This window comes from Arthrobacter sp. AFG20, from assembly GCF_002892795.1.
GTDB lineage: Bacteria > Actinomycetota > Actinomycetes > Actinomycetales > Micrococcaceae > Arthrobacter.
Window position 1 is genome coordinate 344,055 of record NZ_PJMC01000002.1, and the last position, 42,204, is coordinate 386,258.

At 64.4% G+C, this 42,204-nt stretch carries 39 protein-coding genes and 2 rRNA genes (1 of these 41 cut by a window edge); 20 read left to right on the top strand and 21 right to left on the bottom strand.

Going from position 1 to position 42,204, the window contains the following annotated elements; translation table 11 throughout:
• The 12 genes from CXZ05_RS03475 to CXZ05_RS03515 all read right to left on the bottom strand — a co-directional run.
• On the bottom strand, positions 1-138 hold the 5' portion of the coding sequence (locus tag CXZ05_RS03475) for a hypothetical protein (protein WP_102971214.1). 438 nt of this gene lie to the left of the window's left edge; the window shows 138 of its 576 coding nt (coding positions 1-138); it begins with the start codon at positions 136-138; its stop codon lies off the left edge, out of view.
• Between the two features lie 271 nt (positions 139-409).
• Positions 410-2,236: a glycoside hydrolase family 15 protein gene (locus CXZ05_RS03480; protein WP_102971215.1), complete on the bottom strand. Its 1,827-nt coding sequence runs from the start codon at positions 2,234-2,236 to the stop codon at positions 410-412.
• Positions 2,237-2,261: 25 nt separating this feature from the next.
• The gene (locus tag CXZ05_RS03485; protein WP_102971216.1) at positions 2,262-2,738 is read right to left on the bottom strand and encodes a hypothetical protein; all 477 of its coding nucleotides are present in this window, start codon (positions 2,736-2,738) and stop codon (positions 2,262-2,264) included.
• 115 nt (positions 2,739-2,853) lie between these two features.
• Entirely contained in the window at positions 2,854-3,417 is a 564-nt protein-coding gene (locus CXZ05_RS03490) for a hypothetical protein (protein WP_258006423.1), read from the bottom strand.
• A gap of 146 nt (positions 3,418-3,563) precedes the next feature.
• Positions 3,564-3,722, bottom strand: coding sequence for a hypothetical protein (locus CXZ05_RS22980; RefSeq protein ID WP_180987253.1), 159 nt, complete (start codon positions 3,720-3,722; stop codon positions 3,564-3,566).
• Between the two features lie 801 nt (positions 3,723-4,523).
• Complete coding sequence (locus CXZ05_RS22985) at positions 4,524-4,685, bottom strand: hypothetical protein (RefSeq protein WP_180987254.1); 162 nt, start codon at positions 4,683-4,685, stop codon at positions 4,524-4,526.
• A gap of 656 nt (positions 4,686-5,341) precedes the next feature.
• Positions 5,342-5,575 (bottom strand): hypothetical protein, encoded by a 234-nt coding sequence (locus tag CXZ05_RS22990; RefSeq protein ID WP_180987255.1) that lies wholly within the window; start codon positions 5,573-5,575, stop codon positions 5,342-5,344.
• 624 nt (positions 5,576-6,199) lie between these two features.
• Positions 6,200-7,069 (bottom strand): hypothetical protein, encoded by an 870-nt coding sequence (locus tag CXZ05_RS03500; RefSeq protein WP_102971217.1) that lies wholly within the window; start codon positions 7,067-7,069, stop codon positions 6,200-6,202.
• 86 nt (positions 7,070-7,155) lie between these two features.
• Positions 7,156-7,812, bottom strand: a complete 657-nt coding sequence (locus CXZ05_RS03505; protein WP_102971218.1) for a response regulator transcription factor — start codon at positions 7,810-7,812, stop codon at positions 7,156-7,158.
• Positions 7,809-8,744, bottom strand: a complete 936-nt coding sequence (locus tag CXZ05_RS03510; protein WP_146033044.1) for a sensor histidine kinase — start codon at positions 8,742-8,744, stop codon at positions 7,809-7,811. Before CXZ05_RS03510 ends, CXZ05_RS03505 begins: the two co-directional genes overlap by 4 nt.
• An 86-nt stretch (positions 8,745-8,830) precedes the next feature.
• Entirely contained in the window at positions 8,831-9,073 is a 243-nt protein-coding gene (locus tag CXZ05_RS22755) for a hypothetical protein (protein ID WP_146033045.1), read from the bottom strand.
• A 151-nt stretch (positions 9,074-9,224) separates the two neighbouring features.
• Positions 9,225-9,611, bottom strand: a complete 387-nt coding sequence (locus CXZ05_RS03515) for a TfoX/Sxy family protein (RefSeq protein ID WP_102971220.1) — start codon at positions 9,609-9,611, stop codon at positions 9,225-9,227.
• Between the two features lie 246 nt (positions 9,612-9,857).
• Between CXZ05_RS03515 and CXZ05_RS03520 the strand changes: the two genes are divergently transcribed.
• The 6 genes from CXZ05_RS03520 (at position 9,858) to CXZ05_RS03545 (ending at position 14,136) form a co-directional block, all read left to right on the top strand.
• Positions 9,858-10,325 carry a hypothetical protein gene (locus tag CXZ05_RS03520; RefSeq protein WP_102971221.1) on the top strand — a complete coding sequence of 156 codons (468 nt, stop codon included), beginning with the start codon at positions 9,858-9,860 and terminating at the stop codon, positions 10,323-10,325.
• Positions 10,322-11,548, top strand: coding sequence for an Nramp family divalent metal transporter (locus tag CXZ05_RS03525; RefSeq protein WP_102971222.1), 1,227 nt, complete (start codon positions 10,322-10,324; stop codon positions 11,546-11,548). Before CXZ05_RS03520 ends, CXZ05_RS03525 begins: the two co-directional genes overlap by 4 nt.
• Positions 11,545-11,985, top strand: a complete 441-nt coding sequence (locus CXZ05_RS03530; protein ID WP_102971223.1) for a hypothetical protein — start codon at positions 11,545-11,547, stop codon at positions 11,983-11,985. The genes CXZ05_RS03525 and CXZ05_RS03530 overlap by 4 nt, the downstream gene beginning before the upstream one ends.
• Positions 11,972-12,319 carry a PRC-barrel domain-containing protein gene (locus CXZ05_RS03535; protein WP_102971224.1) on the top strand — a complete coding sequence of 116 codons (348 nt, stop codon included), beginning with the start codon at positions 11,972-11,974 and terminating at the stop codon, positions 12,317-12,319. The genes CXZ05_RS03530 and CXZ05_RS03535 overlap by 14 nt, the downstream gene beginning before the upstream one ends.
• A gap of 229 nt (positions 12,320-12,548) precedes the next feature.
• Entirely contained in the window at positions 12,549-12,752 is a 204-nt protein-coding gene (locus CXZ05_RS03540; protein ID WP_003806113.1) for a cold-shock protein, read from the top strand.
• Between the two features lie 127 nt (positions 12,753-12,879).
• On the top strand, positions 12,880-14,136 hold the full coding sequence (locus CXZ05_RS03545) for a plasmid pRiA4b ORF-3 family protein (protein WP_180987256.1): 1,257 nt from the start codon (positions 12,880-12,882) through the stop codon (positions 14,134-14,136).
• A gap of 8 nt (positions 14,137-14,144) precedes the next feature.
• Here the strand turns inward: CXZ05_RS03545 and CXZ05_RS03550 are convergent, their stop codons facing one another.
• Positions 14,145-15,989 carry an SARP family transcriptional regulator gene (locus CXZ05_RS03550; RefSeq protein WP_258006424.1) on the bottom strand — a complete coding sequence of 615 codons (1,845 nt, stop codon included), beginning with the start codon at positions 15,987-15,989 and terminating at the stop codon, positions 14,145-14,147.
• Between the two features lie 120 nt (positions 15,990-16,109).
• Here CXZ05_RS03550 and CXZ05_RS22995 point away from each other — a divergent pair, with 120 nt between their 5' ends.
• Together CXZ05_RS22995 and nhaA are read left to right on the top strand one after the other, a co-directional pair.
• Entirely contained in the window at positions 16,110-16,274 is a 165-nt protein-coding gene (locus tag CXZ05_RS22995) for a hypothetical protein (RefSeq protein ID WP_180987257.1), read from the top strand.
• Positions 16,275-16,412: 138 nt separating this feature from the next.
• A complete protein-coding gene (gene nhaA / locus CXZ05_RS03555; RefSeq protein WP_102971227.1) occupies positions 16,413-17,765 on the top strand; it encodes a Na+/H+ antiporter NhaA in 1,353 nt (450 codons plus the stop codon).
• A 96-nt stretch (positions 17,766-17,861) separates the two neighbouring features.
• Here the strand turns inward: nhaA and CXZ05_RS03560 are convergent, their stop codons facing one another.
• Positions 17,862-18,596 (bottom strand): FadR/GntR family transcriptional regulator, encoded by a 735-nt coding sequence (locus CXZ05_RS03560; RefSeq protein WP_102971228.1) that lies wholly within the window; start codon positions 18,594-18,596, stop codon positions 17,862-17,864.
• A gap of 190 nt (positions 18,597-18,786) precedes the next feature.
• Between CXZ05_RS03560 and CXZ05_RS03565 the strand changes: the two genes are divergently transcribed.
• From CXZ05_RS03565 to CXZ05_RS03575, 3 genes are all read left to right on the top strand, one after another.
• Positions 18,787-19,350, top strand: coding sequence for a gluconokinase (locus CXZ05_RS03565; RefSeq protein WP_102971229.1), 564 nt, complete (start codon positions 18,787-18,789; stop codon positions 19,348-19,350).
• Positions 19,351-19,422: 72 nt separating this feature from the next.
• The gene (locus CXZ05_RS03570) at positions 19,423-20,826 is read left to right on the top strand and encodes a GntP family permease (protein WP_102971230.1); all 1,404 of its coding nucleotides are present in this window, start codon (positions 19,423-19,425) and stop codon (positions 20,824-20,826) included.
• 115 nt (positions 20,827-20,941) lie between these two features.
• On the top strand, positions 20,942-21,208 hold the full coding sequence (locus CXZ05_RS03575; RefSeq protein WP_102971231.1) for a hypothetical protein: 267 nt from the start codon (positions 20,942-20,944) through the stop codon (positions 21,206-21,208).
• A 101-nt stretch (positions 21,209-21,309) separates the two neighbouring features.
• Here CXZ05_RS03575 and CXZ05_RS03580 read toward each other — a convergent pair whose 3' ends face one another.
• Both CXZ05_RS03580 and CXZ05_RS03585 read right to left on the bottom strand, forming a co-directional pair.
• Complete coding sequence (locus tag CXZ05_RS03580; RefSeq protein ID WP_102971232.1) at positions 21,310-22,011, bottom strand: type 1 glutamine amidotransferase domain-containing protein; 702 nt, start codon at positions 22,009-22,011, stop codon at positions 21,310-21,312.
• A gap of 96 nt (positions 22,012-22,107) precedes the next feature.
• The gene (locus tag CXZ05_RS03585; protein WP_102971233.1) at positions 22,108-23,409 is read right to left on the bottom strand and encodes a cyclopropane-fatty-acyl-phospholipid synthase family protein; all 1,302 of its coding nucleotides are present in this window, start codon (positions 23,407-23,409) and stop codon (positions 22,108-22,110) included.
• 251 nt (positions 23,410-23,660) lie between these two features.
• Here CXZ05_RS03585 and CXZ05_RS03590 point away from each other — a divergent pair, with 251 nt between their 5' ends.
• The 5 genes from CXZ05_RS03590 (at position 23,661) to CXZ05_RS03610 (ending at position 28,873) form a co-directional block, all read left to right on the top strand.
• On the top strand, positions 23,661-24,128 hold the full coding sequence (locus tag CXZ05_RS03590) for a hypothetical protein (protein WP_102971234.1): 468 nt from the start codon (positions 23,661-23,663) through the stop codon (positions 24,126-24,128).
• A 672-nt stretch (positions 24,129-24,800) separates the two neighbouring features.
• Positions 24,801-26,036 carry an aromatic acid/H+ symport family MFS transporter gene (locus tag CXZ05_RS03595; RefSeq protein ID WP_102971235.1) on the top strand — a complete coding sequence of 412 codons (1,236 nt, stop codon included), beginning with the start codon at positions 24,801-24,803 and terminating at the stop codon, positions 26,034-26,036.
• A 101-nt stretch (positions 26,037-26,137) separates the two neighbouring features.
• A complete protein-coding gene (locus CXZ05_RS03600) occupies positions 26,138-26,605 on the top strand; it encodes a hypothetical protein (protein ID WP_102971236.1) in 468 nt (155 codons plus the stop codon).
• Positions 26,606-26,742: 137 nt separating this feature from the next.
• Positions 26,743-28,383 carry an alkaline phosphatase gene (locus CXZ05_RS03605; RefSeq protein WP_102971237.1) on the top strand — a complete coding sequence of 547 codons (1,641 nt, stop codon included), beginning with the start codon at positions 26,743-26,745 and terminating at the stop codon, positions 28,381-28,383.
• Positions 28,384-28,609: 226 nt separating this feature from the next.
• Positions 28,610-28,873, top strand: a complete 264-nt coding sequence (locus tag CXZ05_RS03610; protein ID WP_102971238.1) for a hypothetical protein — start codon at positions 28,610-28,612, stop codon at positions 28,871-28,873.
• A 207-nt stretch (positions 28,874-29,080) separates the two neighbouring features.
• Here the strand turns inward: CXZ05_RS03610 and CXZ05_RS03615 are convergent, their stop codons facing one another.
• Together CXZ05_RS03615 and CXZ05_RS03620 are read right to left on the bottom strand one after the other, a co-directional pair.
• Complete coding sequence (locus tag CXZ05_RS03615) at positions 29,081-29,344, bottom strand: cyclase (protein ID WP_102971239.1); 264 nt, start codon at positions 29,342-29,344, stop codon at positions 29,081-29,083.
• A 46-nt stretch (positions 29,345-29,390) separates the two neighbouring features.
• On the bottom strand, positions 29,391-29,687 hold the full coding sequence (locus CXZ05_RS03620; protein ID WP_102971240.1) for a hypothetical protein: 297 nt from the start codon (positions 29,685-29,687) through the stop codon (positions 29,391-29,393).
• 241 nt (positions 29,688-29,928) lie between these two features.
• On the opposite strand from CXZ05_RS03620, the gene CXZ05_RS03625 reads away from it, so the two are divergent.
• Together CXZ05_RS03625 and CXZ05_RS03630 are read left to right on the top strand one after the other, a co-directional pair.
• The gene (locus CXZ05_RS03625) at positions 29,929-30,900 is read left to right on the top strand and encodes an exonuclease domain-containing protein (RefSeq protein ID WP_102971241.1); all 972 of its coding nucleotides are present in this window, start codon (positions 29,929-29,931) and stop codon (positions 30,898-30,900) included.
• 148 nt (positions 30,901-31,048) lie between these two features.
• A complete protein-coding gene (locus tag CXZ05_RS03630) occupies positions 31,049-31,804 on the top strand; it encodes a ZIP family metal transporter (protein WP_102971242.1) in 756 nt (251 codons plus the stop codon).
• Between the two features lie 86 nt (positions 31,805-31,890).
• Here the strand turns inward: CXZ05_RS03630 and CXZ05_RS03635 are convergent, their stop codons facing one another.
• The 3 genes from CXZ05_RS03635 to CXZ05_RS03645 all read right to left on the bottom strand — a co-directional run bounded on the left by CXZ05_RS03635 (position 31,891) and on the right by CXZ05_RS03645 (position 36,213).
• A complete protein-coding gene (locus tag CXZ05_RS03635) occupies positions 31,891-34,239 on the bottom strand; it encodes a multicopper oxidase domain-containing protein (RefSeq protein ID WP_102971243.1) in 2,349 nt (782 codons plus the stop codon).
• Between the two features lie 179 nt (positions 34,240-34,418).
• Positions 34,419-35,816 (bottom strand): GAF domain-containing serine/threonine-protein kinase, encoded by a 1,398-nt coding sequence (locus CXZ05_RS03640; RefSeq protein WP_102971244.1) that lies wholly within the window; start codon positions 35,814-35,816, stop codon positions 34,419-34,421.
• Between the two features lie 139 nt (positions 35,817-35,955).
• Complete coding sequence (locus CXZ05_RS03645) at positions 35,956-36,213, bottom strand: hypothetical protein (protein ID WP_102971245.1); 258 nt, start codon at positions 36,211-36,213, stop codon at positions 35,956-35,958.
• Positions 36,214-36,902: 689 nt separating this feature from the next.
• On the opposite strand from CXZ05_RS03645, the gene CXZ05_RS03650 reads away from it, so the two are divergent.
• Together CXZ05_RS03650 and CXZ05_RS03655 are read left to right on the top strand one after the other, a co-directional pair.
• Positions 36,903-38,427 (top strand): 16S ribosomal RNA (locus CXZ05_RS03650).
• A gap of 511 nt (positions 38,428-38,938) precedes the next feature.
• Positions 38,939-42,064, top strand: a 23S ribosomal RNA gene (locus tag CXZ05_RS03655).
• The 16S and 23S rRNA genes sit together here, the layout of an rRNA operon.
• Positions 42,065-42,204: the final 140 nt, after the last annotated feature.

The following is a 42,204-nucleotide window of genomic DNA, read 5'->3' on the forward strand; positions in this document are numbered from 1 at the left end:
GAGCAGTTCCGCAGCGCCGAGGGCCGTGGCCAGGGCATCCCGCCGGGGAGTGAGCTTGCCGGCCGCTGCGTCCAGCCGCGCGATGAACTGTCCGTAGTTGTCGAGCGCCGGACCTTCCTCCCGGCTGGCCACCGCCATGGTGGGCTGGACAGGTGGCCTGTTGGCCGCCGTCGAACTTTCCTTTGGTGTACCGATACGCGGGGGAGCCGGCGGCTTTCGCGGCGGGAGGGCATGGGGTTCTGATCCGGAGTCAGGTGCGCCGTCACTCATGATCAATCGTCCCCATTCATGATCCGTCCAAGGCAGCCTTACGCCGCCATGAACGAAGCAGGAGCGCCTGCGCACCTGCCTGTGAGTGCTCATTGTAGAGCGAGGGACCGGCGTTGTCTGCGGGGCGGGTTGCGGCCGCTCAACCAGCGGGTTCGGCCCTCTCGGCCTCAGCAGGCTCAACCAGCAGAACGTCGCGGAGGGCCAGCGCTGCCTGGACCAGCGCAGCGTGCGTCAGTGCCTGCGGATAGTTGCCGAGCAGGTCCCCGGAGCCGGGATCGATCTCCTCGCTGAACAAACCCAGCGGGCTTGCGTGCTCAAGAAGGGCCCCGAACAATTCCGCAGCCTCTGCTGCCCGTCCCGTGAGAGCGAGGGCCTGGGCGAGCCAGAACGAACAGGGCAGAAAAGCTCCCTCATCACCTGGCAGCCCGTCCTGGCCCGGCGGGTAGCGGTACAGGAAGGGGTAGCCGGCCGAAAGCTCCGACCACACCGCATCCACCGTGCCCCGCAGGCGGTCCGAGTCCGGTGACTCGAAGCCGGTCACAGGCAGGATCAGCAGGGCGGAATCGAGATCCCCCGAGCCGTACGAGCGGGTGTAGGTGTTCTTCGCGGCATCGAATCCGTGGGTCCTGATGTCGGCGGCGAGCGCTTCCCGCGCGCCTTCCCAGCGGCGCCGCCGCCGGGTACTGATGCGGTGGCTCCGGGCGATCCGCAGCGCCCGGTCCAGGGCCAGCCAGCCCATGATCTTGGAATGCACATGGTGCGCCGCGTCAGCCCGGATTTCCCAGATACCGGCATCGGGCTCCGGCCAGCGCCGCGCCACGAGATCGGTAAAGCTGCGCATGGCCCGCCACGTCTCCGAATTGAGCCGGTGCCCCTGCCGGACGAGGTTCCATGCGGCGTCAAGGACCCAGCCGTAGCCGTCGAGCTGATGCTGGTGCGCGGCGCCGTTGCCCACCCGCACCGGAGCGCTGCCCGCGTAGCCAGGCCAGCCCTCCATAGTGCGCTCGCGGGGAACATGCCCTCCGGTCAGCGTCAGCAGCGCCGGCAGCCGGGGCCGCTGCAGCCTGCTCGCATGCAGCAGCCAGTTCAGGAAGTTCAGGGCCTCGGCGTCTTTGCCCAGGCCGAGGAAGGCGGCGATGCCGATGCTGGCGTCGCGCGGCCAGGCGTACCGGTAATCCCAGTTCCGGATGCCGCCCGGGTCCTCCGGCAGGGACGTGGTGGGCGCCGCGACGGGCGCGCCCGAGGGGGAGTAGGTCAGCAGCTTCAGCGTCAGCAGGCTCCGCAGGACTGCTTCGCGGAACGGGACGTCCTCGCTGATGCCTGACGCCCAGTCCCGCCAGCGGGCTTCGTCGGCCTCCACCAGGTCCCACGCGGTTTCGGGATCGACCCAGACCAGCGGTTCCGTGTACGTCAGGGCGAGCACCATCACCACGGGACGGCCGGGCTCAACGGTGATTGTCGTCGTCGTACCCGGTTCCACCCGCAGCCCGCCGCTGATGCCGAGCGACATCGCCAGGGCGCCCCATTCGCAGACCAGGTGCCGGTCCTGCCGGACGCGGGGCCGCAGGTGGCGCTCGCCGAAGCGGGGGTTAAGTTCGACGGCGGCCTCCGCCGGAGCGCCGTCGGCCTCCAGCCGCCGGATGAGGAGGGTCGTGGGCAGCAGGCGGCCCGATACTTCCGCCACCATCGCCTCGGTGAGTGTCAGCGTGCCGCCGCTGGTGGCCCAGACCGTTTCGAGCGTGGCGGTGTGCGGCCGGTAGCGGCGGGCGATTCGCTTGGCGGCCCGGGCGGGGCCGGCGCGGAAGGTGCCCGCGTCCGGGCCGCCGAGCAAAGCGCCGAAGACGGGATCGCCGTCGAAGGTGGGCGCGCAAAGCCAGTCGACGCCGCCGTCGGCAGAGACCAGGGCGGCCGTGCGGGTGTCCCCCAGCAGGCCGTAGTCCGCAAGGGGGGAGTGCCCGGCTTCCATAGTGCGTCCACCTTCTCTCTACTTGTCAGCCGGCCGTGAGGAGCAGCCCGAGCAGGGAGCCGTAGACCAGGTGGGCCGCCACGGCCACCGCCGGCGTCTGGATTCCGTAGTTCAGGCCCAGCAGGCCCGGCGGTTCGAGTGCTGCCCGGCTGGCCGGACCTGCCCTGGTGCTGGCCATTCTGGGATGGACGCCGGGCAGCAGTGGCAGGATGACGGTCAGGGCGACGGCGACATGCAGGAGTCCCAGCAGGGCGCCGATCCACCACGTTGCGTGGCCCAGCAGCGCAAACACCGCCGCGTAGCCCAGAGCGAAGACCTGCCCTGCCGCGAGGTGGATGAAGAAGCCGGCGATCCGCGCCTTGTCCGGATCCGCAGTGACCAGGCTGCCCAGGACCAGGGGCAGGTCGAGCCGGGTCCAGCCGGCCATCTGGAAGGCAATCATCACCGCGGTCAGCGCCGTGGTGGCCAGCAGTCCGAACAGCGCCCAACCTTGCCAGTCCATCTCAGCCGCCGTCCCGCTGCGTGGGCGTTGTTTGCGGGTGTACCGCTTTCATGACGCACCTTCTAAAACTAGGTTACTTAATTTTAGAGTCAGGGCTGAACGGTGGGCAAGGGCCTCAGCCCGGACGCCATTTACCGACGTCTTCTGCGCTGACTTCGGCGCGGCCGGGCCAGCGGCCTGTGGCCTCATGGAAGTCAATGGCCTGCAGTAGGGGCGTCACGTCGTAAGCCCTGATGTTCAGGCTGAGCTTCACACCGTGGATGGACTTGACCGTCAAGTAGGGCTGGCCTTTCATCACCCGCACACGGTACTGCGAGATCTCGCTGTAAGGCAGGACATGTTCCTTGCCGAGCACGTTGCGGAAGGCCACCTCATAGGCGCGCGGCGCCACGTAAAAGTTGCGGTACATCGCCAGGAATGCCATCCCGCCCAGGACGATCGCCACCGAAGCGATACGGGCTCCGAGAGGGGCGCGGGCCGAGGCGAAGGCGAACAGTCCCATGAGGAGCCCCACGCTCAGGAAAAGCCAACCGACAAACGGCACCGCCTTGGGCATGCGAACCTGTTCCGGGTACTCTTTGGACCGGTTGGGGTGCTTCCGCGCCCACCAGGCAAGGGCTGCAATCAACAGCGTCGCGAATGTCGCAATGGTGAGCTTCAGGATGAGCGCGGTGGACATTTTCCCAGCGTACAGCCGGGTTCCGGCGTGATACCGGCGCTTCACCGTGCACGGGCAGTGGCGGCTCTACGTAGGATTCTTCTATGAGCCGCAAGCCACGAACCGTCGAAGCTGTCCGGGACGAGATAGTCGCCGCAACTGCAGAGCTACGTGCCGTCGCCCGATCGGAGCAGGACAAGCAGCGGAACCACGCTGCCGACTGGCTCGACGGAGAGTTCCTCGGCGTCACTGACCGGCGCGTTCTGCGTGGGGCCGCCGCAGATGCCCTCGGCAGTCTCTACCGAGGCGGGATGGGGTCGTTCCAAGATGTCGGCACTGAAGCATCGTCCCGGGCTGTCAAGAGACTCTATCTCGCACTGCGCCGTGCGCGCTCCTGGTTCCTGCGCAATCCGCGAAGCACGGGGCCAACGGCACGCCCTTAAGCCGGTGGGTCAGCTGCCGCCGGAATCTCTGACGGGGCGTCTTGCGCCTAGGCGGTTCAACCCTGGGCAGGGACAATATCCCCAAACTGCACTTTGACCGGGCAGCCGACTGCCTCTGAGTACCTGCGCTCCAAGCTGGCAACGTCCGCCGTTTCTCTGACTGATTCATCGAGTGTGAGCGTCAGGTGCGATCCATCGGGCGATACCGAAGCGATGTTCACACCAGGGTCTGAGGCCAACAGTTCACTGGCAAAATCCCTGAGTTTGCCGGGAGAGCAGGTGGCTGCCTCGACTGAAACATCCACGTTCGGAAACTGGGCCAGCAGGTCTCGTAGCTTCGAGTCCACCGGGCCATGCCAGCGAACGATGACCCGGTTCCCCTCCACCACTTCAACTGAGGCGAACCGAGCATCCCCTGCCAGCTCCCGGCTCAGTGTGCTGGCCGCGTGGGCGATAGCTCCGTCCGCCGGCGAGGCCTCGGGGCTGACCGGCGGGTCAGCAGACGGCGTCGGCTCACGGGTGGGCGGATGGACAGCTTCCCCACCCGGGGCTACAGGCCCCATTGGGGCGCAAGCTGTAGCAAGGAGAGAGAACCCGAGCAGGACAACCGTTATGCGCCTGCTCAACTCTGAACCTCTAATCAGCGCGGCCACGCCTCATACTATTGATCCGTCCCGGATGGGGCTACCCCGAGCCGGGATAGTCCTTCAGCAGTATGTCCTGTTCCCCGATCACCAGTCCCGAGGTGGGATCGATGATGATGTCGCGCCTCGCTACTCCGTCAGAAGTGGGAATACCGATGACAATGCCCGTCCTGCCGTCGACTGTTGCCTGCTTGTCCGCCATCGTGGCGCCGGGGATGAGTGCAGCGGCCCTGTGCAGGGCGGCGCGCAGGTCAGGAGGGACGACTCCGGTGCGCAGGCCGTCCGCGAATACGTTGATTCTCGAGAAAGGTCGCTGCCACGGCTGCGACGTAGTCCGTCAGAGCCGCTGACTGCGTAACGGCTCTGACAGGGAACTGTGAACTGGTCGTTAATCAGCGCCTGAGGTTCACGATTCAGGGGCCGTTGGCTTGACCGATTCATCGCTCTGCTCTTGACCAGCATGGGCGCGTTAACCGTAAATAGCCAGCCCGCTGCCTATCAGGGGTACTGGCTAGAGTTAGTAAGCGCTCGTGGATGGCGCGGTGACTCTGCTACATGGTGGTGAGAGCCAGTAACGCTGCAGGTCAGGGGCCTGCCAACGTGTCTGCAGCGACCGCGAAGTCCGATCAAGAGCGTGTGCCGAGACCCTGGACACGACGGAGCGTTCAAAGCTGGAAGCGAGCCCGGCGGACCCCTTTGCACCTAGAGCTCCCCAAGAAAATCGTTCCCGTAGCTTTGTTCATCACGGCCGATGCGCTGAAGCAGTCGAAGGGCGGCATGGGGGCGCATAGTTGGACGATGGCAACTTTTGATTCTCGGAGTTTTTACACGCGTGGTGACTCAATTACGGTTGGGGCGTCACGGGAACATGTCGAGCGGGCGCTCCTTGACTTTGGGGCGACGGATGTTCGTTTCAGTCAACGCGGACACCTCAGCGCCATCGCGTTCAGTGCCTGCGGAAGGCAGTTCCGCATTGTCATCTCTTTGCCGCAGCTCGACGGAATCCCTGCTGTCCCGGGTGACGTCGCTGAAGTCCATCGCCGAGAAGTTACAGCTAAAGACCTGGAGCTCGATGCCCGCAGGTTTTGGCATGCCTTCGCCCTATCGACAGACGCCAAACTCGCAGCGGTGGCAGCCGGGGTTGCTACGATCGAATCGGAATTTCTCGCCCATGTGGTTCTCCCCGGGAACCATACCGTGATCGACGAACTCGAACCAGTCATCGCATCTGCGTACCGGTCCGGGCAACGACCCTTAATCAGCAATGCCGCTACGCCGCGGGCCGATTAGATGTACTGCTTGCGGCTGCTTTGATGACGTGGCGTGGCTGGAACTCTTTTATATGCCGACTCATATTTCCGGGACAACTCGGGCAGGCCGATGAGCCTCAGTAGCGTGGCGAAGGCCAGCATGTCGAGGGTCACGGCCTCCACGTCGGGGGCGGGCGGATAGGCCCGCCTTGCTCCGGACGGATACCCCACCCACTCACCCCGCTTGTTCGGGAAGATTTCCAAGGCCCGGTCGGTGCATTCGTACGCAGGCTACGCCAGCAGACCGCCGTGCTCCCATAGGCAGGTTGAATACGACCGATTCCGCTACAAACCAGCCAGCTCTTTTGTCAGCCTGCCGACCGTGCTGTGGTCGGCACGGAAGGCCGGCGGCAGCCTGTCACCCCCGAATTCTGACAGGCTGCCGCTGGTGGCTTGGGTGTCGTGGTTATTTTGGTGCTGAGGCGGTCACCAGTGCGGCGTTTGCTGCTGCGGCTTTGCGGATCCGGGTGACTTGTTCGATTTGCGGGGCGAGTTCCTGCATCCGGGTGGTGACGTATTTGTCCAGAACGCCATCAACGCTGGAGTGGAAATTCGTTTGATCACGGCAAACCGCGTCCGTCACGGCGATCCTGATCTCTTCCTGGCCGCCGGCGGCTTTTCCTGCATCTGCTGCTTGCTGCGGGTTGGTAAAGGACGGGTAGGCAGTTTCCTTCATGCAGGTGTGCCAAGCCTCGACTGCCTTGGTCAGTCCGGAGTCTCCGGAAGCGGACAAGGTTGCGGGGAAGAAGGAGTTGTAGGCGATGCCCGTTGAAAGCATGTAATTTTCGGCGCTGCCATAGACCTTGGTCATTCCTTGCCCCCGGCACCCTCCTGCCAGCGTTCCCGTGCCTTGCCCTGTGGTCACGGGCGCCGTGCCCGCCGGTCCGTTAAGGGCTTTGACGAAGGCGGGGTCGGCAAAGAGCTGGCCCTCGGCCGAATCCGGCGCCGGTTCCCCCGATCCGGGGGTGCCATATCCGCCGGTTTTGGCTGCTACGACAGTCAGCCGCGGGAATCCGATGGCTGCATTGAGGTCCAGCGTCTGGTTGCTCTTCGGTGGCGTGTAATCGATGCCGTGGGCGGCCATGCACGCACGGATGACCTCACGCATTCCTGCCTCTGCTGTGGGATCCGCTTGGGCATAGGCCTCGGCCTGGCGGACTACTCCAGAGATCGGTTCGGGTGAGGCGGTAATGGGAGCGCCCGGGATGGACGCCGCGGCCAGGGCTGCCGCTGCTCCCGTAGCGAGGACTGCTGCCCCGACGATCTTTCGTTTCATGATGCTCCTTAGATTATTTTGGGCAATGCTGTGGCGGGCCTCTGCTGGTGTGGAGGCCTGTCTGGACGGTGCGTTTTCGCTGCTGTTTAGCGCAGAAGGTGGTTTTGGTAGGCGAAGGCCACGAGTTGGATCCGGTTCTTGAGCTTGAGTTTTCCGAGAATGCTGCCGACATGGGACTTCACAGTGGCTTCACTGAGAAACAGCTCACCGGCGATGTCGGCGTTTCCCAAGCCTTTGGCGGCGAGCAGGAAGACGTCACGCTCACGACCGGAAAGATCATCCAATACCGTGTCATTCACGGGCCCGGGCGTGGTGTAGTCGCGGAGAAGTTCGTTGGTGAGGGCCGGTGCCATGACCGAATGGCCCGAGTGCACTGTCCGGATCGCGGCCAGCAGGAAGTCAGGAGTCGTGTCTTTGGTCAGGAAGCCGGCCGCGCCCGCTTGGATGGCCCTGACCACCGCTTCATCGTGCTGAATGGTGGTCAGAACAATGACCTTGGGGGATCTCATCGTCGAGGCGTCCATGATCTTCCTGGTGGCCGTGATGCCATCCATGACCGGCATGCGGATATCCATGAGGACTACATCCGGCTCCGTTTCCTGGACCAGTGCAACTGCGGCTTCCCCGTTGACGGCGTCCCCTGCGTATTCGATATCGGCCTGGCTGCGAAGGATCATTTGCAGCCCGGCGCTGAACAGGGGCTGGTCATCGGCCAGGACAACGCGTATCGGTCCGCTCATCATGCCCCCACTCCCTCCATAGGACGGCCAACGGAAACCTGCCCGTCTACCGCTCGGGAGCCCGGTTGCTCCGCCGCGGGGAGGAAAGCCAGCACCTCAAAGGTCGCTTCGCCTCGGATTGTCTCCATCCAGCCGCCCGAAGCCGCGGCGCGGGCCTTCATCCCCGCCAACCCGCGGCCCATAGTAAAGCTGCCGCTCTTGCTCTGAGGGGCGGCGTGTGTCAGGAGCGAGGAGCGGACCCGAAGTTCAACAGAATCCGGCCGCCACAAGAAGGCAAGGTGCGCTCCCTTCGCCCGATCTGCGTGTTTGAAGGCGTTGGTCAGGCTCTCCTGCGCCAGCCGGTAGATCGTCAGATGCTGCATTGGCGACATTTCCCACGGTGAGCCGGATGTCTCAATGTCGACAGGCATGCCGCTGGAGGTCAGCCGGGCTGCCAGCGCGGTTACGTCCTCTGTGCGTTGGCCTGGCTCAGGGTTGAGGTCTGTGGCGAAGCCTTCGATTAATCGGCGAGTTTCCACAAGGGCGGACCTGGCCGAATCGGCGATGATCCTTGCTGCGTCCTCGACTGAATCTGGTTCGGTGCGATGGATGAAGCGGATGCCGTCAGCCTGGGCCACGACTACGGTCAGTGAATGGGCCAGGACATCGTGAAGTTCCCTCGCGATCCGGTTGCGCTCCCTTTCCATGACAAGTTCAGTAGCGGCCTCCCGCAATCGGGACTCCGCCGCAAGCTGCGCTTTCCGGCTCCTTGAGGCATTGTTCATGGCATGGCCAGCTGCCCATGCGGCAAGATTCAACGCAGCGAAAGCCCCGAAGATCAGGAAGGCATACGCCGCAGTGCGAAGCGTTCCCCGGCCATAAATCTGATTGCCAAAGACGAAATTGATCCAAGTCTGATCAGAGAACCAGTTCACCGTCGTAAGGGCGGCGGACACTACCGCTGCTGCCGGTGGGATCCAGACCGGACGTGCTCTCCAGCCAACCGTGGCGAAGAAGACCACCAAGGGAACCGCAGCGTAGGTCAAAACACCGGACAACAGCACCGGCGAAATACCTTCAGGGTTTGCAAGAGAAGCGCGACCAAAACACAGCCCAGCCCTGCCGATGGCAGTAACTCTGCCACCGCGATGGCGGTGGCGAGTGCCAGCAGCAACGCCGTGTTCCGATCGAAACTGCGCTGTTCCAGAACCAGCAGGGTTCCAAGCAGCAGAGCAGCGCTAACAGGTGCGGTTAGCAGCCTGACCGGCGGGAACGAAGTCAACATGACTTCACCCTAAGCGGGTCTTTGCAACTCCCTGGGCCAATCCAGAAGACTTCCACCCATAGGACGAACAAGTTCCACCCAGGGGAGGACAGATCCCATGGAAACGACACGTCTCACCGACTGTGCACGCAAGGAAGCGGAGGGGACGCAACTACTTCTTGGCGGCCTTCGGCTTGGGCTCCTTGGCGGCCTTCGGCGGCAGGCTGGCGACGTACGCGAACGCCTTCTCTGTCCAGGCCCTGGCCCGCGCGTCGTCGCCCTCGCCCTCCTCGTTCCAGATCTCCGGAAGACCTGTGTATCCGCCCATGGGGCGCTCGGCGGGACCGAAGGGAACGGTGCGCTCCCCGGACTCGAGCGCCTCCCGGTCCTCGTCGGAGAGCTTGATGCCGATGGTCGGCCCGAACAGCCCGGCGAACATGTTGCCGTTGACGAACGCCCCGAGGTTCCCGAACATCGGCTTGATGACCACCTCCGGATGGTCAGGCACCACGGCCCGGAAGTGTTCCTTGTCAGCCTCGGTCGCTTTGGGCATTTCCATCGGTGCACCTCCGGGTAGCAGGGCTCGGGCAGAAGGGGTGGAAAGGGCCGTGAGCCGTCCCATGCCCGGATCATACGCCCGGCCGGCGGCTCCGGCCACCGTCACGGGCCCAACTGCCAGGCAGCCCGGCCAACTTCACCACCCGGCGCTCTGCTGTTTGCCGGCCCGCAGTGCTATACCTAGCTCAAGGCAACTAAATGTGGGGCGTTTCGGACGATCCGGGCCTGCCCGGAGGCTGGAGGAAGGGTGCTGACCAGGCCAGCCGGAGCGCGGACGGGGCGCCGGGCACTCCGCGCCGTTGCCTGCCTCGGGGCGCTCGCCGTCCTCACCTCCTGCTCAGGCGCCGTCGCGGACACGGTGTCCACCGCCGCCGAGGACAGTGCCTCCGCCATCGCCACCGCCCGGCTCGCCATCCGGCAGGACGCAGACGGCAAGCTCACCCGCGCCGCCACTTCCACCGCGCTCGAGGACGCCCTCAAGGAAGTGCAGGCCGGCCGGGACACCGTCCTGCGGCTCTCGCCCGCCTCGCCGGAGGACCGGCAAGTGCGGGAGGACGCGCTGAAGGTTCTGGACAGTTCGGCCGCCGGCCTCACCACCGCGCGGGACGCCGTGTCGTCCGACGACGGCGGGCCGTCCCTTTCGGACGGCGCCCGGGCGCTCGCCGCGGCAGAGGAAGCCCTGAGCGGGCTGAAGTCGAACGAGGGCGGAAAATGAAGCGCCTGCTCGGCGTCGCCCTCGGCATCCTGACGGCCATTGGCGGGTTCGTGGACATCGGCGACCTGGTGACCAACGCCGTCGTCGGATCCCGGTTCGGGCTGTCCCTCATCTGGGTGGTGGCCGTCGGTGTCGTCGGCATCTGCGTGTTCGCCAACATGTCCGGTCGGGTGGCGGCAGCCTCCGGCCGTGCCACCTTCGAGGTCATCCGTGAACGGCTGGGGCCGCGCGCCGGGCTGGCGAACCTGTCCGCTTCCTTCCTCATCAACCTGATGACGGTGACCGCGGAGATCGGCGGCATCGCGCTGGCCCTGCAGTTGGCCAGCAGTGTCAACTACCTGCTGTGGATTCCGCTGGCGGCGGTGGCTGTGTGGCTGGTGATCTGGCGGGTCAAGTTCTCCATCATGGAAAACGTCACCGGGCTCCTGGGCCTGACCCTGATCGTGTTCGCGGTGGCACTGTTCCTGCTCAAACCGGACTGGGGCACCCTGGCCAGCCAGGCCATTCCCGCGGTCCCGGCCGAGGAAACCGGCGCCACCTACTGGTACTTCGCCATCGCCCTGTTCGGCGCCGCCATGACGCCGTATGAGGTGTTCTTCTTTTCCTCCGGCGCTGTGGAGGAGGGGTGGAAGATCAAGGACCTGATCCAGTCGCGGATCAACGTCCTGGTGGGGTTCCCGCTCGGCGGGCTGCTGTCCGTCGCGATCGCCGGCTGCGCCGCCGTCGTGCTCCTCCCGGCCGGGATATCCGTCACGTCCCTCTCCCAGGTGATCCTCCCGGTGGCGGAGGGCGCCGGAAAACTGGGGCTCGCCGTCGTCCTTCTGGGCATTGTGGCTGCGACGTTCGGCGCTGCGCTGGAGACGACGCTGTCCAGTGGCTACACGCTGGCGCAGTTCTTCGGCTGGTCCTGGGGCAAGTTCCGGGCGCCCGCGAAGGCCGCGCGTTTCCACGTGTCCATGATCATCTGCCTGCTGGTGGGCATCGCGGTGCTGGCCACCGGCGTGGACCCTGTGCTGGTCACCGAATACTCCGTGGTGTTCTCCGCGGTGGCGCTGCCGCTGACGTACCTGCCCATCCTGATCGTCGCCAACGATCCGCAGTACATGGGCAAGCACGTCAACGGCCGGGGCGTGAATGTGGTGGCGATGGTCTACCTCGTGGTGATCCTCGTGGCCTCGCTGGCGGCCATACCCCTGATGATCGTGACAGGAGCCGGCGCATGAAAACGCCCCGCCCGCCGGGCTCTGATCCCTTGGCCCCGATTCCTCCCGTTGCCGGACAGACCCTGGACGCGCAGCTGCACCTGCTGGACCGCCAGGTTTTGGACAGCGACGGCGTCCCCGTCACCACCGTGGACGACCTCGAACTCGGCGCCCCCGAGGGCGAACCTGAGACTCCTATAGAGACGGTGATCCCTACAGGAACACCGGCTCCGGTGCTCAGGGCGCTGCTGACCGGCCCCGTGCTGGGGACGCGCATCTTCGGCGGCAGGCCGCCGTCGTCCCGGCTGATCCGGATCCCGTGGGCCGACGTGGCCAGCGTCGGCGTGGTGGTCCGGCTCGGTGTCAGCGGCCAGGGCCTCGACGCCGACTGGGTGGAGCGCTGGATCCGCGACAAGATCATCGCCCGGATTCCGGGAGGCCGCCGTGATCCTCGGTGACCTGCTGGGCACTCCGGTGCACAACGACGACGGCGTGTGGCTGGGGCGCGTGGCCGACGCCCGGTTTGTGGTGGACGGCGCCCCGCACCGGCTGATGGCCGACGCCCGGCTGCTGGGCCTGGTGGTCAGCCCGCACAGCTGGTCGTCGTTCATGGGCTACGAGCGGAACAGCCTCACGCAGCCGTGGCCCCTGCCTAAGCTGCTGCGGTGGCGGCACCGCGGATCCTTTTTTGTGATGTGGGAGGACATCGAGGTGCTCGGCGACCGGTCCGTCCGGCTGCGGCCCGGGTACACGGCGTACAGTCCGGCGCTGGACGGAAACGGGCAGGAGTAGTGCCGGCATCTCCCGTGATGCGGGTCTCAAATGGTTGTTGCTGCAAGTTTGTCGCTGGGCAGGCCGGATGTCCTGTAGAGTTGTTCACGTTGTTGTGTTTGCATTGTGTAGTTCAGGCAGTACGCGCGGTCGAAAGTCCGCGTTCTTCTGAAGTAGCGGTTTTGAACACCCCACACCGGAGGACCCGAAAGTCGGGACTTTTCCTCCACCTTCACGAAGGACAAAAATAATGGCTACTGGTACCGTCAAATGGTTTAACGCTGAAAAGGGCTTCGGCTTCATCTCCCCGGACGACTCCTCGCAGGACGTTTTCGCGCACTACTCCGCGATCAACTCCTCCGGCTTCCGCTCCCTCGAAGAGAACCAGAAGGTTTCCTTCGAAACCGAGCAGGGCCCCAAGGGTCCCCAGGCTGTAAACATCCAGGCTATCTAATTTCCTAGATAACCGGGACCGTTAGGTTTCGAGCAGGGCCCGTCTTCGGACGGGCCCTGCTTTTGTTAACCCGGTTGTGCTGTAACGCTGGTGCCCCGACCTTCGGCGCTCTGGAACAATGGCCATCATGCAACCAACCGCCACCGTCCCTGCCTTTGACCTGCGAATCAGCATCACAGGCACTGAGCCAGAGGTCTGGCGGCGGCTTCAGCTCCCGGAAACCATCACCGTCCCGGAATTCCACCGCGCCCTTCAGGCCGCCTTCGGGTGGGAAAACCGCCACCTCTACGGGATCCGCTGTACTGACCTCCGCGGAGAAGGGCGCGTCATCGTCGGCCCGGACGAAGCGGTCGAGGACAGCTACGCCGAGCCGGCGTCCGGCGTCGCGCTCGTTGAACTTCTGGATGCAAAGAGGACCGGACCCGCCGACTTCGAATACGAATACGACTTCGGCGATGCCTGGACGCACACCGTCGAGTTGATGGGGCCCGTAGAGCTTCCCGAGAAGACTCTGCGCTGCACAGACGGCGCCAACCGCGGCCCGGTGGAAGATTCAGGCGGTCCACACGGCTACCGACGGATCGTTGAAGTCCTGGGCGATCCCGGGCACCCGGAATACGAGGACACCGCTAGCTGGTACAAGTTCGCCACCGGCGAGGACGCCACAGCGTTCGCGCCGACCGCGTTCGACGCCGGCGCGCTCAACGCCCGGCTGGACGAGCTCGCCCTGCAGCTCTGGCCCGAGCCGCCCACGGACGTCGAGATCGACGCCGTCGTCCATTCCGTCCACTGGTTCCTGTCCCAGGTTCCCGCCGACGGGCTGCCGCTGACCCAGGACGGCTACCTCAAACCGGCCTTCGTCAGGGAAACCTTTGACGCCCTCGGCCTCGACGACAGATGGCCCGGCAAGGCCAACCGCGAGGTTCAGACCCTGCCCGTCCTGCAGCTCCGGGAGCAGCTGCAGGCCTGGAAACTGCTCCGGAAGTCCAAGGGGCGGCTGCTGCTCTCGCCCGCCGGCCGCAAAATGTCCGACGGCGGCCAACCCCTCTGGGATTACCTCGCCAACGCCGTCGGCAACCCTCCGGAGGAAGCAGCCGCAACAGTGAACGGCCTCCTGGTGCAATGGCTGCTCGACGGCACCACGCCGCGTTGGGATGAACGGGCACGGATCATTGCCGACACCCTCAACGTCGAAGGGTTCCGCACCAGGACCGGGGCGCCCATCCCGCTGGACCTGGGCCGAGACATGTACCTCCGCAGCCGCGGGACGCTGCAGTGCCTGCAGCTGACTGTTCCCAGCGACCGCTTCACGGCCCCTCCCGTGCTGACCGACGGCGGCCGAAAGTTCCTGCTTCAGGTACAGGGGCTGCTTCAGGGGCGGTAGGCGGCCGGTTACAGCTGGCCGCGGGCTGCCAGGAACGCGGTCAGTGCGGGGCTGTCGATCTCCTTCGCCAGCCACGGGACGGCCTGGGCCGCCGCCTCGTCACCGAGCACGGCGCGGTGGGATTGCGCCCGGACCACAAACTCGCGCATCCCGCTCCGGCTGGCAAGGGCTCCGAGACGCTCGACCACTTCTCCAGCACGGCCAGACCGTGCGGCGATGGCCACCTCCGCCGCAACGTCCAGCAGCCGGGCCGAGTACCAGACGTACCAGGGCTTGGGCTTCATCCCTCGGTCCACCCAGTGCTGTGCCGCGGCAAGGTCGCCGTGCGCCAGGAACAGACGCGCTTCGGCGCCCGCGGCGAGGGCCATGTAGCAGTGGTCCCCGGCCAGGTCCGCCATCACCCAGGACCGGTCGATCATTTCTGCGGCAGCCTCGAGGTCTCCCGCCGCCAGGTAGGTTTCGCCTCGAACTCCGGCCACGAACGGCTCGAACGCTGTCCAGTGCTCGGCGAGGATCCATCCGAGGGCGCGGTCCAGGGCCTCTGCCGCCGGTTCCAGTTCGCCGCGCAGCAGCCATACGCGGCCCAGGAGCGCGCTGCTGAACGCCAGTTGCCGGCGGTTCCGTGCCTCCCTGGCCAGTTTGGCGGACGCGGTCAGCGCCTCCACCGCGTCGCCATAACGTGCGGTGTCCGACGCCAGCATGCCCTGGATCGCCAGGACCCAGGCCTGCTCGTCGGGGAATCGGGCGGCGGCCGCACGGGCCCGCTCCAGCCAGCCCGCCGCCCGGTCCGGTACGCCCCGCTGGACGGACAGGTACCCCAGCTCGCGGTAAGCAGCCGCCGTAGTGGGGGACACGCCGTCGTACTTTTCCGACCGCGCCTCCGCCGGCGGTGCCTCGGCTGACAGCGCCTCCGCTGACAGCGCCCGGTGCAGGAAATCCGCCACCTCCGCGCCGCGGCCGCCCGCCTGGTGGATCATCGCCCCGGCGAGCGTGACCAGCGACTCGGCGAGGAGGTGCCGGTCAGGGGTGCGCTGGGCCAGGACGACGGCGAGCCGCAGCTGATCCAGGCCCCGGTCCACGGCTCCGGCCGAGAGCGAGGCGCCGCCGGCGTCGAGATAGGACCGGACGGTGGCCACCGTGGCGGGAATCCCCGGGTCCGCCTCTGGCTCCGCACCCGATAGTGCTCGGCGGATTTCCGGCGGTAGCGGCAGGCCCAGTTCGTCGCGGTAAAGGTTGGCGCACTTGGCCACGTGCTCGCGGGCATGCCGGTGCTCACCGATGGCCACCAGCGCCCGGACCAGCACGGCGTTGCAGTCGGTGTGGAACGGGTCCCGCTGCAGCGCCAGCGTGGCCAGCTCCGCAGCCTCGCGCGGATCACCGGAAGCCAGCGCGGACACGGAGGACTCGTACAGCAGGGACTGCGCGCAGTTCTCCAGCCGGTAACGCTGGTCGGCCAGCCAGGAATCGAACACCGGGCAATCGGCGAAGGACAGCCCCTCCAGCAGTTGGCCGTTCAGACTGTGCGGGTCGGGGCGGGGGATGGCTCCCGCCCCGACCAGTTCGAGGGCATCGCAGCGCCACGACGGCAGCAGCGCCAGCCGCAGGGGATCGCCGTCGAGCGTTGCACCGGTGAGCGTCCGCCGCAGCTCGGAGAGGTTCCAGCGCAGGGCGCCGAGGGGATCGGCGGCGTCCGGAAACAGCAGCGCTGCCAACCGCGACCGCCCGGTGCCGTCCGGCTGAAGCGCAAGGTAGGCCAGCACGGCCCATGCCTTGCGGCCTCTGGGCTGCGGGGGAGGGGTGCCGGTGGACTCGATCGCCGGTGGACCGAGGAGCCGGATCCACGTCTCGGCCATACGGCTCATGGTACCGCCGCGGCTTTTCACTGTCTGCGGCGGCTCACACGCTTGCTCACACGCATGCCGCACAGACTGAGGCCATCCAATCAGCACCGCCACTCATCCGAGGGAAATACCATGGAACTGCTCATCATCATCCTGCTCGTTGGACTCTGGGCTATCGGCGCCACCGTCCGTGCCGTCCTCAGCGACGGCCGTGGCCACACTCCCGGTGTGCATTCCAGAGAGGGATGGCACGCAGGCCACCTACCGAGCGTTCCCTTCTCGGAGGCGCGGCTTTAGGGCTGAGGCTTTCGTTTCGACCGGCTCAACCAGATGGGCCCGTTCGTGTCAGGGCGGCCCCGGCCCTTAGACTGGAGGCAGGTGAGCCGGGAAGTCTGGTCGGCACAGTATTTGTCGACCCAATGATCAGGACGCCTAATGGACCAGAACCCACCCTCAACTCCGCCCCGCCGCGGATCCACCGTCTTCGGACGCGGCAGCTACGCCGAGGCGCTGCGCATTGCGGCGATACTGCGGAAAGAAACCGTCGGCGGCGCCCTGCTGGTCGCCGCAGCCGTTATCGCGCTCATCTGGGCCAATTCCCCCCTGGCCGAGAGCTATTTCGGACTCCGGGACTTCAGGATCGGCTACGAGCCCTGGCACCTTAACCTCAGCCTCGGAGCCTGGGCCGCCGATGGCCTGCTGGCAATCTTCTTCTTCCTCGTCGGACTCGAACTCAAACGGGAGTTCGTCGCCGGAGACCTGCGACAGATCAGCAAATCCATCGTCCCCATCGCCGCCGCCGTCGGCGGCGTCGCCGTCCCCGCGGTAATCTACGCCCTGATCAACCTCTCAAGTCCGGAGACGTTGCGGGGGTGGGCCATCCCCACCGCCACCGACATCGCCTTCGCCGTGGCCGTCCTGGCGATCATCGGCTCCCACCTGCCCAGCGCCCTGCGGATCTTCCTGCTCACCCTCGCCGTGGTCGACGACCTGATCGCGATCAGCATCATCGCCATCTTCTACTCGCACGACATCCAGCCCGGGCCGCTGCTGCTGGCACTGATCCCTCTGGGCCTCTACACCTTCCTCGCCCAGAAATACCGCCGGTTCTTTGGCACCAGGCTGGCAGCAGCCTGGTTCATCCTGCTGCCCCTGGGCATCGCCACCTGGACGCTCGTGCACGCCTCAGGCATCCACGCCACCGTAGCCGGCGTGCTGCTGGGATTCGCCGTCCCCGTGATCCGCTCCCAGGCAAGCGGTGGCCCCAAAGCCGGCCCCGGCCTCGCGGAAACGTTCGAACACCGCTTCCGCCCCATCTCCGCCGGCATCGCCGTACCGATCTTCGCGTTCTTCTCCGCGGGCGTCGCCGTCGGAGGATTGGACGGCCTGGTCTCGGCCCTGATCGACCCGGTCGCCCTGGGCATCATCCTCGCCCTCGTACTGGGTAAGCCTGCGGGGATTCTGGGCACCACCTGGGTTCTCACAAAGGCAACCAGGGCAAGGCTGGATGATTCCTTCAAATGGATCGACATCTTCGGGGTCTCCGTCCTGGCCGGAATAGGTTTCACCGTCTCCCTGCTCGTGGCTGAACTGAGTTTCGGCCACGGAAGCATCCACGACGACCACGCTAAAGTCGGCATTCTAACCGCGTCCCTCATTGCTGCACTGCTCGCAGCCGCCGTCCTCAGCACCAGAAACCGCCAATACCGGCTGGCAGAAGCTGAAGAGGAAATCGACTCAGACCAGGACGGCATCCCCGACGTCTATGAACAGGACCACCGCTCTTGAACCCAGTGTGGCAATGAGGGAGCGGGCGGACGGCAACCCGTACCTGGTCAAGCCCAACCCGCGGTGGACCCGGTTTCGGCGGGCGCAACCGGCGGGCTAGTGCAGCCCCATCGCTTCGCGCACTTCGTCCAGGATGTGGTGCATGGCGCTCTCCGCAGCCGTGGCGTCCCCGCCGGCGATGGCGGCGGCTACTTCCTCGTGGGCGTCGAGGGCCTCCGGCCGCGGCTTGAATGGCATGAGGCCCTGATGGGTGCGGCTGGTGAGCACCTCGGCCACCATCCCTTCAAGGGACGAGAACATCTCGTTCCCGCAGCTTTTCAGCAGCAGCCGGTGATAGGCGATGTCGGCCGCGAGGAACGCCTGAAGCTCTCCGGCCTCGCCAAGCCGCCGCAGGTCCGCGGCCAAGGCCACCAGCTGGCTGCGCTCCGCTGCACTTGCCCGGCGGGCGGCACCTGCCGCTGCAATGGGTTCGACGGCGATACGCAGCTCAGTGAGGCTGGCGTACTGTTGCGCCCGGCGATCCGATGCGAGGCGCCACCGCACCAGTTTGGGGTCATAGACATTCCAGAGCTCCGGGCTCTGAACCACGATCCCCACCCGGCGGCGCGAGTAAACCAGGTTCATCGACTCGAGGACCTTCATGGTGTCGCGAGCCACAGTTCGGGACACGCAGTACTCCTGCTGCAGGCCTTCAAGGGTCAGCCGGCTTCCGGGCGCCAGCGCGTCGGAGGCGATAGCCACGCCCACAGCGTCAAGGACGCGTTCGTGCATGGCGGGTGACAACCCGCCGTCGTACGCGTTACCCGCGCGGTCTTCTGTCGCCGTCGACATCGTCCTGCCTTCCCTTTGCGCTGAAGCGCTCCTCCAGACTACCGGACAATGAAGGCAAAGGTATGACCTGTGACACGCAAAGATAGTATCTTTCGGATGAATTGGTGATACCTTATCTCCAGCGCAGTTCGAGTCGGGCTGCAGATTGAGCTTCTTCCACAAGCCAAAGACGTCTTCTTCGGAGGTAAACATGCAGTTTCCAGCCACGCACCTGGTGGTGATGGGCGTTGCCGGTTCGGGCAAGTCCACGATCGCCGCGGCCCTGTCCAAGCACCTCGGCTGGGCAAGCGCGGAGGCGGACGAGTTCCACCCGCAGTCCAACATCAACAAGATGAGCCAGGGCATTCCACTGCAGGACGAGGACCGGTGGCCCTGGCTGCAGCAGATCCAGAACTGGATGACCGGGCAGGCGCGTGCCGGCCACAGCACCGTGCTCACCTGCTCCGCGCTCAAGCAGAGCTACCGCAAGCTGCTGGCCGAAGCCGAAGGGCGCGTGCTCTTCATCCACCTGGACGGCGACGCTGCCCTGATCAGCCAGCGGATGCAGGGACGCGAGGGCCACTTCATGCCGCCCACGCTCCTGCCCAGCCAGCTGGCCACCCTGGAACCGCTGACCGCGGAAGAGCTTGAGGCAGGCAGCGTCCGCCTTGACATCACCCGCTCGCCCGAGGAACTCATCGCCGCCATCCTGGCCGCGCTGCAGCTCCCCGCCAGCGAGGAGCTTCCCACCAATCAGGCGCCCTGCGCCAACTAGCTGCATCACCGGGCGCCGCGCACTTCGGGACACGGCGCCCACCCCCCAAGAAATCTGCTTCAAAGGAGAATCATGACCATCGAAGGATGGACACAAACGCTGGGCGCAGGTCCGCTGCTGCTTATCGCGGCTGCCGCAATCGGCGTCCTGCTGTTCCTGATCATCAGGCTGCGCATGCACGCGCTGCTTGCGCTGATCCTGGTCAGCCTCGCCACGGCCTTCGCCACGGGCATCCCCGCCAACCAGGTGGTGCCGGTGCTGGTGAACGGTTTCGGCACCACCCTCGGCACCGTTGCGCTGCTTGTCGGTCTGGGCGCCATGCTGGGCCGCATCGTGGAAACCAGCGGCGGTGCGAAGGTGCTGGCCGACTACCTGATCGGCATCTTCGGTGAAAAGCGCGCCCCGTTCGCGCTGGGCCTCGCCTCCCTCATCTTCGGCTTCCCGATCTTCTTCGACGCCGGCCTCGTGGTCATGCTCCCCGTCGTGTTCGCCGTGGCCCACCGTCTGGGCGGCGGAGTGCTGCGCTATGGCCTCCCCGCTGCCGGTGCCTTCTCTGTGATGCACATCTTCCTGCCGCCGCACCCGGGACCCGTCTCGGCGTCGGCCTTCTTTGAGGCGAACGTCGGCCTCGTCACCATCGCCGGCCTCCTCACCGCGATCCCCACCTGGTACGTCACCGCCTACCTGTACGGCCTGTGGACCGGCAAGAAGCTGATGCTTCCGGTTCCCGAACTCCTTGGCCACGCCAGTGCCGAGGCCGAATCCCACCCGCCGCGGTTCCGTACTGTCATTGGCCTGCTGCTCCTGCCGCTGGTCCTGATCTTCATCAACACGGGCCTGAACACCTTTGCCGCATCCGGCGTCCTGTCCGAATCGGTCAAGGGCGAGCAGTGGTTCCAGGTGCTGCGGACCCTGGGCGAGACCCCGGTGGCCCTGCTCATCTCCGTCCTCGTGGCGATGTTCGTCCTCGGCGCCCGCCGTGGCGTCCACAACGGTGCACTGGAGAAGCTGCTCGAGTCCTCGCTGGGTCCGGTCTGCTCGGTCATCCTCATCACCGGCGCCGGCGGCATGTTCGGCGGCGTGCTGCGCACCTCCGGCATCGGCGACGCCCTTGCGGACGTGCTGGGCAACATGGGCATCCCGTTGATCCTGGCAGGCTTCCTGGTCTCCTCGATCCTGCGCATCGCCCAGGGCTCCGCGACCGTGGCGCTGACCACCACCGCAGGCCTCATCGCTCCAGCCGTCGCTTCGGCCGGACTGAACGGGATGCAGATCGCCGCCATGGTGATCGCCGTGGCCGCAGGCTCCGTGGTGGTCTCCCATGTCAACGACTCGGGCTTCTGGCTGGTGGGCCGCTTCTTCGGCATGGACGTCAAGACCACGCTGAAGACCTGGACGATCATGGAAACCCTCATCGGTGTCATGGGCTTCGCCATCGCGGCGGTGATCTTCCTGGTCGCCGGGCTGGCGGGATAGCTGCTTTTCTTGAGTGCGACGGCGGGAGGCCGGCAGATCTGCCGGCCTCCCGCCGTCGTACCTGGGTATAAAAGTGCGGGAGACTGGAACTCCTCAACCACGAAGGCGGACCACCTTGATCACTCTCCAGCAGGATGCCGAAGGCTTCATCCGGATGAATCGGCACTTCCCGGACAGCATCCTCGTCTCCATCACCTTTTCCGACGGCACAGCGGAGGAGGTCTCCGGCAAGCGACTCAACCAGGCCTACGACGAAGCCCTGGCCGAGTTCCGCGCACAGAACCACCTGGATGCGAAGGGATTCTCGCGTCACCAGAAGAGCCGGAGCAACCCCGGAAACAAGGTCGACTTCGTGCGGGTCCAGCCCGGCATGGGTGACTGAGGGGCACTGTCGTTTAATGCAACGCGGGGTCAGATACCGCCCAATCCGCTGCCGGGATTGGGCGGTATCTGACCCCGCGTTGTTGTTTCAGCCGGCGGTGGCTACTCGGCGAGGGCCTTGATGACCTCCTTGGCCACGTCCTCGCTGGACTGCGGGTTCTGGCCGCTGATCAGGTTGCCCTCCCGCACCACGTGGCTGGCCCAGTCCGGGCCCGTCTCCACGTTGGCACCCTTCTCCCGCAGCGCCGTCTCCACCAGCCACGGCGTGTTCTCGCCGGTGCCGCCGCCCAGTTCCTCTGAGTCGGCGAACACCGTCAGCTTGCGGCCCGCGAAAGTGAACGCGCCGTCGTCGGCAGTGGCGCTGAGCAGGCCCGCCGGGCCGTGGCAGAAGGGCGCGATGATCTTGCCGACGCCGTCGGCCTCCACGAGAATCCGGCCGAGGTCCCTGTCCTGGAAAAGGTCGGCCATAGGGCCATGGCCGCCGGGCAGGACCACGGCGTCGTACCCGGACATGTCGACGTCGGCCAGCACCAGCGGTGCGAAGAGGTCGACGTCGATCATTTCCAGATAGGTGCGGAAGTCCTCCGCCCGCTCCTCGCTGCCGACGGCGTCTGCCTGCAGGCTGATCTTGTCCACGGTCGGCTTGACGCCGCCGGGCGTGGCGAAGTCCACGTTGTGCCCGGCCTGCTGCAGGGTCCGATGTGCCACCACCAGCTCCTCCGCCCAGAACCCGGTGGGGTGCTGGCTGCCATCCTTCATGGTCAGCGAATCGGCCGCCGAGACGACCATCAGAATGTTAGCCATTGTCCTTACTCCTTATGTGGGTTTCTTGGTTTCGACGGGGGACGCTGATCGAGCTCGTCGAGATCTGGCGGCCCCCGCGTTCAATCGGCGACGACCTCAGCCGGCCCAGGTCCTCAGCCGCAGCGGCGGCTCCTCGCCGCCGGCCTTCCGAACCAGCACCTGGTTCACGCCCGTCAGGCCACCTTCAAAGCCGAGTGCGCTGGAGGCCATGTACAGCCGCCAGACGCGCGCGCGGCCTTCGGACGTCAGCCGGACTGCTTCGTCCCACTGTTCCTCGAGGTTCTTCACCCAGGCGCGCAGCGTCAGGGCGTAGTGCCGGCGGAGGGCCTCGACGTCGAGCACTTCGAAGCCGCCGCCCTCGAGCGCCGTCATCAGTTCCGAGAGGCTGAGCATCTGGCCGTCGGGGAAGACATAGCGGGGCAGGAAGGAATTGGGATCGTCCTCTGTGGGCCCGGCGTTCCAGGAAATGGCGTGATTCAGCATCCGGCCGCCAGGGCGGAGCAGGCCGTGGAGCTGCGAGACGTAGCGGTTCAGCTGCTCGCGGCCCACGTGCTCGGACATGCCGACGGAGCTGATCGCGTCGTAGGGCCCGTCGTTCACGTCACGGTAGTCCTGGACGCGGATATCCACTCGGTCCGTCAGTCCGGCCTCGGCGACCCGCTTGCGGACCAGCTCGGCCTGTTCGGTGGAAATCGTGATTCCAACAACGGTGACGCCGTACCGCTCGGCGGCATGCAGGGCAAAGCTGCCCCAGCCGCAGCCAACGTCCAGCAGGCGCTGGCCGGGCTGCAGGCCCAGCTTGCGGCAGACCAGATCGAGCTTCTCCTCCTGGGCTTCTTCCAGGCTTATGCCTTCATCGGACCAGACCGCGCACGAGTAGACCAGCGACGGGCCGAGGACCAGCCGGTAAAAGTCGTTGCCGACGTCGTAATGGTGTGAGATCGCGGCGGCGTCCCGTTTCCTGGAGTGCCGCCGGCCGTGCTTTTCCACCCTCGCTTCCTCCGGCGGGGGAGCAGGATTGGGACCCACTGCTCCGAGCCTGGCGCCGGTCTTCAGCAGAGTCCACACCTCCCGCGGCGTCAGCGGGCTGAATGGGCCTGGCTGGGCGAACTTGCCGGCGGAACTCAGTGCGGCGAAGGCCTCGAAGATGTCGCCGTGGGCCGTGATCTCGCCGGCGACGTACGCCCGGCTCAGGCCCAATTGCCCGGGGGACCAGAGGATCCGCCGCAGCGCCCGGCGGGACGTGAACTCGATCAGCGGGGCATCTTCGGGACCGGCTTCGGAGCCGTCCCAGGCCCGCAGCCGGATCGGAATCTCGCCGGTGCCCGACTCCCCGGTGCCCAGCACGATGCCCAATGCCTTGGCCAGCTTTGGCGCCACTCCCTTTGTCTTTGCCATACTCGTCGCCTCTCGTCCCCGTGCCCAGCTAGGGTCTGCGCCATTGCAGTCCTGTGCAATAACGTACACAAGCCTGCCCGCACCGGACAGGGAGACAAACCTGTCTCGCAGGGGTCACAGGCGTCCGGGCGTTCCTTCGCGGCTTGGCCGGTGAGTCGAGTCGGACCGTCCGAAGCTCTCGGCTCTGGACCGGCAATCCGCCCGGTGGGATGCTGATCGCAAATACCGACGGAGAGGGAGGCTGAACTGCCATGGACGACTCGCCGGAGACGCGCCAGAGGCTGTCCGACCGCATCGAGGAAAAACAGTCTGCACTCCGCTCCTACCTGGAACGGCTCCGGCCGCGCCGGCACAAGCTGACGGAATTCAGCGTCACCGGGAGTGTACTGGCCGCCATGCTCACGGCCGGCCCTGCGTTCGGGGGTACGGGGTTCACTGCGGCAGTCCAGGGCATGTTCTCCCTGGGCGACGCTTCCGTGGTGTGGCGTGTCCTTTGCCTGGGAGCGGTGATTCTGTCCGTCGGGGCCGGGCTCGCCACGAACTTCGCCAATTCCCAGGCTTTGGCTGAAAAGGTCACTGCAGCGGAGACAGCAATCGCCCAACTGGAAGGGCTGCAACTGTCTCTGGGTTTCGGCCACATAGCGATTGAGGAAGCAGCGATGCTGTACAAGCAGTTCGTTTCCCATGTGGCGTTCGTGGATAAAGTGCCTTCGCGCTGACGGGTACTGATGGCAGCTTGGCACCAAACGCCGTCGTCGAATGAATGGAGCCTTCTCCCGCTCCGTACTGAGGAGAACAGAGAGCGGTGGCAGGGGAGAGGTTCCTGACTTCCCCGCTTCGTGACGGATCATCTGCTCCGGTGGCTGGTCTCTGTCTCCGAGGAGATCTGTCGACTCAGCTTCCCTGCCATTCACCATGGGCGACCGGCCCGGACGGAGGTAGTGACTTGATAGGAACGTGCAGCTTTCCTCTCAATGCTTTGTCCGCCCGGCCGGTCGATCGGCTCGCCTTCCTCCACCCTCGACAGGAATGAGCAGGCATGACTCCCGAAGCGATGTGGCTACGACGGGATGACAGAGACCTTTCCAACGGACAGGACTCTCGTGTAGTTCAAACACATGCGTTCTCGTCGGTTAACCGAAGAGCCTGCTCTCCCGGAGCACGTGGACCCGCTTCCGATGTCGGCCAACTTCCCCGCAGTCCTGCCGAGCTCCGCCACAGCCGACAACCAACGAGCGCTGCCTAAATTGTTCTTATAACGAACATTTGTACGTGACATGAACGTCAATGTACTCTGATTGGCGGTAAAGCATGCGGTGGGTCACGTCTACCTGTGAGAGGACTCTCAAACGGTTGCCGCTTCCATTTTTTCCCTAATCAATGAGGATTCCATGACAACTTCTCCCTCCGCCCTCCCGTCACGATGGCCTGTGTGGCTTTGCTGGCTGGCAATGGTCCTGGACGGCTTTGACCTCGTGGTGCTAGGCACCGTCATTCCCACTCTGATCAAGACGGGCGAACTTGGCTTTGACGCAGTAGGCGCTACATTCGTCGCAACAATCTCTCTTGTAGGCGTCGGTTTGGGAGCGCTCTTTATTGCCCCGCTCTCAGACCGTCTCGGTCGCCGGAACCTGCTGGTTGCATGCGTGCTCTGGTTCTCGATTTTCACCCTCGCGGTGATGTGGGCGCCTAACGTGGCCGTCTTTGGTGCTTTCCGGCTCTTGGCCGGGGTCGGGCTTGGGGCTTGCCTGCCGGCCGCCCTTGCCTACATGAACGACTATGCCCCGGCAGGTTCAGCCGGCAAGTCAACCACCCGCACGATGACCGGGTACCATGTGGGAGCGGTGGCGACGGCCTTCCTTGCATTGATAGTCATTCCAGACTGGCGCATCATGTTCCTGGTGGGAGGCGTTTCCGGTTTAGTCCTCCTGCCGTTCCTGTGGTTCAAACTGCCGGAGACCTTGCCGGCTGCCAGGACTGCCAGGACAGAGGAGCAGGCCGGTTTCCGGGATCTGGTCAAGAAGCCCTACCCTCTGGTCGCCGCGGCGATCGCTGCGGCGTCATTCATGGGGCTGCTGCTGGTGTATGGCTTGAATACCTGGCTTCCGCAGCTTATGGCTTCGGCCGGATATCCCGTCAGTGCAGGGCTCTCCCTGCTCCTGGTCTTGAATCTTGGCGCCGTTGCCGGCCTCATTGTCGCCGGTGTCTTGGCGGATAGGCACGGGACCAAACCCATCGTGTTGCTTTGGTTTGGTCTTTCGGCGGTTTGCCTCGCCCTCTTGAGCGTTAAGGTTGACAACGCGGTCCTGCTAAACGCCCTCGTCTTTGTCACGGGAGTGTTTGTCTTCAGTTCTCAAGTACTCGTTTACGCCTGGGTTAGCCAGTTGTTCCCGGCCCGCCTGCGCGCAACGGCACTCGGATTCGCTGCCGGTGTCGGGCGCGTGGGCGCAATTGCAGGACCTGCCGTGACAGGCGGGCTGGTCGCAGCCGGCATCGCTTACCCGTGGGGGTTCTACATCTTCGCAGCAGCCGGCGCTCTCGCCGTGGTTGCCCTGGTGACGGTCCCGCACTCCGTGGCCAACACCAACGCGGTGGCCAACACCAGCGCGAACGCCACGGCTCGCTAGGCCCGCGTCCGACGGCCTGGAGCAGCCGAGTCTGGACCGGACGTGAGTGCGGTGGGATCCTGATCCAAACGTCGACGGGGGGAGAAAGGCTGTAGCAGACCATGGACGAATCCGCGGATACGCGTCAACGGCTGTCCGACCGCATAAACCAAAAGCAGCAGGCCATCCGCTCCTACCTGGGACGGGAACGGCCACGACGGAACAGACTCTCCAACATCAGCATCGTGGGCAGTGCACTGGCGGCCATGCTCACGGCTGGCCCAGCAGTGGGCGGAACGGGATTCACCGAAGCGGTCCAGGGCATCTTTTCCCTGGGCGACGACTCCATCGTTTGGCGGTTCCTCTGTCTCGCGGCGGTAGTTCTCTCGGTCGCCGCCGCCCTGGCCACGAACTTCGCCAACTCCCGCGCCCTGGGCGAAAAGGTCAGCGCGGCCGAGAGCGCCAACGCCCAGCTCGATGGACTGCAGTTGTCCCTGAACTTCGGCAACCTGGCCGTGGCCGACGCACTGAAGCTCTATCAGCAAGCCGTGGCACCGGTGGCCTTCGTGGACGAGGCGCCCTCGCGCTGAGCTGCTTCCTGGAAAACGTACGACGGCGGGTTGCTGGCGGGAATGCCAGCCACCCATTCGAATTCGATCGGGTCGTCACCGGGGTGATTCACCCGGTTCACCCCGCCGTCGCCGGCCCTTAACCCTGCCCGTCAAGCATGGGTCCCATGACTGCTCTTTCCCGCCGAATCGTCCTCAAAGGCGCCATCGCCGCCGCCGGTGCCGCCGCCGTCGCACCTTCTCTCGTGGTCCCGGCCCACGCATCCCGGCCGTCCGCGGTTCCCCTGGTCCGCAACCGCCTGACCCTCCCGTCCGGCATCTCCACCGGGGACGTCACCACCAACTCCGGCGTCCTGTGGTCGCGCGCGTCGGGCGCCGGCCGGCTGGTCGCCAACCTGGTGGCCGTCGACGAGGACGGGTCCGCGCTCCGCGGCGGCCGCGCCTTCAGCCGCGTGCTGCGCGGCACCGCTGCCAGCGACGCCACCGACTTCACCTCGAAGATCCACGCCCGTGACCTCCCGTCGGGCACCCGCTTTGCGATCGCCATGCACTTCGAGGACCCGGACGGCAACGCAGGGGAGACCGCCCGCGGTTCATTCAGCACTGCGCCCGGTTCGAAGGCCAACAGCCCCTGGTCCCGCAGCGCCGGGAGCGAGCGCGGGCAGAGCTTCGTCTGGACCGGGGATACCGCGGGCCAGGGCTGGGGCATCAACGAGGGGATCGGCGGCATGCGCGGGTATGCGGCCATGCTCGCCACCAAGCCGGACTTCTTCATCCACTCCGGCGACACCATCTACGCCGACGGCCCCATCGCCGCCCAGGTCACCGAGCCCGACGGCCAGATCTGGCGCAACCTCGTGACCGAGGAGGTCTCCAAGGTGGCCGAAACCCTCGAGGAGTACCGCGGCCGGCACCGCTACAACCTCATGGACAAGAACATCCGCGCCCTCTACGCCGAGGTTCCGGTCATCGCCCAGTGGGACGACCACGAAACCACCAACAACTGGTACCCCGGCGAAGTCCTCACCGACGCCCGCTACACCGAGCGCCGCGTCGACGTCCTCGCGGCGCGCGGCCGCCAGGCGTGGCAGGAATACCAGCCCATCGCCCAGCTCAGCGACGGCAGCACCGGCTTCGAACCGGCCCGCATCTACCGCAAGATTTCCCGCGGCCCGCAGCTGGACGTGTTCTGCCTGGACATGCGCACCTTCAAGGACCCCAACACTGACGGCAAGGAAGCGCGCCTCACCCACATCCTCGGCCAGGAGCAGGCCGACTGGCTCATCCGTGAAGTCAGCAAGTCCAAAGCCACCTGGAAGGTGATCTCCGCGGACCTCCCGCTCGGCATCATCGTCCCTGACGGGCCCTCAGCGCAGGAGTCCCTCGCCAACCGCGACGCCGGTGCCCCCTTGGGCAAGGAGCTCGAGATCGCGCGCGTGCTGTCCGCGTTCAAGCGCAACCGGGTTAAAAACGTGGTGTGGCTCACCGCGGACGTGCACTACTGCGCCGCCCACCACTACTCTCCCGAGCGCGCCGCCTTCCGGGACTTCGACCCCTTCTGGGAGTTCGTCGGCGGGCCCATCAACGCCGGCAGCTTCGGACCCAACCAAATGGACGCCACCTTCGGCCCGGAGGTGGTCTTCTCCCGGGCCGGTGCCTACGCCGGCGAGTCCCCCCGCAGCGGCGAAAGCCAGTACTTCGGCCACGTTGACCTCGGCGCGGACGACGTCTTCTCCGTGACCCTCCGCAACGCCAACGGCGCTGTGATTTTCCGCAAGGACCTGCACCCGGAGCCCTAGGCCCGCTCCACCGGCGGCGCCCGGCTCAGTCGACAGTCACCTCGGGCTGCCCTGCGGCGCCGGGAGGCTGCCAGTGCTACCGCCGCCATGGACACGTTGTCCGCCGGAAGCGGGATTTATCCAGAATGGCAGGCCGCTCTGCGGCCAGCAATGGGGGAACTTCTTGCCAGCGGGCGGGCGATTCAGATGGGTAGCCACCCGGCCTGTCCGGTGGGAGGATTCCAATATGAGCGAGTTCTTTCCGGAAAATGGGCCGCACCTGCACGCGCATGCGGCACCCACCACCCAGCAGATGCGCACCGTTGGTCAGCGCCGGCGGGATGCCGAAGAGAAGCTGGAACAGCATCTTCAGGAAGCCCGCCACAAGGACGATCCGCAAAACGATGAACCACTCACACAGTCCGCTGCGGCCGAAGCCGAGAATACCGGCGGGCAGGACGACGGCGGACTGCCCCCCGTGGAGGGTGTGGATCCGAACCCGGGGCGGTGATCCCCACCGGCGCCCTAACCTCGCAAGCTCGGCCAGGGAACCCTGCCGGCGTGGGCCCAACCACCGGCGCCCTAACCTCGCAAGCTCGGCCAGGGAACCCTCCCGGCGTGGGCCCAACCACCGGCGCAACAGGCGGAATCACGACGGCGGGTGGCCGGCATTGCCGGCCACCCGCCGTCGGGCTTTACGGATACTGCGGAACTGCGGTTACTCGAAGTACTCGATCCGCGGTTCGCCCTGGACACCGGCGCGCTGCATCGCGTCCTTCAAGTCCGGGCTGGCAAAGAACGCCCTTGCGGTCTCCACGTTGTCGAAGTGATGGATGACCAGGACATTGTCCGGATCATCCGCCATCCGGTGGACCGACTGCTGGGTGACGCCGCCATCGTTCTGCATGTCGGCGACGGAATCGTAGACCTTGCGCCATGCGTCGTAGTCGGCAACGCGGTGAAGGATGAGTGAAACGGCCATGATGCTTCTCCTTTGAAGCGATGAGTGTCTGAAGCGAGGCTGCGGCCTACGCTTTGGGGCCGGCGGTAAGCGTGTTGTAAACGTCGTAGAAGCTGATTTCCGGCGGGCCGGGAATCCCTACTTCCGCTGAGATGGGTCCGATCTTCTCCTTCGAGAAGGCATCGAACTGCTCGCGCGTTTCCCACGTGTCGACGACGCGGATGCCGTTGTCCGTGGCGGCCACCCAGTGGGTCAGGCCGCCCGGGGCGCCCGGACCGCCGTGGGTGAAGCCCATTTTCTCGATGACTTGGTCGTACTGCTCCAGTGTTGCCCCGGCGAAATCCATGACGATGGCGACAGGCATGACGTCCTCCTGAAATGATTGCGGAATCACCTAAGGCGGCCCAGGATTGGGCCGCCCAAGGCCGTGCTACTCCTGCCCGGCCGAGGTGTCAACAGTCTTTTCATTGACTGAAGGGCGCCCGTCACATTTTCAGCAGAGAACGTAATCCGGCATTCCTACTGCAAGAATGGCGAAGTCATGTGCGGGAGGTCACAAGCAACGGCGCTTGGGACCTCCCGTGCAATGCCCTGGGGAGGCAAGGATGTCAGGAATCAGTTTTACGGCCATCGACTTCGAGACGGCCAACAGCCACCGCGGCTCGGCATGCGCCGTCGGCCTGGTGAAGGTCCGGAACGGGCACATCGTGGACACGGCGTCGTGGCTCATCAAGCCGCCGCCCGGGATCGACGACTTTGATCCCATCAATGTGGAGCTCCACGGCATCGCCCAACCGGACGTCCAGAGCGCCGCCGACTGGGAGATGTCCCTCGAGGGCATTCTGCAGTTCGTCTCCGAGGACCCGATCGTGGCGTTCGATGCCGCCTACGATGCCTCCGTGATGCGTAAAGCCACCGAGCACCAGTATCTGGACCTGCCAGCCAAGGACTTCTACTGCGCGCTGCACCTCGCGGAGGATTACCTGGCCCTGCCACGGCACCGCCTCGGCGACGTGCTGGCCGCGCTGGAACTTCCGCCCGTTGAGCGGCACGAGCCGCGGGCACACGCACTGGCCTGCGCCCAGATCGTGATCGCCGTCGCTGCCCGCCGCGGCTTCACCACTCTGGCCGAGGTCTGGGAAGGGCCGACGACGGCGGTCGGCAAGCGCCGCCGTGGCCGGCGCGTCCGCACCGACTCCGGCCCGGAAGCTGAAACACCCGGCGCCGCTGGGGCCCGGATCGCCGAGGCAGGCACCGCGGACCTGCTGCAGCTGAGCCGCACCGAGGTCGAGCGCCCCGACTTTGAACATTCTGATACTGGCCGCATTGAACCGAACGCGGCCGCCAAACCGGTAGCCCGGAAGCGCGCATTCCGTACCGCGGCGGGGTTGGTCCTGTTCGCTCTGGGCGTCGCGGCCGCCGTCGGGCTCGCCTACCTCACTGGACTCACCATCCGGTACGTCGCCGCCGGCCAGGCCGTCACAGCTGCACTGACGCTCGCCGCCGCCGCGGCCACCATGTGGGCGATCTGGGCAAGCATCACCCGCGGCTGGCACCGGCTCCGCCCCGGCAACTGACGGGCGATAACTGACCTCCCCCGGCGGCCTGCCGCCACGGGTTCATGCTCCGCATCTGCGAGAATGCTCGTGGACCGGGGCGGGCGTAACTGAACAAGGCCGTCCCTTCAGCTCAACGAGGCCTCACGGCCGGGGAAGGCGGACATCCATGCCCATGTGGGCCCAGGCGCTATTTTGGGGAACTCTGGCCGGCGGAGCGCTGGTTCTCGGCTCGGGACTGTCCTGGAAATGGAACATCCCCGCCAAGCTGGTCTCCTCGATAATGGCGTTCGGGGCGGGCGTGCTCATCTCCGCGCTGGCGTTCGAGCTCGTGGACGAGGCTGTGCAGGGCGGGGGACTCTGGCCCACGGTCTTCGGCTTCCTTGCCGGCGCGGTGGTCTACGTGGGCGCCAACGCGTTGCTAGCCCGCTCCGGAGCCAAACACAGGAAACGGTCCAAAGACCAGCAGCCCTCCGAAAAGGACGATCCGGGCAGCGGTACAGCCATCGCCGTCGGGGCACTCCTGGATGGCATTCCTGAATCGGTGGTCCTCGGCCTGGGCCTCATCACCGCAGGCACCGTGAGCCCCGCCATGCTCGCCGCCGTGTTCATCTCGAACGTCCCCGAAGGGCTGTCCAGCACGGCAGGCATGAAGAAGGCCGGCCGCAGCGCCAAGTACGTCTTCGGCGTATGGGGCGGCATCGCGCTCCTCTGCGGGCTCGCCTCGCTGGTAGGCTACACGGCGCTTGAAACCGCACCCGACAGCCTGGTCGCCTTCATCACCGCCGTCGCCGCCGGCGGGATCCTCGCCATGCTCGCGGACACAATGATCCCCGAGGCCTTCGAGGAGCACCACAACCTCACCGGCCTGGTGGCCGCCGTGGGCTTCCTCTCCGCGTTTACCATCCACCATGTTGGCGGCTAATTGGTGACCCCGACGACGGGTGGCCGGCGACGCTGGCGTCCACCCGCCGTCGAGCTTTAACGACCGGTCCAAACGGACCGGTCAGGTCAGGCGGCCGTGACCGTGACCGTCCTGGTGGCGAGAACCTTCGACGTGATCCAGTGCAGGAACTGGATGCTGATGGTGTACCTGCCGGGAGCCGGAGGGTGCAGCAGGAAGTCGAACTTCTCGGCGGCGCCGGACTTGATGATGTTGGTCAGGAGCGGCTGGCGGGCTATCGAGGGCTGCACCGCAGGGCCTGTGGGGCTGGGCGTGGTCCAGTACGCCCGGCCGTCGTGGGCGATCAGCTCGGCGATCCTGGCTGGCCTGCCCGCCGCATCCGTGATCGTGGTCAGCGTGGGGAAATAATCGACGTTGACCATGCGTATCAACGTTGGATACTTGCCGTTCCGCACCACGTTGGCCCGCATCTGGGAGACGGTCCAGACTACGTCGTCGCCCCTCGGCCGAGTAGGGATGTTGCCGCCGAGGAGGAAAAAATGCCTTGGCTCAAAGCGATTCAGCCCAGCGTCCTCGCCGTTGAGCCCCGCGGCATGGTTCAGTTCGTGCCACCGCGGATCGAGGGAGTAGGGCGCAATCAGGGTTTCCGTGGCGATGTCATACAGCGGACCTTCAAAGGTGTGACGGCGTGTCCCGGCCGGCGCGGGCATAGCTGGATTGGCCGGAGGGTCGACGACGATCGCGCCGAACATGCCCATCTGGACGTGGAGCGGGGTGTTGACGTGGCAGTGGTAGAAGTAGGTTCCCGCCGAGCCGCGGTTGGGGTTGCCGCGTTCGGCAACGTCGGGCCTCCACTGGTAGGTGTAATGGCCGGTGACCTCGAAGGAGGTGTGGCCCACGCCGTCGTTCCTCGGATCCGGTTCGATGCCGTGCCAGTGAATGGTGTGGACTCTCTTGCTGGGCTTGATGGTCGACTGGAACAGTTGGCCCTCCTGCATCCGCACCGTAGTCCCGGGGAATTGGCGCCCGAATTCGTTGCCCTCGAAGCTCCACATCTCATGCTCGGAACCGTCGGGAAAATCGAACTTCCGGTTGAAGAAGTCCATCTCGAGGAAGACGTCAGGCTTCAGCGGAAATTCGGTTTCCGGGCTGCCTTCATGCGGCTGGTCGGAGGAGAAGTCCACCTGGCTGCGGAACGTGTGGTGCGGATCCGCGGCCGTAGGCGGTGTCCCTTGCACCGGGGCGGGCTGGCCGGCCAGCACCCAGTCCGCCACCATCCCGCCGGGGTACAGCCCGCCGCGCGCCGTCTGGGACGGCTCCGCGTGGCAGTGCATGGGATACGTCCAGTCCTCGGTCCTGGCGTTCCACACCTGGTCGATCACCTCCGGCGGCCGCCTGACCGGGAGGATGGACTCCTTGCGTTCCAGCGGCTGCAGCTGGATGGTGTCCTCCCACTGCTGGAGCACGACGTCACCCTGGGGCGTAACCCGGCCATGTGACCGTGGAAAGTCGACGCCATTGGAGCGCACGGTCCACACATGGTTGCCGTGGTAGTGCAGCTGGTGGTCAGCGATGCCGGCGTTGACCATCCGCATGAGGTGTCCGGTGCGGATGGCCCCGGCGGACGGGGAGGCGCTGAAGTTGCGCACGTCGGTCTCGCGGGGGTGGCCTGAAGGCAGGGTGTCCTGGTGCCGGCGTTCGTTGAACTCCAAGTCCGTGGTGGCTGCCAGTGACTGGAACCCGGCGAACCCGTTGATGGTGAAGTAGTCCGGCACGGCCGGGGTGGCCAGCGGATCGATAGTCTGCCCCCTCGAGGCGATGCGGGCCCAGTTGGAGTCGACGTCGTGGCACAGCCACAGCCACTGGCGCTCGAACTCGGCCGCGCCGGGGGCCAGCCGCCACGCGTTGCGGGGATCGATCACCACCAGGGCCCCATAGAGACCCAGGGTCCGTTCCACCGGCTGGTTGCCCGGGTCCGTGTAGAGGTAGGTCCCGGGCAGGGGCGCAGGAAACCGCAGCAGCTTCGATGTGCCCGGCGCGACCGGCCCTGATCCGGCGTCGGCCCCGCCCGGTCCCGCGCCGTGGAACCGGATTTCGTGCGGCTGCGCGAGGTTGTTGTGCAGCATGATTTCGATGGTGCTGCCGGTCTCGGCAATCAGTGTCCGGGGCGGAAAGAAGCTGGCCCAGTAACCCCGCCGGGCCAGGAACTGCCGGGCGAAGGCCGGGTCGGGCCGCAGTGGCGTGGGCCTGCCATGCGGCGGCACGGGGGCGCCCAGCGGGTACGTCCTGCTCGCCACCACGCGGCCGTTCGCAGTGATCACCCGGGGACTCATGGCCAGCGCCGGCTTCGGGTCGTTCAGTGCGGTGCGGCGGTCCCCGAACCCGCGGTGGTAGACCAGCGAGCCGTCCACCATGGGCACGAATCCGTCGTTGATGTGGATGTCCAGAGTAGCCACGCCCGACCTCCCAGTGTGCTGGGGACCGGAGTGAAGCTGAAATGCAAGTCCATGTTCGCCCCCAATTGCGCTTTCAGACTGCCCCCATGGTCATGCCTGGAGCCTAGGGAAAGCTTGGGACCGCCGTCGAAAAGGCGTATGTCCTTACATGGGCCGCACCGGCGGCGTTGTTGACGCCCCTACGTGACGACGCCGGTATCAAGCGCTGCAGGCAGCCCGGCTGCTGCCTCAAGGCGCAGCTCCAGGTCGGTCATGACCACCGCGGCCAGGTCACGCAGGTTTGCACTGTCCTCGTCGGTCATGGTGCGGGGTTCGAAGTCCAGGATGCAGAGGGTGCCCAGGTTGTAGCCGCTCCGGGTCTTGAGGGGAGCGCCGGCGTAGAATTTCAGGCCGAAGTCGCCAGCGACCAGCGGATTGAGCAGCGTCCGCGGGTCCTCCGGCGCGTTCTCCACCACCCAGAGATCGTCCTGCAGGATCGCCGACGCGCACAGGCCCGGATCCCTGCTGATCTGCTCCAAGTCCAGGCCGTGGTGGGACTTGAACCAGATCCGGTCGTGATCCACGATCGACACGATGGCCACCGGCACCGAGAACAGCCTGGCAGCCAGCGCGGTGACTCTGTCGAAGGCGCCGTCCGGGGGAGTGTCGAGGATGCCGTAGCTGTGCACGGCCTCCATCCGGGCTTCCTCGTCGGCGGGAATGACGGTGGCGTCAACCTTGTGCTTTCCGCGGCTGCTGAGGGACAGCTCATACAGGGCCTGGCTCACCTCGGCGGTCGATGGCCTGTCCTCCGGGTTCCGTGCGGTCATGGCCGCCAGGAGGAGCCGCCACTCAGGCTCAACGTCCTCCGGGATATGGGGGTCGTCCATCAGGCGGGCGAGGGCGCTCTGCAACGGGTCGCCGGGAAACGCCTGCTGCCCGGTCAGGCTCTCGAGCAGGACCAGGCCCAGGGAGTAGACATCGCTGGGCGGGCCAATGGGCTCGGCCTTCGCCTGCTCGGGGCTGAGGTAGCCCGCGGTGCCAAGGAATCCGCCGTCGTGCAGGTCCGGCGCGTCAGCCATCAACGCGATGCCGAAATCTGTCAGCTTTGCGTGCATCCGGGCGGTGTCGTGCTGGTAGTCGAAGACCAGGATGTTACCGGGCTTGACGTCCCGGTGAACCACGCCGCTTTCATGGATGTAGGCGAGGGCGTCCGCCACGTCGTAGCCGATTTCGGCCGTGTGCCGGGAAGAGAGCGGGCCTTCGGCGAGGCGGCGCTTGAGGTCTGGGCCTTCCACCAGCTCCATGACCAGGTAGATTCGGGTGCGGCCGGGCTCTTCCCGGTCGACGCCGGCGTCAAGGAGCGTGATGAGGCTGTGGTGGTTCAGGGCCGCGAGGACTTTGACTTCGGCGTCATCATCACGTGCTCTTTCATGAGCGGCGTTGCTTTTGTTGATGACCTTGAGAGCTACTTCTCGCTCGAGGGACAGATCGACGGCCCGGTACACGTTGGCCATGGCGCCGGAACCGATCTGTTCCACCACCCGGTACCTTTCGCCGATGACTGCGCCTTCTGCTATGCCGGGTTGTACGGCCATGAGGTACCTTGATTTTCCCGCCTGGCCCGGGGCCGGCGATATTAGTGCGTTGAAGCGCTGTGACAGCAGTGTGCGCCAGAGACATAGTTTTGGATACACAGAAAGAGCCGATTTGCATCGGCTCTTTTTGTGGTCCGGCCTAGATGAGGCTGGGGGCGCTCGCCAGTATGTAGTCAGCGGCTGCGGGACCCGTCATGGCCAGCTCGCAGTTCTCCGGATCGATGCCGCGCCCCTTAAACGCTGTGAACAGGGAGCCGGGGGCGGCTGGCTGCAACTGGTGGATCAGGCACCAGCTGGTGTAGAGGCCGTAGAGTTCGTCGGGGCCGAGGACTGTGTCGGTTTCCCGCTCCGTGGTCAGCGCCTCGGCGATAAATTGGTCAAACTGGGTGGCATCCATTTTTGGGCTCCTCTAAACCATGCACATTGATCCGCCGTTCTGCTTCAGCGATAACGGATCTCTGCCTTCGGGGCCAGCGATCTACCTGAAATTTATGCGAGACAGACTGTTCTGTCTAGTTGAGCCGGGGATGCGCAAAGTCGTATCTGGAACGCTACTTTCAGTGAGTGGTAACGACGCCGGGCGGTCGGCACTTGCTGCCCGCGCGGCCTGTCCGGAAAGGCTGGCTCTGTGGCTGCGGCCCCCGAGGTCAGGGACGATTTGCGCGTGCCTCCGGGGCCGTGTAGAGTCATTCGAGTCGCCGCCGCTGAAGCGGAAAAATAGCGACCGACCCCCTTCAAAACAGCCTGAAAAATGGCGCACTCAACGGTGTGCCGCAGACGGGCCGGGGACCCCCCTGCAAGCGAAAATCGCGGAAGCGCCGATTTGCAAAGCTTCGATAGAGCGGGTAGGTTTGAAAAGTTGCTCCGGAGCGATCCTGAACGTTGGTTTGGGTGGTGCCGGGTGTGTCTGTTGTTTGAGAACTCAATAGTGTGCCAAGTTTGTTGATACCGATTTTTTCATGAATTGGTTGAATTTGCCGGACCGTGCCGCCTCCGTGGTGTGGTCTGGTGTTTTTGGCTGGTTTCAAATTTTGTGCAGCCGGTTTCCGCGTTATTTCCGTGGTTTCTGGTTGTGTCTGTTTTTCTTCAACGGAGAGTTTGATCCTGGCTCAGGATGAACGCTGGCGGCGTGCTTAACACATGCAAGTCGAACGATGATCCGGTGCTTGCACCGGGGATTAGTGGCGAACGGGTGAGTAACACGTGAGTAACCTGCCCTTGACTCTGGGATAAGCCTGGGAAACTGGGTCTAATACCGGATATGACTCCTCATCGCATGGTGGGGGGTGGAAAGCTTTTGCGGTTTTGGATGGACTCGCGGCCTATCAGCTTGTTGGTGAGGTAATGGCTCACCAAGGCGACGACGGGTAGCCGGCCTGAGAGGGTGACCGGCCACACTGGGACTGAGACACGGCCCAGACTCCTACGGGAGGCAGCAGTGGGGAATATTGCACAATGGGCGAAAGCCTGATGCAGCGACGCCGCGTGAGGGATGACGGCCTTCGGGTTGTAAACCTCTTTCAGTAGGGAAGAAGCGAAAGTGACGGTACCTGCAGAAGAAGCGCCGGCTAACTACGTGCCAGCAGCCGCGGTAATACGTAGGGCGCAAGCGTTATCCGGAATTATTGGGCGTAAAGAGCTCGTAGGCGGTTTGTCGCGTCTGCCGTGAAAGTCCGGGGCTCAACTCCGGATCTGCGGTGGGTACGGGCAGACTAGAGTGATGTAGGGGAGACTGGAATTCCTGGTGTAGCGGTGAAATGCGCAGATATCAGGAGGAACACCGATGGCGAAGGCAGGTCTCTGGGCATTAACTGACGCTGAGGAGCGAAAGCATGGGGAGCGAACAGGATTAGATACCCTGGTAGTCCATGCCGTAAACGTTGGGCACTAGGTGTGGGGGACATTCCACGTTTTCCGCGCCGTAGCTAACGCATTAAGTGCCCCGCCTGGGGAGTACGGCCGCAAGGCTAAAACTCAAAGGAATTGACGGGGGCCCGCACAAGCGGCGGAGCATGCGGATTAATTCGATGCAACGCGAAGAACCTTACCAAGGCTTGACATGGACCGGATCGCCGCAGAAATGTGGTTTCTCCTTTGGGGCCGGTTCACAGGTGGTGCATGGTTGTCGTCAGCTCGTGTCGTGAGATGTTGGGTTAAGTCCCGCAACGAGCGCAACCCTCGTTCCATGTTGCCAGCACGTAGTGGTGGGGACTCATGGGAGACTGCCGGGGTCAACTCGGAGGAAGGTGGGGACGACGTCAAATCATCATGCCCCTTATGTCTTGGGCTTCACGCATGCTACAATGGCCGGTACAAAGGGTTGCGATACTGTGAGGTGGAGCTAATCCCAAAAAGCCGGTCTCAGTTCGGATTGGGGTCTGCAACTCGACCCCATGAAGTCGGAGTCGCTAGTAATCGCAGATCAGCAACGCTGCGGTGAATACGTTCCCGGGCCTTGTACACACCGCCCGTCAAGTCACGAAAGTTGGTAACACCCGAAGCCGGTGGCCTAACCCCTTGTGGGAGGGAGCCGTCGAAGGTGGGACTGGCGATTGGGACTAAGTCGTAACAAGGTAGCCGTACCGGAAGGTGCGGCTGGATCACCTCCTTTCTAAGGAGCACCTACAGGCCCATGTTCCCGTGTATGCGGGGTGTGTGGTTTGTCAGGAGTAAAGGCCCGTTGCGCAGGCGATCGTTCTGCGGCGGGTGCTCATGGGTGGAATATCAACGGATAGCGGCCGCGTGGTTTTGTCCTGTGTCTAGTACGGACGGGTTCCCTTCGGGGGTCTTGTCCTGGAACGGTGCGGGGCGGGGTTGTGCGGTTTAGTGTTTGGCACACTGTTGGGTCCTGAGGCAACAGGACCGGGGGGCGGGGTTGTTTTTCCTTGCTGTTCCGGGACTTGTGTTTCTGGTTTCCTGGCTGCGCCGATTGCATGGGTGCCCTTTGGGGTGTGTGCGGGGTGTGTGGTACGGGGTTGTTGTTTGAGAACTACATAGTGGACGCGAGCATCTTTTATAAGAAGCAATTTCCAAGAATATGAACCTGGATCTGGTTCGCATGCCCTTGTGGGTGTGCGGGGCGGTTTCGTGGTTCTCTCGAAAATTACTCCTTGATCTTTTGTGGTCAAGTTTTTAAGAGCACACGGTGGATGCCTTGGCATTAGGAGCCGAAGAAGGACGTAGGAATCTGCGATAAGCCTGGGGGAGTCGATAACCGGACTGTGATCCCAGGGTGTCCGAATGGGGAAACCCCGCCAGACGCGCGAGTGATCTGGTGACCCGCATCTGAACACATAGGGTGCGTGGAGGGAACGCGGGGAAGTGAAACATCTCAGTACCCGCAGGAAGAGAAAACAACAGTGATTCCGTTAGTAGTGGCGAGCGAACGCGGATCAGGCTAAACCGACCCATGTGTGATAGCCGGCGGGCGTTGCATGGGCGGGGTTGTGGGACTTGTTGTCCCGGTTCTGCCGGACCGGGGAGGTGTGAGTGCTGGTATAGGTGAACGGTCTTGAAAGGCCGGCCGTAGAGGGTGTGAGCCCCGTAACCGTAATGCTGTGCACCGCCTTTGATGAGTATCCCAAGTAGCACGGGGCCCGAGAAATCCCGTGTGAATCTGTCAGGACCACCTGATAAGCCTAAATACTCCCTAATGACCGATAGCGGACCAGTACCGTGAGGGAAAGGTGAAAAGTACCCCGGGAGGGGAGTGAAACAGTACCTGAAACCGTGTGCTTACAATCCGTCGGAGCAGCCTTGTAGCTGTGACGGCGTGCCTTTTGAAGAATGAGCCTGCGAGTTAGTGTTACGTCGCGAGGTTAACCCGTGTGGGGAAGCCGTAGCGAAAGCGAGTCTGAACAGGGCGTTGCAGTGGCGTGATCTAGACCCGAAGCGAAGTGATCTACCCATGGCCAGGTTGAAGCGACGGTAAGACGTCGTGGAGGACCGAACCCACTTCAGTTGAAAATGGAGGGGATGAGCTGTGGGTAGGGGTGAAAGGCCAATCAAACTTCGTGATAGCTGGTTCTCCCCGAAATGCATTTAGGTGCAGCGTTGCGTGTTTCTTACCGGAGGTAGAGCTACTGGATGGCTAATGGGCCCTACAAGGTTACTGACGTCAGCCAAACTCCGAATGCCGGTAAGTGAGAGCGCAGCAGTGAGACTGTGGGGGATAAGCTTCATAGTCGAGAGGGAAACAGCCCAGACCACCAACTAAGGCCCCTAAGCGTGTGCTAAGTGGGAAAGGATGTGGAGTTGCGAAGACAACCAGGAGGTTGGCTTAGAAGCAGCCATCCTTAAAAGAGTGCGTAATAGCTCACTGGTCAAGTGATTCCGCGCCGACAATGTAGCGGGGCTCAAGTACACCGCCGAAGTTGTGGCATTCACATATTTTCCAAGCCTTCGTGGTTCAGGAGTGTGGATGGGTAGGGGAGCGTCGTGTGGGCGGTGAAGTCGCGGTGTAAACCAGCGGTGGAGCCTACACGAGTGAGAATGCAGGCATGAGTAGCGAAAGACGGGTGAGAAACCCGTCCGCCGGATGATCAAGGGTTCCAGGGTCAAGCTAATCTGCCCTGGGTAAGTCGGGACCTAAGGCGAGGCCGACAGGCGTAGTCGATGGACAACGGGTTGATATTCCCGTACCGGCGAAAAACCGCCCATGTTGAACAGGGGATACTAACCGCCTGAAACCTGCCCGACACCCCTTGTGGGTGAAGGGTTTTGGTGGAGCGCGGGACCTGATCCTGGGAGGCAAGCGTATTAACAGGTGTGACGCAGGAAGGTAGCCGAGCCGGGCGATGGTTGTCCCGGTCCAAGGATGTAGGGCGAACGGTAGGCAAATCCGCTGTTCATGTGCCTGAGATCTGACGGGACTCCCGTAAAGGGGGGATTCGGTGATCCTATGCTGCCTAGAAAAGCATCGGCGCGAGGTTTTAGCCGCCCGTACCCCAAACCGACACAGGTGATCAGGTAGAGAATACTAAGGCGATCGAGAGAATTATGGTTAAGGAACTCGGCAAAATGCCCCCGTAACTTCGGGAGAAGGGGGGCCCCAACCTTGAACGGTACTAGCGACCGGGAGGGGATCGGGGCCGCAGAGACCAGGGGGAAGCGACTGTTTACTAAAAACACAGGTCCGTGCGAAGTCGCAAGACGATGTATACGGACTGACTCCTGCCCGGTGCTGGAAGGTTAAGAGGACCGGTTAGCCGCAAGGCGAAGCTGAGAATTTAAGCCCCAGTAAACGGCGGTGGTAACTATAACCATCCTAAGGTAGCGAAATTCCTTGTCGGGTAAGTTCCGACCTGCACGAATGGAGTAACGACTTCCCCGCTGTCTCAACCATAAACTCGGCGAAATTGCAGTACGAGTAAAGATGCTCGTTACGCGCAGCAGGACGGAAAGACCCCGAGACCTTTACTATAGTTTGGTATTGGTGTTCGGAGTGGCTTGTGTAGGATAGGTGGGAGACGTTGAAGCCCGGACGCCAGTTCGGGTGGAGTCATCGTTGAAATACCACTCTGGTCACTTTGGACATCTAACTTCGGCCCGTAATCCGGGTCAGGGACAGTGCCTGATGGGTAGTTTAACTGGGGCGGTTGCCTCCTAAAAAGTAACGGAGGCGCCCAAAGGTTCCCTCAGCCTGGTTGGCAATCAGGTGTCGAGTGTAAGTGCACAAGGGAGCTTGACTGTGAGAGAGACATCTCGAGCAGGGACGAAAGTCGGGACTAGTGATCCGGCGGTACATTGTGGAATGGCCGTCGCTCAACGGATAAAAGGTACCTCGGGGATAACAGGCTGATCTTGCCCAAGAGTCCATATCGACGGCATGGTTTGGCACCTCGATGTCGGCTCGTCGCATCCTGGGGCTGGAGTAGGTCCCAAGGGTTGGGCTGTTCGCCCATTAAAGCGGTACGCGAGCTGGGTTTAGAACGTCGTGAGACAGTTCGGTCCCTATCCGCTGCGCGCGCAGGAAATTTGAGAAGGGCTGTCCTTAGTACGAGAGGACCGGGACGGACGAACCTCTGGTGTGTCAGTTGTACTGCCAAGTGCACCGCTGATTAGCTACGTTCGGATGGGATAACCGCTGAAAGCATCTAAGCGGGAAGCTCGCTTCGAGATGAGATTTCCATACACCTTGTGTGTGAGAGGCCCCCAGCCAGACCACTGGGTTGATAGGCCGGATGTGGAAGCGAGGACTAACGACTCGTGAAGCTGACCGGTACTAATAGGCCGATAACTTACACCACACACCCTCTTCGTGAACGAAACCTTCAAAAGACGTTCACACCATGGAGCAGGGTACAAAGAAACAAGACTGCTTGCGTCCACTATGTGGTTCCCAACCAACAAACCCGCCACGGGTTTTGATGGTCCCGGAACCAACAAC

What these genes read in the sequence shown, in the direction of transcription:
- CXZ05_RS03585 (WP_102971233.1), bottom strand. Translation starts at nt 23,409, where the DNA reads ATGGCAAAGACAAAGGGAGTGGCGCCAAAGCTGGCCAAGGCATTGGGC.
- CXZ05_RS03515 (WP_102971220.1), bottom strand. Translation starts at nt 9,611, where the DNA reads ATGGAAATGCCCAAAGCGACCGAGGCTGACAAGGAACACTTCCGGGCC.
- CXZ05_RS03505 (WP_102971218.1), bottom strand. Translation starts at nt 7,812, where the DNA reads ATGATGAGCGGACCGATACGCGTTGTCCTGGCCGATGACCAGCCCCTG.
- CXZ05_RS03480 (WP_102971215.1), bottom strand. Translation starts at nt 2,236, where the DNA reads ATGGAAGCCGGGCACTCCCCCCTTGCGGACTACGGCCTGCTGGGGGAC.
- CXZ05_RS03545 (WP_180987256.1), top strand. Translation starts at nt 12,880, where the DNA reads ATGCAACCAACCGCCACCGTCCCTGCCTTTGACCTGCGAATCAGCATC.
- CXZ05_RS03610 (WP_102971238.1), top strand. Translation starts at nt 28,610, where the DNA reads ATGAGCGAGTTCTTTCCGGAAAATGGGCCGCACCTGCACGCGCATGCG.
- CXZ05_RS03620 (WP_102971240.1), bottom strand. Translation starts at nt 29,687, where the DNA reads ATGCCTGTCGCCATCGTCATGGATTTCGCCGGGGCAACACTGGAGCAG.
- CXZ05_RS03600 (WP_102971236.1), top strand. Translation starts at nt 26,138, where the DNA reads ATGGACGAATCCGCGGATACGCGTCAACGGCTGTCCGACCGCATAAAC.
- CXZ05_RS03525 (WP_102971222.1), top strand. Translation starts at nt 10,322, where the DNA reads ATGAAGCGCCTGCTCGGCGTCGCCCTCGGCATCCTGACGGCCATTGGC.
- CXZ05_RS03570 (WP_102971230.1), top strand. Translation starts at nt 19,423, where the DNA reads ATGACCATCGAAGGATGGACACAAACGCTGGGCGCAGGTCCGCTGCTG.
- CXZ05_RS22755 (WP_146033045.1), bottom strand. Translation starts at nt 9,073, where the DNA reads ATGTTGACTTCGTTCCCGCCGGTCAGGCTGCTAACCGCACCTGTTAGC.
- CXZ05_RS03500 (WP_102971217.1), bottom strand. Translation starts at nt 7,069, where the DNA reads ATGAAACGAAAGATCGTCGGGGCAGCAGTCCTCGCTACGGGAGCAGCG.
- CXZ05_RS03595 (WP_102971235.1), top strand. Translation starts at nt 24,801, where the DNA reads ATGACAACTTCTCCCTCCGCCCTCCCGTCACGATGGCCTGTGTGGCTT.
- CXZ05_RS03625 (WP_102971241.1), top strand. Translation starts at nt 29,929, where the DNA reads ATGTCAGGAATCAGTTTTACGGCCATCGACTTCGAGACGGCCAACAGC.
- CXZ05_RS03550 (WP_258006424.1), bottom strand. Translation starts at nt 15,989, where the DNA reads ATGGCCGAGACGTGGATCCGGCTCCTCGGTCCACCGGCGATCGAGTCC.
- CXZ05_RS03645 (WP_102971245.1), bottom strand. Translation starts at nt 36,213, where the DNA reads ATGGATGCCACCCAGTTTGACCAATTTATCGCCGAGGCGCTGACCACG.
- CXZ05_RS03560 (WP_102971228.1), bottom strand. Translation starts at nt 18,596, where the DNA reads ATGTCGACGGCGACAGAAGACCGCGCGGGTAACGCGTACGACGGCGGG.
- CXZ05_RS03580 (WP_102971232.1), bottom strand. Translation starts at nt 22,011, where the DNA reads ATGGCTAACATTCTGATGGTCGTCTCGGCGGCCGATTCGCTGACCATG.
- CXZ05_RS03605 (WP_102971237.1), top strand. Translation starts at nt 26,743, where the DNA reads ATGGGTCCCATGACTGCTCTTTCCCGCCGAATCGTCCTCAAAGGCGCC.
- CXZ05_RS03485 (WP_102971216.1), bottom strand. Translation starts at nt 2,738, where the DNA reads ATGGACTGGCAAGGTTGGGCGCTGTTCGGACTGCTGGCCACCACGGCG.
- CXZ05_RS03565 (WP_102971229.1), top strand. Translation starts at nt 18,787, where the DNA reads ATGCAGTTTCCAGCCACGCACCTGGTGGTGATGGGCGTTGCCGGTTCG.
- CXZ05_RS03490 (WP_258006423.1), bottom strand. Translation starts at nt 3,417, where the DNA reads ATGTCCACCGCGCTCATCCTGAAGCTCACCATTGCGACATTCGCGACG.
- CXZ05_RS03590 (WP_102971234.1), top strand. Translation starts at nt 23,661, where the DNA reads ATGGACGACTCGCCGGAGACGCGCCAGAGGCTGTCCGACCGCATCGAG.
- CXZ05_RS22995 (WP_180987257.1), top strand. Translation starts at nt 16,110, where the DNA reads ATGGAACTGCTCATCATCATCCTGCTCGTTGGACTCTGGGCTATCGGC.
- CXZ05_RS22990 (WP_180987255.1), bottom strand. Translation starts at nt 5,575, where the DNA reads ATGCCAAAACCTGCGGGCATCGAGCTCCAGGTCTTTAGCTGTAACTTC.
- CXZ05_RS03630 (WP_102971242.1), top strand. Translation starts at nt 31,049, where the DNA reads ATGCCCATGTGGGCCCAGGCGCTATTTTGGGGAACTCTGGCCGGCGGA.
- CXZ05_RS03640 (WP_102971244.1), bottom strand. Translation starts at nt 35,816, where the DNA reads ATGGCCGTACAACCCGGCATAGCAGAAGGCGCAGTCATCGGCGAAAGG.
- CXZ05_RS03530 (WP_102971223.1), top strand. Translation starts at nt 11,545, where the DNA reads ATGAAAACGCCCCGCCCGCCGGGCTCTGATCCCTTGGCCCCGATTCCT.
- CXZ05_RS03615 (WP_102971239.1), bottom strand. Translation starts at nt 29,344, where the DNA reads ATGGCCGTTTCACTCATCCTTCACCGCGTTGCCGACTACGACGCATGG.
- nhaA (WP_102971227.1), top strand. Translation starts at nt 16,413, where the DNA reads ATGGACCAGAACCCACCCTCAACTCCGCCCCGCCGCGGATCCACCGTC.
- CXZ05_RS22985 (WP_180987254.1), bottom strand. Translation starts at nt 4,685, where the DNA reads ATGGCGGACAAGCAGGCAACAGTCGACGGCAGGACGGGCATTGTCATC.
- CXZ05_RS03540 (WP_003806113.1), top strand. Translation starts at nt 12,549, where the DNA reads ATGGCTACTGGTACCGTCAAATGGTTTAACGCTGAAAAGGGCTTCGGC.